General features: G+C 72.7%; 35 protein-coding genes, 2 pseudogenes and 1 riboswitch (1 of these 38 running past the window's edge). Of the genes and pseudogenes, 25 read left to right on the top strand and 12 right to left on the bottom strand.

The features are described from left to right. On the top strand, positions 1-1087 hold the 3' portion of the coding sequence (locus tag ACFY2Z_RS05995) for a PspC domain-containing protein (RefSeq protein ID WP_390742959.1). 206 nt of this gene lie to the left of the window's left edge; only the last 1087 of its 1293 coding nucleotides appear in the window; the start codon falls outside the window, past its left edge; it ends in the stop codon at positions 1085-1087. After that, positions 1084-1809: a response regulator transcription factor gene (locus tag ACFY2Z_RS06000; RefSeq protein ID WP_311691141.1), complete on the top strand. Its 726-nt coding sequence runs from the start codon at positions 1084-1086 to the stop codon at positions 1807-1809. The genes ACFY2Z_RS05995 and ACFY2Z_RS06000 overlap by 4 nt, the downstream gene beginning before the upstream one ends. A gap of 24 nt (positions 1810-1833) precedes the next feature. On the opposite strand, the gene ACFY2Z_RS06005 is transcribed toward ACFY2Z_RS06000, so the two are convergent. After that, positions 1834-2886 (bottom strand): NlpC/P60 family protein, encoded by a 1053-nt coding sequence (locus tag ACFY2Z_RS06005; protein WP_390742960.1) that lies wholly within the window; start codon positions 2884-2886, stop codon positions 1834-1836. Between the two features lie 448 nt (positions 2887-3334). Here ACFY2Z_RS06005 and ACFY2Z_RS06010 point away from each other — a divergent pair, with 448 nt between their 5' ends. Further along, positions 3335-3688 carry a hypothetical protein gene (locus tag ACFY2Z_RS06010; RefSeq protein ID WP_365166683.1) on the top strand — a complete coding sequence of 118 codons (354 nt, stop codon included), beginning with the start codon at positions 3335-3337 and terminating at the stop codon, positions 3686-3688. Here ACFY2Z_RS06010 and ACFY2Z_RS06015 read toward each other — a convergent pair. Together ACFY2Z_RS06015 and ACFY2Z_RS06020 are read right to left on the bottom strand one after the other, a co-directional pair. Further along, positions 3666-4634, bottom strand: coding sequence for a tellurite resistance/C4-dicarboxylate transporter family protein (locus tag ACFY2Z_RS06015; protein ID WP_390742961.1), 969 nt, complete (start codon positions 4632-4634; stop codon positions 3666-3668). The genes ACFY2Z_RS06010 and ACFY2Z_RS06015 overlap by 23 nt on opposite strands. A 121-nt stretch (positions 4635-4755) precedes the next feature. Continuing rightward, on the bottom strand, positions 4756-5946 hold the full coding sequence (locus ACFY2Z_RS06020) for an NlpC/P60 family protein (RefSeq protein WP_390742962.1): 1191 nt from the start codon (positions 5944-5946) through the stop codon (positions 4756-4758). Positions 5947-5954: 8 nt separating this feature from the next. After that, positions 5955-6124, bottom strand: a riboswitch (cyclic di-AMP (ydaO/yuaA leader). A gap of 252 nt (positions 6125-6376) precedes the next feature. On the opposite strand from ACFY2Z_RS06020, the gene pcrA reads away from it, so the two are divergent. Beyond that, complete coding sequence (pcrA, locus tag ACFY2Z_RS06025) at positions 6377-8896, top strand: DNA helicase PcrA (RefSeq protein ID WP_390742963.1); 2520 nt, start codon at positions 6377-6379, stop codon at positions 8894-8896. Between the two features lie 51 nt (positions 8897-8947). Here pcrA and ACFY2Z_RS06030 read toward each other — a convergent pair whose 3' ends face one another. Further along, complete coding sequence (locus ACFY2Z_RS06030) at positions 8948-10555, bottom strand: peptidoglycan DD-metalloendopeptidase family protein (protein ID WP_390742964.1); 1608 nt, start codon at positions 10553-10555, stop codon at positions 8948-8950. Between the two features lie 210 nt (positions 10556-10765). Then, positions 10766-11626 carry an esterase/lipase family protein gene (locus ACFY2Z_RS06035; protein ID WP_390742965.1) on the bottom strand — a complete coding sequence of 287 codons (861 nt, stop codon included), beginning with the start codon at positions 11624-11626 and terminating at the stop codon, positions 10766-10768. 615 nt (positions 11627-12241) lie between these two features. Here ACFY2Z_RS06035 and ACFY2Z_RS06040 point away from each other — a divergent pair. Continuing rightward, a complete protein-coding gene (locus ACFY2Z_RS06040) occupies positions 12242-12658 on the top strand; it encodes a cobalamin B12-binding domain-containing protein (RefSeq protein WP_390742966.1) in 417 nt (138 codons plus the stop codon). Positions 12659-12854: 196 nt separating this feature from the next. Here ACFY2Z_RS06040 and ACFY2Z_RS06045 read toward each other — a convergent pair whose 3' ends face one another. Further along, positions 12855-14468, bottom strand: coding sequence for a DUF5691 domain-containing protein (locus ACFY2Z_RS06045; RefSeq protein ID WP_390742967.1), 1614 nt, complete (start codon positions 14466-14468; stop codon positions 12855-12857). A 41-nt stretch (positions 14469-14509) separates the two neighbouring features. Continuing rightward, on the bottom strand, positions 14510-15862 hold the full coding sequence (locus ACFY2Z_RS06050; RefSeq protein ID WP_390742968.1) for an SWIM zinc finger family protein: 1353 nt from the start codon (positions 15860-15862) through the stop codon (positions 14510-14512). Between the two features lie 131 nt (positions 15863-15993). Between ACFY2Z_RS06050 and ACFY2Z_RS06055 the strand changes: the two genes are divergently transcribed. The 7 genes from ACFY2Z_RS06055 (at position 15994) to sucD (ending at position 26963) form a co-directional block, all read left to right on the top strand. Beyond that, positions 15994-17130 carry an AAA family ATPase gene (locus ACFY2Z_RS06055; RefSeq protein ID WP_390742969.1) on the top strand — a complete coding sequence of 379 codons (1137 nt, stop codon included), beginning with the start codon at positions 15994-15996 and terminating at the stop codon, positions 17128-17130. Positions 17131-17260: 130 nt separating this feature from the next. Next, on the top strand, positions 17261-19726 hold the full coding sequence (locus tag ACFY2Z_RS06060; protein WP_390742970.1) for a DUF5682 family protein: 2466 nt from the start codon (positions 17261-17263) through the stop codon (positions 19724-19726). 146 nt (positions 19727-19872) lie between these two features. Continuing rightward, positions 19873-20985, top strand: coding sequence for a VWA domain-containing protein (locus ACFY2Z_RS06065; RefSeq protein ID WP_390743223.1), 1113 nt, complete (start codon positions 19873-19875; stop codon positions 20983-20985). A 192-nt stretch (positions 20986-21177) separates the two neighbouring features. After that, positions 21178-22443, top strand: coding sequence for a hypothetical protein (locus ACFY2Z_RS06070; RefSeq protein WP_390742971.1), 1266 nt, complete (start codon positions 21178-21180; stop codon positions 22441-22443). Between the two features lie 258 nt (positions 22444-22701). Then, positions 22702-24468 carry a hypothetical protein gene (locus ACFY2Z_RS06075; protein WP_390742972.1) on the top strand — a complete coding sequence of 589 codons (1767 nt, stop codon included), beginning with the start codon at positions 22702-22704 and terminating at the stop codon, positions 24466-24468. 407 nt (positions 24469-24875) lie between these two features. Next, entirely contained in the window at positions 24876-26057 is a 1182-nt protein-coding gene (gene sucC / locus ACFY2Z_RS06080; RefSeq protein WP_355909235.1) for an ADP-forming succinate--CoA ligase subunit beta, read from the top strand. Between the two features lie 21 nt (positions 26058-26078). Then, positions 26079-26963, top strand: a complete 885-nt coding sequence (gene sucD / locus ACFY2Z_RS06085; RefSeq protein WP_355909232.1) for a succinate--CoA ligase subunit alpha — start codon at positions 26079-26081, stop codon at positions 26961-26963. Positions 26964-27458: 495 nt separating this feature from the next. On the opposite strand, the pseudogene ACFY2Z_RS06090 reads toward sucD, so the two are convergent. After that, positions 27459-27680: pseudogene (locus ACFY2Z_RS06090) on the bottom strand (aldo/keto reductase); the annotation flags it as partial. Between the two features lie 138 nt (positions 27681-27818). Beyond that, complete coding sequence (locus ACFY2Z_RS06095) at positions 27819-28613, bottom strand: RNA polymerase sigma factor (RefSeq protein WP_390742973.1); 795 nt, start codon at positions 28611-28613, stop codon at positions 27819-27821. 151 nt (positions 28614-28764) lie between these two features. Between ACFY2Z_RS06095 and ACFY2Z_RS06100 the strand changes: the two genes are divergently transcribed. Continuing rightward, positions 28765-30360: a DUF6350 family protein gene (locus ACFY2Z_RS06100; RefSeq protein WP_390742974.1), complete on the top strand. Its 1596-nt coding sequence runs from the start codon at positions 28765-28767 to the stop codon at positions 30358-30360. A gap of 43 nt (positions 30361-30403) precedes the next feature. Here the strand turns inward: ACFY2Z_RS06100 and ACFY2Z_RS06105 are convergent, their stop codons facing one another. Further along, a complete protein-coding gene (locus tag ACFY2Z_RS06105) occupies positions 30404-31180 on the bottom strand; it encodes a hypothetical protein (protein WP_390742975.1) in 777 nt (258 codons plus the stop codon). A 353-nt stretch (positions 31181-31533) separates the two neighbouring features. Here ACFY2Z_RS06105 and purN point away from each other — a divergent pair, with 353 nt between their 5' ends. Both purN and purH read left to right on the top strand, forming a co-directional pair. Beyond that, the gene (gene purN, locus ACFY2Z_RS06110; RefSeq protein ID WP_390742976.1) at positions 31534-32181 is read left to right on the top strand and encodes a phosphoribosylglycinamide formyltransferase; all 648 of its coding nucleotides are present in this window, start codon (positions 31534-31536) and stop codon (positions 32179-32181) included. Next, on the top strand, positions 32178-33752 hold the full coding sequence (purH, locus tag ACFY2Z_RS06115; RefSeq protein WP_390742977.1) for a bifunctional phosphoribosylaminoimidazolecarboxamide formyltransferase/IMP cyclohydrolase: 1575 nt from the start codon (positions 32178-32180) through the stop codon (positions 33750-33752). The genes purN and purH overlap by 4 nt, the downstream gene beginning before the upstream one ends. A gap of 143 nt (positions 33753-33895) precedes the next feature. Here purH and ACFY2Z_RS06120 read toward each other — a convergent pair whose 3' ends face one another. Further along, positions 33896-34555 (bottom strand): RDD family protein, encoded by a 660-nt coding sequence (locus ACFY2Z_RS06120; protein ID WP_390742978.1) that lies wholly within the window; start codon positions 34553-34555, stop codon positions 33896-33898. Between the two features lie 269 nt (positions 34556-34824). Here ACFY2Z_RS06120 and ACFY2Z_RS06125 point away from each other — a divergent pair, with 269 nt between their 5' ends. The 5 genes and pseudogenes from ACFY2Z_RS06125 to ACFY2Z_RS06145 all read left to right on the top strand — a co-directional run bounded on the left by ACFY2Z_RS06125 (position 34825) and on the right by ACFY2Z_RS06145 (position 39922). Continuing rightward, positions 34825-35679: a bifunctional methylenetetrahydrofolate dehydrogenase/methenyltetrahydrofolate cyclohydrolase gene (locus ACFY2Z_RS06125; protein ID WP_390742979.1), complete on the top strand. Its 855-nt coding sequence runs from the start codon at positions 34825-34827 to the stop codon at positions 35677-35679. Beyond that, the gene (locus ACFY2Z_RS06130; protein WP_390742980.1) at positions 35669-36157 is read left to right on the top strand and encodes a DUF3017 domain-containing protein; all 489 of its coding nucleotides are present in this window, start codon (positions 35669-35671) and stop codon (positions 36155-36157) included. Before ACFY2Z_RS06125 ends, ACFY2Z_RS06130 begins: the two co-directional genes overlap by 11 nt. A gap of 291 nt (positions 36158-36448) precedes the next feature. Next, positions 36449-36736: pseudogene (locus ACFY2Z_RS06135) on the top strand (helix-turn-helix domain-containing protein); the annotation flags it as partial. Positions 36737-37413: 677 nt separating this feature from the next. Next, entirely contained in the window at positions 37414-38397 is a 984-nt protein-coding gene (locus tag ACFY2Z_RS06140; RefSeq protein ID WP_390742981.1) for an XRE family transcriptional regulator, read from the top strand. A 535-nt stretch (positions 38398-38932) separates the two neighbouring features. Further along, positions 38933-39922: a malate dehydrogenase gene (locus ACFY2Z_RS06145; RefSeq protein WP_355909200.1), complete on the top strand. Its 990-nt coding sequence runs from the start codon at positions 38933-38935 to the stop codon at positions 39920-39922. 407 nt (positions 39923-40329) lie between these two features. On the opposite strand, the gene ACFY2Z_RS06150 is transcribed toward ACFY2Z_RS06145, so the two are convergent. Continuing rightward, positions 40330-41121 (bottom strand): hypothetical protein, encoded by a 792-nt coding sequence (locus ACFY2Z_RS06150; protein ID WP_390742982.1) that lies wholly within the window; start codon positions 41119-41121, stop codon positions 40330-40332. 193 nt (positions 41122-41314) lie between these two features. On the opposite strand from ACFY2Z_RS06150, the gene ACFY2Z_RS06155 reads away from it, so the two are divergent. The 5 genes from ACFY2Z_RS06155 to ACFY2Z_RS06175 are packed head-to-tail and all read left to right on the top strand — an operon-like array spanning position 41315 to position 48655. After that, positions 41315-42835, top strand: a complete 1521-nt coding sequence (locus ACFY2Z_RS06155) for an aldehyde dehydrogenase family protein (protein ID WP_390742983.1) — start codon at positions 41315-41317, stop codon at positions 42833-42835. 52 nt (positions 42836-42887) lie between these two features. Then, positions 42888-44417, top strand: a complete 1530-nt coding sequence (locus ACFY2Z_RS06160; protein ID WP_390742984.1) for a GMC family oxidoreductase — start codon at positions 42888-42890, stop codon at positions 44415-44417. Next, the gene (locus ACFY2Z_RS06165) at positions 44417-45754 is read left to right on the top strand and encodes a betaine/proline/choline family ABC transporter ATP-binding protein (RefSeq protein WP_390742985.1); all 1338 of its coding nucleotides are present in this window, start codon (positions 44417-44419) and stop codon (positions 45752-45754) included. The genes ACFY2Z_RS06160 and ACFY2Z_RS06165 overlap by 1 nt, the downstream gene beginning before the upstream one ends. After that, positions 45754-47694, top strand: a complete 1941-nt coding sequence (locus ACFY2Z_RS06170) for an ABC transporter permease (protein WP_390742986.1) — start codon at positions 45754-45756, stop codon at positions 47692-47694. The genes ACFY2Z_RS06165 and ACFY2Z_RS06170 overlap by 1 nt, the downstream gene beginning before the upstream one ends. Before the next feature lies 1 nt (position 47695). Further along, positions 47696-48655: an ABC transporter substrate-binding protein gene (locus ACFY2Z_RS06175; RefSeq protein ID WP_390742987.1), complete on the top strand. Its 960-nt coding sequence runs from the start codon at positions 47696-47698 to the stop codon at positions 48653-48655. The last annotated feature ends 246 nt before the right edge of the window (positions 48656-48901 follow it).

Below are 48901 nucleotides of genomic sequence, written 5' to 3' on the forward strand. Positions count from 1 at the left end.
CGTCCCGCTCGGTGTCGGCGGCGTCGACGAGCGCCGCTCCCCGTCGCTGGTCGGCACCGAGACCTCGCCCGACGGCCGTCGCAGACTGGTCGCCCGCAGACCCGACCGGGGCCAGATCGTCGCCCTGCTCCTCATGGTCGTCCTGGCGCTGACCTTCGTCGGCAGTGTGAATCTCGGCGGCGGCACCAAGGCGTATCTCATCCCGGCCGTCCTCGTCGCGGCGGGCGTCGCCCTGGTCTGGCGCCAGGCGGACAACGCACGGCGGGCCCGCTGGATGGAGGTCGGCGGCCGCCGGCGCACCCTCACCCTGCTGCGCGCCGCGGCGGGTGTGCTGCTCGTCACCGCCGGCGTCTCCGGCATCTTCGTGCTGCAGGGCTCCGCGGCCCATCTCGGCTCCGTCCTGCAGGCGGCGCTCGCGGTCCTCGTCGGCATAGCGCTGCTCGCCGGACCGTATCTGGTGCGGATGTCCCAGGACCTGTCCGAGGAGCGGCTGATGCGCATCCGCGCCCAGGAGCGCGCGGAGGTCGCCGCCCACGTCCACGACTCGGTGCTGCACACCCTGACCCTGATCCAGCGCAACGCGGAGAACGCGGGCGAGGTGCGCCGCCTCGCCCGCGCCCAGGAGCGCGATCTGCGCGCCTGGCTCTACAAACCGGAGGGCACCGGCAAGGACGAGGACGAGGAGCCCCGCACGCTGGCGGAGGCCGTCCGGCGCAACGCGGCGGAGGTGGAGGACAAGCACGGCGTCCCCATCGAGGTCGTCGTCGTCGGCGACTGCCCCCTCGACGAGCGGACGGGCGCACAGATGCAGGCCGCGCGCGAAGCGATGGTGAACGCCGCCAAGTACGGTGGCGAGGGCGGCGCCGTCCAGGTCTATGCCGAGGTCGAGGGAAGGACCGTGTTCGTGTCCGTCCGCGACCGGGGCCCCGGCTTCGACCTCGACGCGATACCCACGGACCGCATGGGTGTCAGAGAATCGATCATCGGCCGCATGGAGCGCCACGGCGGCACCGCACGGCTGCGCCCGGTGCCCGGGGGCGGCACGGAGGTCGAGCTGGAGATGGAGAGGGCGGAGACTACGACATGAGCGACGCGAACGAGCCGGCCGGCCCGGTGGAGCCGGAGCGGGCGGGCGAGGGCACGGGGGAGCGGCGCGTGCGGGTCGTGCTCGTCGACGACCACCGTATGTTCCGTACGGGCGTCCGGGCGGAGATCGGGCAGACCGAGCGGACCGGCGTCGAGGTCGTGGGGGAGGCCGCGGACGTCGACCAGGCGGTGTCGGTGATCACCGAGACCCGACCCGAGGTGGTCCTCCTCGACGTCCATCTCCCGGGCGGCGGCGGTGTCGAAGTGCTGCGCCGCTGTGCCGCGTTGACGGCGGACGCCGAGCGGCCGGTCCGGTTTCTCGCGCTGTCAGTGTCGGACGCGGCGGAGGACGTGATCGGAGTGATCCGCGGCGGTGCCCGCGGATACGTGACGAAGACCATCACCGGCACGGACCTCGTCGCCTCAATCTTCCGTGTCCAGGAGGGCGACGCCGTCTTCTCCCCGCGGCTGGCCGGCTTCGTCCTCGACGCCTTCGCCTCGACCGACGCCCCGCCCGTCGACGAGGACCTCGACCGCCTCACCCAGCGCGAGCGCGAGGTCCTGCGCCTCATCGCCCGCGGCTATGCGTACAAGGAGATCGCCAAGCAGCTGTTCATCTCGGTGAAGACGGTCGAGTCCCATGTCTCGGCGGTGCTGCGCAAGCTCCAGCTGTCCAACCGTCATGAACTGACCCGCTGGGCGACGGCACGCCGACTGGTCTGACGGGCCGTCGCCCGCAGTCGGGGGCTACACCACCCGGGTGGCCCCCGCGAACGGCATCTCGTCGATCGGCGCCAGTCGTACGGGCGCCGAGGGGTTCGGCGCGTGGATCATCTGGCCGTGTCCCACGTAGATCCCCACATGGCTGACCCCGGAGTAGAAGAACACGAGGTCGCCGGGCAGCAGCGCGGAGCGCGGGATGCGGCGGCCCGCGCCGATCTGGGCGTAGGTCGTCCGGGGCAGTGAGACGCCCGCCGACCGGTACGCGGCCTGCACCAGCCCCGAGCAGTCGAAGGCGTCGGGCCCGGTGGCGCCCCAGACATAGGGGCTGCCGAGCTTGCCGTACGCGTACGACAGCGCGGCCGCAGCCCGGGCGTCGGGTGCCTCCGCGGCGGCCTGCGACGCCGGCACGGCCCCGAGGAGGCCGCGCCCCGCGGACCGGGACGCGGGCCCCGCGAGCTGTGCGCGCCGGCTCTCCGTCAGCCGGGAGAGCAGCAGCCGCGCCTCGCCGAGCTTCTCGGTGACCGTCCGCTTCTGCCGCTGAAGCTCCGCCTGGCGGGAGGTCAGCGAGGCGAGTTCCACGCGCTCGGCTCCGCGCAGCCGCTCGATCTCCCGCAACTGCGCGCGCACTCGTGCCACGGCCGCCGCCTGCCGGCCGTCGACCCGCTCGGCGAACGCGGCGTCGTCGAGGTACTGTCCGGGATCCGAGGAGAGCAGCAGCCGCACCGTCGGATCGACACCGCCCCCGCGGTACTGCGCCGCCGCGGCGAAACCCAGCGCCTCGCGGGCCGAGTTCAGCCGGTCCATGCGGCGCGCGGCCTCGTCCCGCAGCGCGCCCAGTCGTCGCTGGGCGTCGGCCGCCTGCTCCTTCGCCCCGTCGTACTTCTCGGTCGCGACCTCCGCCTCCCGGTACAGCCGGTCGACCTCGGCCTTGGCCTGGGCGGGGGAGAGCGGGGGCTCGGCGTACCCGGTGCCGTCGAAGCCGGTCGCGGTCGCCGCTCCCGCGAGGGCGATCGTGACGGCGGTCCGGACCGTGGTCCCGCCGAGCGAACGCTGCCTGGGCTTACGGTGCGCTGCCACCTGAACCGTCACGTCCTTTCCTACGACCGCCGGGGCGACCACGCGTCCGGCGGCGGCCCGCACAGGGGGAGCAGGCCGCCGCCGGACCTTCTCGGCGGTGGTCTCCGGCGGCCGCCCTGGCGCGGGCGGCGGTGGGGAGCCGGTCACCTGGTGGAGGACGCTAAACCGAACTGTGACCGCACCGTGACGCAATGTACGGAAGTGGCTCTAGCGGACTGACGGTGACCGTATGTGAGCGCGATCCCGTTCCGAGGCCGCCGACTTCACACTGTGCGATGACCGATGCGGTGGTTCCGCGGCGCAGGGACGTCACAGAGTGCTATAGGCCGCATATATGCGCGCTCGCGTGTCCCCGTGCCACCCCCCGGAGCTCCCACCGCTGTAGCCGCCGTCACACCCCGTGGCCCGGTGTCAGAGCCTTCCGTGCCCCTCACTAGGCTCCGGCTTCATGGACGTACTCATCCATCTCTTCGTCGGCCTGCACATCGTCGGCATCGCCGCGCTCCTCGGCGGCTTCCTCACCCAGATGAAGGCGATGGGCCGGGGCACGGCCCGCTTCGTGCCCGGAATGCTGCACGGTGCGCTGACCATGCTGGTCACGGGCGTGGCGCTGGTCGGCCTCAACCAGGCCGAACACCACCACATCAACACCATCAAGATCGGCATCAAGCTGGCCCTGCTGATCGTGATCCTCGGCCTGGTCTATGTGAAGCGCGACGAGGAGCAGGTCGAGAAGCCCCTCTTCGCCCTGGTCGGCGCGCTGACCACGGTGAACGTCTTCATCGCCGTCCTGTGGACCTGACGCTGCCCGCGAGGGACCCGGCGGCTCCCACGAGGACCGCGCACCAGACGGCCACAGCGATCCACAGCAGCACCTGACCGGGGCCGCGCAGCCAGGACGCGTTGAGGTCGCCGGCCACGGACAGCGCCGCCACCGCCGTCATGCCCATCGGGAAGACGGTCGACCACCGCCGTACGTCGTAACCGGGGCGCGGCCGGCGCAGCTCGGCCGTCGCCAGTACGCAGTACCAGACGAAGGCGAGGGCGAAGAGAGCGATGGTGACGCTCCGCAGGACGTCGGTGTCGTCGACGTTCCAGAGGTAGAGGCCGGAGTGGGCGGCGCGGATCAGCCGCGTCCCGGCCACCGCGGAGAGGGCGAGCGCACCGCCCGCCACCCACTGGTCGCCCGCGCCGACCGCCACCTGCCGCCGGTCGAAGCACCACAGCCCGATCAGGTAGAACACCAGCCCGAACCAGAAGAACACCAGCGCCAGATGGGCGAGCCAGGACACCCGTAGGGCCGCGGCCAGCACCGCCCCGAGCACCGCGATCGCCTCCGCCGCCACAGAGCCGAGGAACACCACCCCGGGCATACCGCGCTCCCAGCCCTGTACGACCGGGAGGACCAGAACCGCCCACAGCACGAGGGCCAGCACGAAGAGCGCCTCGGCGAGCTGCTGTCGGCCCAGGAGCGAGAACCGGGTGCCCAGCACGGTGGTGGCCGGGACCACCGCGAGCGCGGCCGGGGAGCCGACCGGCCACTCCAGGCGCGCCCCCAGCAGCCGCAGTGCGATGACGGCGGCCACTCCCAGCCAGGCGACGCCCGCCAGCACGAGGGCGATGCGGGAGAGCAGCTCGTACCCGGTCTGGTGCAGCCCGATCGACAGGATGCCGGTCGCCATCACGGCGGCCCCGGTGGCGGGCGGACGCTGCGGCCACCGGGTGCGGAGCGCGGAGGTGCCAGACATGCGCCCGATGCTAGGGACGCGCGCCCGGCTTGCGTACGGGGCACGCGCGCGTGGAGCCTGAAAACAACCCCACGCGCGCGTGAACCTCGCAGGCAACCTCATACGCCGGGTGCCGCAGGACTCAGGCCGGCCGCACCACGCTGTGGATGATCGACGCGCCGCCGTAGTAGACCGACTCCTCGCGGACATAGGCGCCCGGCTTGGGGGCGTGGATCATCATGCCGTTGCCGATGTACACGCCGACATGGCTGATGTCGTCGTAGAAGAAGATCAGGTCGCCCGGCCGGGCGTCGGCGAGCGGCACCGTCGTGCCGACGTTCACCTGGTCGTACGTGGTGCGCGGAAGTGCGACCCCGGCGGCCTTCCACGCGGCCTGGGTCAGGCCCGAGCAGTCGTACGACCCGGGGCCGGTCGCGCCCCACACATACGGCTTGCCGATCTGCGCGCGGGCGAAGGCGAGGGCCTTGTCCGCCTTCGTGGCGTACGCGGAGTCCGTCGCGGTGGACCCCGAGGAGGGGGCCGCGGTGGAGGACCCCGTGGAGCCGCTCGAGGTGCTCGACGACGACTGCTGCTGGGCCGCCTTCAGCTCGGCCGCCCTCTGCTGGGCCGCCTGCTGCCGGGCCAGCGCCTCCGCCCGGCGCTGGGCCTCCTCCTGCTTCTTCTTCTCGAGCGCGGCGAGCCGCGCCTTCTCCTGGGCGTTCAGGTCGGACAGCAGCCGGCGTGCGGCGGAGAGCTTGTTCTGGACGTCCGTCTTGGCCGTCCGCAGGGCCGTCTGCGACTCGTCGAGCGTCCGGAGGCTGTCGGTGGCCTCCTGCCGCTTCTTCATCGTGGCGGCCTGGGCGGTGGCGTACTGGTCGATCGCTTCCTTCTGACGGCCGGTGAGCCGGCTCATCAGCTGCGTCTGGTCGAAGTAGTCCTGGGGGTTGTCGGCAAGCAGGAAGGTGGCCGTGTCGGGGGCCGCCTCCCCGGTCCGGTACTGCGCGGCCGCGAACGAACCCAGTTCCTCACGCGCGTCGTTGAGCTTCTGCGTGCGCTGGGCGACGTCGTCGAGGAGCCTGTCGACGTGCCTGCGCTGCTCGGTCGATCGCTCCTTGGCGGCGTCGTACTTCTCGGTGGCCGACTCCGCCTGGCGGTAGAGGTCGTCGACCTTCTTCTCGACCTCCTCGATGCTGGGTCTGCCGTCGGCGGAGGGCGCGGCCTGGGCCGTCTGCGAGAGCAGCGCCACGGAGGTCAGGGCCGCCGTCGCGAGGGCGGGGGTGCGGATGCCCGCGATGCGTGGGCCCGAGGGGCGGGACTTGCGGTGCGGCGCCATGAAAGGCGTCTCCTTCCGTACACCGCCTACCGGGTTAGCTGTCGGGTTCGGGCGGGTGGTTCGGAAGGTGTGTGCCCTACGGCCAAGTCCCCCAGGACGCGTGGCCGATTCACCCCAGGTCGGGTGGGTCCCCGGCTCCGGCTGCCGCAGGGCGCACCGGACTCGGCGGAGGCCGCGCGACCCGGCGACGTTCGCCGGTGGGGGTCGTGCGGCCCGCCCGGCACGCTAGCCAACTGGTGTGGCTCCTGTGAAGGTTGATGCGTAATATGCCCGATACATTTCCGTGATCTTGGCTACAGCTACTTGCTTCGGGCGCGTACCGTGAGCAGGCAGGCCCGGACGGTGACGTGTGAGGCGCGGGGCCGGTCCGGGCGTGGAGTTTCCGGGACGGCGGCCGGTTGTCGGTGGGGCGCCCTAGACTCGGAGAGCGATGAGCAGCCTCTTTGACGACAGCTTCCTGGCGGATCTCCAGGCCGGTTCGGCCCCGGAGGAGGAGCCCCCGCCGCCCGACGAACACGCTCCGGAGTCGGTCCCGGACGATCTGTTCGGCGGGCACTTCGACGTGCCGCCGGCCCGGGACACCCACTACCGCGACGGCGCGCCCCGCCCGGTCCTCGACCCCCGCGCCCTGGTCGAGGGGCTGAACGAGAACCAGCGCGCGGCGGTCGCGCACGCCGGCTCCCCCCTGCTCATCGTCGCCGGCGCCGGTTCCGGCAAGACCCGGGTGCTCACCCACCGCATCGCCTATCTGCTGGCCGAGCGGGGCGTGCATCCCGGCCAGATCCTCGCGATCACCTTCACCAACAAGGCCGCGGGCGAGATGAAGGAGCGCGTCGAGCAGCTCGTCGGCCCGCGCGCGAACGCGATGTGGGTGATGACCTTCCACAGCGCGTGCGTCCGCATCCTGCGCCGCGAGAGCAAGAAGCTCGGCTTCACGTCCTCCTTCTCGATCTACGACGCCGCCGACAGCAAGCGGCTGATGGCGCTCGTCTGCCGCGACCTGGACCTCGACCCCAAGCGATTCCCGCCCAAGTCGTTCAGCGCCAAGATCTCCAACCTGAAGAACGAGCTGATCGACGAGGAGGACTTCGCCGCCCAGGCCGCCGACGGCTTCGAGAAGACCCTCGCCCAGGCCTACACGCTGTACCAGTCGAGGCTCCGCGAGGCGAACGCCCTCGACTTCGACGACCTGATCATGACGACGGTCAACCTGCTGCGCGCCTTCCCGGACGTCGCAGAGCACTACCGCCGCCGCTTCCGCCACGTCCTCGTCGACGAGTACCAGGACACGAACCACGCGCAGTACGCCCTGGTCCGCGAGCTGGTCGGCACCTCCGGGCACCCGGTGGACGGGCCGCCCGGCGAGGACGACCTGCGGCCCGCCGAGCTGTGCGTCGTGGGTGACGCCGACCAGTCGATCTACGCCTTCCGCGGCGCCACCATCCGCAACATCCTCCAGTTCGAGGAGGACTACCCGGACGCCACCACGATCCTCCTGGAGCAGAACTACCGCTCCACGCAGACGATCCTGAGCGCCGCCAACGCGGTCATCGAGCGCAACGAGTCGCGCCGTCCCAAGAACCTGTGGACCAACGCGGGCGCGGGCGCGCGGATCACCGGCTATGTCGCCGACACGGAGCACGACGAGGCGCAGTTCGTCGCCGACGAGATAGACCGCCTCACCGACCGGGGCGAGGCCAAGGCGGGCGACGTCGCCGTCTTCTACCGCACGAACGCCCAGTCCCGTGTCTTCGAAGAGGTCTTCATCCGCGTCGGCCTGCCCTACAAGGTCGTCGGCGGCGTCCGCTTCTACGAGCGCAAGGAGGTCCGGGACGTCCTCGCCTACCTGAGGGTGCTGGCGAACCCGGAGGACTCCGTTCCGCTGCGGCGCATCCTGAACGTGCCGAAGCGGGGCATCGGCGAGCGCGCCGAGGCGATGATCGACGCCCTGTCCCAGCGGGAGAAGGTCAGCTTCGCGCAGGCACTGCGCCGTGTGGACCAGGCGTACGGCATGGCGGCCCGCTCGACGAACGCGGTCAAGCGGTTCAACGCGTTGATGGAGGACCTGCGGACCATCGTGGAGTCGGGCGCGGGCCCGGCCACGGTCCTGGAAGCCGTCCTGGAACGCACCGGCTATCTGGCCGAACTCCAGGCCTCGACCGACCCCCAGGACGAGACCCGCATCGAGAACCTCCAGGAACTCGCCGCCGTGGCCCTGGAGTTCGAGCAGGAGCGCGGCGAGGCCGCGGCGGCACCGGGGGCCGGCACCCCGACGGCCACCCTGTCCGACTTCCTGGAGCAGGTCGCCCTGGTCGCCGACTCCGACCAGATCCCCGACGAGGAGGAGGGCGGCGGCGTCATCACGCTGATGACCCTCCACACCGCGAAGGGGCTGGAGTTCCCGGTGGTCTTCCTGACCGGCATGGAGGACGGCGTCTTCCCGCACATGCGCGCGCTCGGGCAGACCAAGGAACTGGAGGAGGAGCGCCGTCTGGCGTACGTGGGCATCACCCGCGCGCGGGAGCGGCTCTACCTCACCCGGTCCGCCATGCGCAGCGCCTGGGGCCAGCCCTCGTACAACCCGCCCTCGCGCTTCCTGGAGGAGATCCCGGACCAGCACGTGGAGTGGAAGCGGACGGGGGGCTCGTCCGCGCCCGTCTCCTCGGGTCCCGTCTCGGGTGTGGCGGCCTCCCTGTCCTCGTCGCTGTCGTCGGCCCGGTCGCGGTCCTCGGCCGCGGGCGCGTCCGGTTTCGCCACGCGCCGGGGTGGTGCGACGGAGCGGCCGGTGGTCTCCCTGGCGGTCGGCGACCGCGTCACGCACGACCAGTTCGGCCTGGGCACGGTGGTCGGCGTGAAGGGCACGGGCCTGAACGCGGAGGCGACGATCGACTTCGGGGACACGAAGCCGAAGCGGCTGCTGCTGCGGTACGCGCCGGTGGAGAAGCTGTAGAGCACAGAGGTGAGCCCCCGCCGAACGGCGGGGGCTCACAGTGGGTCTCGATCAGGTGGGGTCCAGCCCGTGGCTGCGCAGCCAGGGCAGCGGGTCTATCGCGGCGCCGCCGTTCGGCCGTACCTCGAAGTGCAGATGGGGGCCGGTGGAGTTGCCCGAGTTGCCGGAGTACGCGATCGGCTGGCCGGCCTTCACGACCGCCCCGGACACGACACGGTAGCTGGAGAGGTGGCAGTACCAGGTCTCCGTGCCGTCCTTCGCCGTCACGATCATCATGTTGCCGTAGGCGCTGTTCCACTTCGTGGTGACGGTGCCGTCGGTGGCGGCCATGACCGTCGTGCCGTACGAGACGGGGAAGTCGATGCCGGTGTGCACCGACATCCAGTTGACCCCGGCCTGGCCGAAGTAGGCGCTGAGCCCCTTCTGGGTGACCGGCAGCACGAACTTCGGGCGCAGCCGCTCCTTGAGGGCCGCCTCCGCCGCCGCCTTCTTCAGCTCGGCGGCCTGCTGGGCCTTGAGGTCGATACGTTGCTGCGTACGGCTCGCCCGGTCCGCGAAGTCGTTCGCGCCCGCGGACAGGTTCTGCAGCTGGGAGTCCAGCTTGACGTTCGCGGCGGAGGGTTTCACCGGCGCCGCGTCGGGCGCGCTCGCCGTCGTGTCCTTGGTGTCGCTGCCGCCGCCCACACCGACGGTCGCGGCGGCGATCCCGGCGACCCCCATCACACACGCCGACGGCACGGCGACGGTCAGCAGCGCGGAGCGCTTCGCCGGGGTGCGGCGCCGGGACCGGCCGGCCGTGCGGGACGCGGCACGTGGGGCCGGCGCGGGAGTGGTCTCTTCCTGGTCGTCGAGCAGGGCCGGGTCGCCGGACGGCTCGTACGGGGGTTCCGACTCGTCGTCGTCCGTGGCGTCGTGCTGCTCGTACGGAAGCTGTTCGACGGCGGCCGTGGCCGGGTGGTCGAAGGCGTCCGCGATCTCGAAGACCTGTGTCTCGGGGTGTTCGAAGGCCTGCGTCGCCGACGGGTCGAAGGACTCGGCCTGCTCGAAGTGCGCCGCCGTCTGCGGGTCGTGCGCCTCGTGCTCGGCGGTGCCGCCCGAGTTCCACTGGGTGGCGTCGTACGCCCCGGTGTCGAACCCTTGCGTGCCCCAGTCCCACTGCTGGGTCCCGTGGGGGGACTGGCCGGCCTCGCGCCAGGCCCCCGCGTCCCACTGGCCGGTGGCCTCGGGGGCTCCGCCCTGCGCGGGGATACCGGCGGCGAGGTGCTGGTAGCCCGCGCCCCAGGCGGTCGTGTCATGGCTGCCGGTGCCGAACGCGGCGTGATGCTGGGCGGCGTACGGGTCGTAGTGGAGCGCCTCGTGGGTGCCGGTGCCGTGCGGATGGGCGTCCGCGTGCCCCGGGTGACCGGCGGTCGACCAGGCGGAGGTGTCGTACGAGCCGGTCGCGTCATGGCCCGGGAGGTCACCGAAGAGGGGGTCGGCCGAGAAGGCCGTCGCCGTGTGGCCGTGGGCGCCGAACGCGGTCGCGGCGGGATCGGTGTACGACGTGGTGAACTCACCGTAGTGGCCGCCCTGCACGCCGTACGACGCGTAGTGCGCCTCGGCGGCATCGGGGGCCGGAGCCGGGGGCGTCGCGGTCCCCGACGGGTGACGGTCGTTCACCAACTTCTCTTTCGCCTCGACAGCAGGGGCTGGCAGAGCAGTGCGGCGACTGTACCCGGCGGTACGAGGGCGCGACAATCTTCCGCAGGTTTCCCTGCGTCAGGAAACGGGCAATCGCCCGTGTTTCGGCGGTCCCCGGGCAAGGCCTTGGTTTTGCGTTCGATGAACGTTCGAGGTTGGGAGGGTGACCGGGAGGTGTCGGGGCGGCTGTCACGCCACCGTCAGACCCCCGGCGGGCGCGTCCGCCGGTGCCGCCGGCTGCACGAGATCCAGCGCCTGCCGGATCCCGGTCGCGACCGCGGGGTGGACCGGCAGGGCCAGATGGCCGATGCCGCTCACCCGGATGTTGTGCGCGAGCAGGTCCGGGTGGTCGACGCAGGCCGTCTCCAGCGGATCCATCAGCGGGTCCAGATCGCTCCAGAAACTCACGAAATGCGTACGGCAACCGGGTGCCGGTTCGCGTAGCTCCTCGATCAGCTCGGAGCCCGGGCGCATCTGGCGGACGATGGGGTGCGCGTTCGCGAGGGGGGCCACGCGGGTGCCGGAGTGGGGCGTACCCAGCGTGACGAGCGTACGGACGTGGAGGTCGCCGCCGAGGCGCTGCACGTAGTACCGCGCGATCAGTCCGCCCAGGCTGTGGCCGACGACGTCCACCCGCGGCTGCCCGGTGCGTTCGCACAACTCTTCTATATGCCGGCCGAGCAGTTTCGCCGCGGTGCGGATGTCGCAGGTCAGCGGCGAGTAATTGAGCGACTCGATGTGCTGACGGCCGTGCTGGGCGAGGTTGCGGCGCAGCAGGACGAAGACCGAGCGGTTGTCGATGAACCCGTGGACCAGGATGACGGGCGGCTTGGCCTCGGTCGGCAGCGTCGCGGCACCCGGCGGGATGGGGAGTGCGTGGGAATGGCGCTCCTGGATGATCCCCGAGGGATAGAGGAGCAGATGCCCGGCGAGTATGGCGAGCTCCAGGGCGGTCGCCTTCAGCAGGGCCATGGAGAGACCGGCCAGCCTGCTGGGAAACATGCGCTGGCACAGCGGTAGCAAGGGCTGCACTGCCCGCGTGACCATCATGGCCGACCTCCCGTCGGCGCACGCGAGGACGCCTGCGTCCCCCGTGTGCCCTTGTGGAAAGCCGTCTGGCGGTGGCCTGCGGGGCAGCTGTCGTGGCTACGGCCGTACCGCGAATGCGGCACATGAGCCGGTGGCGCGGCGGGTGACCCTTCTCGTCGTGATGACGAAAGGTGCCCCGCCGTCCGCGTGATGCGGTTCCCGTTCTCCTCGTACGGGTGCGGCTCCCGCTGTCGTCGTGCCCTTGCAATCCCTTTTCGCCGGCGGGCCAGCCACCCGGCGCCCGGCCGACGGTGGGTGGCCGCCTTGAATGCGGCTCTCCGTGCGCACGATCCCCTCGGACCACGGCGCGCGAGCCGCTGATGCTGCGGCGCGTGTGCCGCGGGGAGGGGGGACCCTGCGCGGCGAACGTGTCCCATTGTGTGATTTCCCCCTCGGTGACCACCGCGAAACTGCCGGTTGCGGGATGCTGGCGATAACGTTCGTTCACTTCCCGGGTCGGTCGGCGCGGGACGCCCGTGCCGCGAGGCTCGCGGCCCGTGTGTCAACCGGTGCGTGGTGTGGCGGCGGGGTGGTACATCGGGTACAGGGTGGAGTAGTCGCTTCATGGAGGCAGTGATGGGTGTGGCAGCCGGTCCGATCCGCGTGGTGGTGGCCAAGCCGGGGCTCGACGGCCACGATCGCGGGGCCAAGGTGATCGCACGGGCGCTGCGTGACGCGGGTATGGAGGTCATCTACACCGGCCTCCACCAGACGCCCGAGCAGATCGTGGACACGGCGATCCAGGAGGACGCCGACGCGATCGGACTGTCGATCCTGTCCGGTGCGCACAACACGCTGTTCGCCGCGGTGATCGAACTGCTGAAGCAGCGCGAGGCCGAGGACATCCTCGTCTTCGGCGGCGGGATCATCCCGGAGGCGGACATCCCGCTGCTCAAGGAGAAGGGTGTCGCGGAGATCTTCACACCCGGCGCGACGACCGGGTCGATCGTGGACTGGGTTCGCGCGAACGTACGTCAGCCCGCGGGCGCCTGAGGTCTACGGGCCTGAGGTCGACGGGCCTGAGGTCGACTGGCCTGAGTCTCACGGGGTCGGGGCCCGGCCCTGAGTCCTACGGGGCGCGGGTGCCCGCGTCGGTGGCCGGCCCTGAGTCCTATGGGACCGGGGGGCCGGCTTTTCGAGCGACCCTCGGGCGGGCTGCCTTGCCCCGGACCCCGTGGGGCGGGTGGGTTCACGGCTCTCCCAGCTCCTCCCTCATCGTCGCGCGCAGGCGCAGCGTCGTCGTCAGGCGCTGGAAGGCCTCGGTCCAGTAGCCGACCGCTCCGGGCGAGGCGTCCTCCGGCTCGTCGGGTATCGCCGTCAGCGCCGCGAGGCGGCCTGCCTCCGCGGGATCCAGGCAGCGTTCCGCGAGCCCCATCACCCCGCTGAAGCTCCACGGATAACTCCCGGCGTCCCGCGCGATGTTGAGGGCGTCCACCACCGCCCGGCCCAGCGGGGCGGCCCACGGGACCGCGCACACCCCGAGCAGCTGGAACGCCTCCGACAGCCCGTGCGTGGCGATGAACCCCGCCACCCACTCGGCCCGTTCGTCCGCGCCCAGCGTCGACAGCAGCTTCGCCCGCTCGGCCAGGGAGACCGCGCCCGGGCCTCCGGCCTCCGGTGCCGAGGGCGGCCCGAGCAGTGCCCGAGACCAGCCGGGGTCCCGCTGTCGGACCGCCGCCCGGCACCAGGCCGCGTGCAGTTCGTCCCGCCAGTCGTCCGCCACCGGCAGCGCGACGATCTCCGCCGGCGTGCGCCCCCATCGTGCCGGCCAGGTGCCGAGCGGGGTCGCCTCCACCAACTGGCCGAGCCACCACGACCGTTCACCCCGCCCGGCCGGCGGCTTCGGCACCACTCCGTCGCGCTCCATGCCGGGATCGCACTCGTGCGGCGCCTCGACCACGAGCGTCGGTTCCCCCGCCGTACGGTCCACCGCCACACAGACCGCGGCCCGGCCTGCCATCCGCCCCGCCAGGGCCGAACCCGGCAGCGCCGACAGCAACTCCGCCGCCGTCGCCCGCACATTGCGGCTCCGGTCGGAGAGCGCTTGTTCCAGGAACGTCTCGTCCGCGGGCTCCAGGCCCGCGCGGAGGGAGTCGAGGAACATCAAGCGGTCCTCGGCCCGCTCGGTCGCCCAGGTCCCGGCCAGCAGTTCACGCGCGGCGGCCGGCCGCCGCGCGCGGAGGGCGCCCAGCAGGGCCACTCGCTCGGCGAACAGCCCCTGCCGCCAGAGTAGTCGGACCTGCTCGGGATCCTCCGGCGGCAGCGGGGACCCGCCGCCGGGTGCGGAGCGCAGCGCGAACCGCCAGTCCGGGTTGAGCCGGGCCAGCCAGAGCGCGCGCGGGCCGGCGAAGGCCAGCACCGCGGGGCGCAGGTCCGTACGCCCGCGGGCCGCGTCCAGGAGCGCGGGCAGCGCCTCAGGGGGTGGGGCGAAACCACGCGCGTCGGCCAGCGCCAGCCACTGGGGCAGCAGTTCCATGAGGTCGGGCGCCGTCCCCCGACGGCCTCCGCCGCCCGCGCCGGGGCGGTCTGACAGCAGCAGGGCCAGTCTGCGGGCCGCCGCGGGCGGCAGTGGCGGACGGGTGTCCGGTGCCGCCGGCACCGGTCTGGCCCCGGCCGGAGCCGGACGCAGCCCGGCCCTGCGGCGCACGGTCTCCACGGCGGCCAGGTCCAGCAGCGCCGTCGGCGCCCCACGGCCGGACGCCCAGGGCGGTGTACGCCGGTCGGTGCCCAGCAGGGCCACGGTCACCAGCTCCTCCCAGGGCACGGCGGAGGGTGTGTCAGGCGGGGTGGGGATCGCGGCCATATCGGTCCCTTCTTTATCGCTCGCGCGTCGCTTCGGTGTCGTCAGCACAGCGCGACCGCCTCTCCGGCGCCCTCCGGCCAGGCGGTGAGCGGGGTGAAGCCGCGGTGACCGCACTCGCCGAAGACCGTGACGGGCGCTCCGCCCGACAGGGCGACCAGACGCCACAGCCCCGGGCGCGCGCCGGCCGTACGGGTGAGGGGGAGCGCCGTGTCGCCCTCCGCGTCCGCCAGCTGCCAGGAGTCCTCGACCGGCGTCGGTATGACCCGCCCCAGAGTCACCGGGAACGACTCCAGCCATGGATCCTCCCGCAGCGCCTCCCCGTACCGCGCCACCGCATCGGACGCGGTCACGCCCGGCGGGCGCGTCCCCGCCGGTGCCGGGGGCGCGAACTGCTCGCCCAACGCGACTCGGAGCTGCCCCGCCCCCGGATAAGCGGACACCTCTGCCTCCAGCGCGAGGCCCACCGGCAGCGTCGGCTCCGGGGTACGTCCGGCCGCCCCATAAGAGAGGAGCAACACCGTGCGGTCCGAGTGCGCGCCGTACAGCCAGATGCGCCGCGTCGTCAGCCGCGCGTCCGCGGTGTCGTACTGCGCCAGGACCAGCCAGCGGTCACGGACGGGCGGACCCTCCGGCGAGCCCGAAAGGCCCACCCGGGTACGGACCGTCGCCGCCAGCCCTTCCGGCAACCGCTCGCGGCGCAGCCAGCCCTGGTCGAGAAGGTGCAGCAGCGCGCACTCCTCCACCAGGCGCACCGGCCAGCCCGGCCCCGACGACGGGATCGCCCCCAACTCCCTCACCCGCGCGGCCAGTCCCGGGGCCTGTGCGTCGACCATACGGGCCGCCGTCTCCTCCCAGGTGCCGTATCCGTCCCGGTCGGCCGTGGCGAGGCCGCCGCGCAGCAGGTCCGCCAGCCGCTGCTCCAGCTCCGTCGCCCCCGCCGTGATCCGCTCGGCCCGTCGCTCCGCCCTACGGCGGGCCGCCTCCGGATCAGCGGTCGTCGCGGAGTCCGAGCCCTCGGCCGGACGCCTCTCCTCCGTCCGCTGTCCGCGCCCCTTGATCCACTGCTCCGCCCAGGCGGGCGCCCGCCCCCGCGGCACCGTCCCGTCCCCGGCCGCCCAGAGCAGCAGCAGTCCCAACGCGTGCTTGCACGGAAACTTGCGGCTCGGGCAACTGCACTTGTACGCCGGACCGGCCGCGTCCGCGAGGTCGACGACCGTCCGGTACGGACTGCTGCCGCTGCCCTTGCACAGCCCCCATACCGCCCCCTCGTCGGAACTGCCCGCCTCCGACCACGGCCCGGCCGCGCCGAGTCTGCTCCCCGCCTTGCGTGACGCGGCGTCAGGCGCCAGTGCCAGCACCTGTTCCGCGGTCCAGCGCACCCCCTGCTCAGTCATGTCTCGAAGGTAGGTCCCGGCACTGACAATGGCCGGGCGAGGGGCGTCTGCGCAGGTCACCGCGCATTGTCAGTGGGGTGGTGCACGGTTGGTGGCAGATCCGAAAGGGCCGAGCTGAGGGGGATGTGGCCATGCGTGTGTCCGTCGATCCGATGTCCGTCGAACCGAACCCGAGCGAGTCCGCTCCCCACGAGGCCCTGCGGCCGCACGCCGAGGACGCCTTCGCGGCCGAACTCGCCGCGCTGGCCGCCCAGGACGCCCGGCCGCGCCCGGCCCGCTGGCGGCTGTCGCCCTGGGCCGTGGCCACCTATCTGCTGGGCGGCACCCTGCCGGACGGCACGGTGATCACCCCGAAGTACGTCGGTCCGCGCCGCATCGTCGAGGTCGCCGTCACCACGCTCGCCACCGATCGCGCGCTGCTTCTGCTCGGTGTGCCCGGCACGGCCAAGACCTGGGTGTCCGAGCATCTGGCGGCGGCCGTCAGCGGCGACTCGACCCTGCTCGTCCAGGGCACGGCCGGCACACCGGAGGAGGCGATCCGCTACGGCTGGAACTACGCGCGGCTGCTCGCGCACGGCCCGAGCCGTGACGCGCTCGTGCCGAGCCCCGTCCTGCGGGCCATGGCCGAGGGCAGGGTCGCCCGCGTCGAGGAGCTGACCCGCATCCCGGCCGATGTACAGGACACGCTGATCACGATCCTGTCCGAGAAGACCCTGCCGATACCGGAGCTGGGTCAGGAGGTGCAGGCCGTCCGCGGCTTCAACCTGATCGCGACGGCCAACGACCGCGACCGCGGGGTCAACGAGCTGTCGAGCGCCCTGCGCCGCCGGTTCAACACGGTGGTGCTGCCGCTTCCGGAGACCGCCGACGCGGAGGTGGACATCGTCTCCCGCCGGGTCGAGCAGATCGGCCGCTCCCTCGACCTGCCGGCGATGCCCGACGGAATGGACGAGACCCGCCGCGTCGTCACGGTCTTCCGCGAGCTGCGCGACGGAGTCACCGCGGACGGCCGGACGAAGCTGAAGTCGCCCAGCGGGACGCTGTCCACCGCCGAGGCCATCTCCGTGGTCACGGGCGGGCTCGCGCTGGCCGCCCATTTCGGCGACGGCGTGCTCCGCGCCGGTGACGTCGCCGCGGGCATCCTCGGCGCCGTCGTCCGCGATCCGGCGGCCGACCGTGTCGTCTGGCAGGAGTACCTGGAGGCGGTGGTCCGGGAGCGGGACGGCTGGACGGACTTCTACCGTGCCTGCCGGGAGGTGACCGTATGAACGGCGAGTTCCGTCCCGCAGGGGGTCTGGTGAGCGGGGCGCGGGGACCGGCGGGTGCGGGGGAGCTCGGCGTCCCGGCGGTGACGGGGGCCGGTGGACCGGGGATGTCCGGGTGCGTGAGGGGGAGCACATGACAGGCGCGGACCGGCCGCCGGGCGACTCGGCCGGTGAGAGGCCGCTGTTGCTCGGGGTGCGGCACCACGGGCCGGGCTCCGCCCGTGCGGTGCGGGCGGTGCTGGAGTCGGCGCGACCGCGGGCCGTGCTGATCGAGGGGCCACCGGAGGCGGACGCCCTGATCCCGCTGGCGGCGGACGAGGAGATGCGTCCCCCGGTGGCCCTGCTCGCCCACGCCGTGGACGAACCCGGTCGCTCGGCGTTCTGGCCGCTGGCCGAGTTCTCCCCGGAGTGGGTGGCGCTCCGCTGGGCCCTGGAGCACGGAGTCCCGGCCCGCTTCATCGACCTGCCGGCGACGCACACGCTGGCCTGGGACAAGGAGGAACGGCCATCGACGGCGGGGGAACCCGGGGACGCCGAGCCCGGGGACGCAGCGTCGTTGCCCGAGGGCGAGGCGTCCCGTTCGGTGGACGGTTCCGGTGACGCCCTCCGCGTCGACCCCTTGGCCGTGCTCGCCGAGGCCGCCGGGTACGACGATCCCGAGCGGTGGTGGGAGGACGTCGTCGAGCACCGGGGGGCGGGCAGCGGGGACCCGCTCGCGCCGTTCACGGTTCTGGAGGAGGCCATGGGGGCCCTGCGGGAGGAGTACGGCACCGGGGGACACCGGCGCGACACCGTGCGCGAGGCGTATATGCGACTCCAGGTGCGTTCGTGCCTGCGGGACTTCGGCCCCCGGGTGGCCGTGGTGTGCGGGGCGTGGCATGTGCCCGCGCTGCGACGGAGAACCGCTGTCTCGGCCGACCGCGCCCTGCTGAAGGGGCTGCCCAAGGTACGGACGGACATGACCTGGGTCCCCTGGACCCACCGGAGGCTGTCCCGGGCCGGTGGCTACGGGGCGGGGATCGAATCGCCCGGCTGGTACGCGCATCTGTTCGCCGCGCCCGACCGTCCCGTCGAGCGATGGCTGACCAAGGTCGCCGGACTGCTGCGGGAGGAGGACCGGATCGTGTCGTCCGCGCACGTCATCGAGGCGGTGCGGCTCGCCGACACGCTCGCGGCGCTGCGCGGGCGCCCGCTGCCGGGACTGTCCGAGACGACCGACGCCGTCCGGGCGGTGATGTGCGAGGGCTCCGACGTGCCACTGGCGCTGGTGCACGACCGCCTCGTGGTCGGCGACGTCCTGGGGGAGGTGCCGGCCTCGGCTCCCGCCGTGCCCTTGCAGCGGGACCTCGCGCGGCTCCAGAAACGGCTGCGGCTGAAACCGGAGCCGACGGAGCGGGAGTTGGAGCTGGACCTGCGTAAGGACACCGACGCCGGACGCAGTCGGCTGCTGCACCGGCTGTGTCTCCTCGGCGTCGGCTGGGGCGAGCCCACGGTCTCCCGCGGCAGTACGGGCACGTTCCGGGAGACCTGGCGGCTGTGCTGGGAGCCGGAGTTGGCGGTGCGGATCGCGGAGGCGGGAGTGTGGGGGACGACCGTGCTCGGCGCCGCGACCGCCAAGGCCGAGGCGGACGCCATCGCCGCGCGGGCCCTCGCCGATGTCACGGCGCTCGCCGAGCGGTGCCTCCTGGCGGTACTGCCGGACGCGCTGCCCGTGGTGATGCGGGTGCTCGCCGACCGGGCGGCACTGGACGCCGACGTCGGCCACCTCGCCCAGGCTCTGCCCGCCCTGGTCCGCTCCCTGCGTTACGGAGACGTGCGCGGCACGGACACCCGGGCCCTGGCCGAGGTCGCGGCAGGCCTCGCGGAGCGGGTGTTCGTCGGGCTGCCACCGGCGTGCGCCGCGCTCGACGCGGATGCGGCCGAGGAAATGCGCCGTCATGTGGATGCGGTGCACGGGGCGGTGGGACTGCTGGCGGAGGGAGGACGGGAGGCCGACGGGGAGATACGGGCCCGGTGGCGTTCCGTGCTGCGGACGCTGTCGGGTCGGGACACCGTCGCGGGAGTCGTCCGTGGACGTGCCGTGCGACTTCTCCTGGACGAGGGGGAATTGGCGCAGGGCGAGGCCGCGCGGCTCATGGGGCTCGCGCTGTCGCCTGGTACGGCTCCGGCTGACGCGGCCGCGTGGATCGAGGGATTCGTCGGGGGCGGCGCCGGAGGGATGCTGCTGGTGCACGACGAGCGGCTGCTCGGGCTGGTGGACGCCTGGTTGACGGAGGTGCCGGCGGACGCGTTCATCGGCGTACTGCCGCTGCTGCGGCGCACGTTCTCGGCGTACGAGCCGGGAGTCAGACGCACCCTCGGCGACCTGATCCGACGGGGGCCGAAGGCACAGGGAAGCGCGGTGGCCGTCGGCGCGGGCGCGCCCGGGTTCGCGCCCGATCTGGACACCGTGCGGGCGGACGCGGTGGTGCCGGTGGTACGGCTGCTGCTCGGCCTGGACGGCTCCGGGGACGATGAGCCGGGCGAGCCCGGCCGCTGTGATCTCGACGGCCCCGGGGGCAGAAGAGAGGGCGACGAGCTGGTGGGGGTGGCTCGATGAGTGCGGATGCGATCGACAGGGGGGCGGCGACACCGGCCGGGGGACGGCACGACGGCGCGGGCGGAGTGACCGGGGTGACCGGCACGGCTGACGCGGCCGGCGTGACCGGTGCGGCCGAGGCCGACGAGCGGTTGCGGCGCTGGCGGATGGTGCTCGGCGGGGACTCGGCGGACGGCACCGGATACGGGCTGACCGGGCGGGACGCGGCGATGGACGGGGCGCTGACCGCGCTGTACGGAAAGGGGGACGCCTCGCGTCAGGGCCGGGACCGTTCGGCGGGGCTGGGGGCGTCGGCGCCGTCCGTCGCTCGCTGGCTCGGGGACATCCGGACGTACTTCCCGTCGTCCGTCGTCCAGGTCATGCAGCGCGATGCCATCGACCGCCTCGGTCTGTCCGCGCTGTTGCTCGAACCGGAGATGCTGGAGGCCGTCGAGGCGGACGTGCACCTGGTCGGCACGCTGCTCTCGTTGAACCAGGCGATGCCGGAGACCACCAGGGAGACGGCACGGGCGGTGGTGCGCAAGGTCGTCGAGGACCTCGAGAAGCGGCTCGCCACCCGAACCCGGGCCACGCTCACGGGAGCCCTCGACCGCAGCGCCCGGATCCACCGGCCCCGCCACCACGACATCGACTGGAACCGCACGATCGCCGCCAACCTCAGGCACTACCTGCCGGAGTACCGCACGGTCGTACCGGAGCGGCTGATCGGGTACGGCCGGGCGTCGCAGTCCATGAAGAAGGAGGTCATCCTCTGCATCGACCAGTCGGGGTCGATGGCGGCGTCGGTGGTGTACGCGTCGGTGTTCGGAGCGGTCCTCGCGTCCATGCGGTCCCTCGCGACCCGGCTCGTCGTCTTCGACACCTCCGTCGTGGATCTCACCGACCAGCTCGACGACCCGGTCGACGTCCTCTTCGGCACCCGGCTCGGCGGCGGCACGGACATCAACAGAGCGCTGGCGTACTGCCAGTCGCGGATCAGCCGGCCCACGGAGACGGTCGTGGTCCTCATCAGCGACCTGTACGAAGGGGGGATCCGGGACGAGATGCTCAAGCGGGTGGCGGCGATGAAGGCGTCGGGGGTGCAGTTCGTGGCGCTGCTCGCGCTCTCCGACGAGGGGGCGCCCGCGTACGACCGTGAGCATGCGGCGGCGTTGGCGGCACTGGGGGCACCGGCCTTCGCGTGCACGCCCGATCTGTTCCCGGAGGTGATGGCGGCGGCGATCGAGAAGCGGCCCCTGCCGATGCCGGAGACGGCCTGAGCAGGGCGAGGGACACCTCGCAAACAGGACACCGTTTGAATACAAGGAGGAAACCGGACATGACTACCCATCGGTAACAGGGGGCTTGCGCAACGGAGGGAGGGCCGTGCGAGGATCGACGGCGCTTCGACCTCGGCGGTGCGCCGTGTCGCCCGTACCGTCCTGTTCCGCCGCACGGAGGCTCTCCCCGTCGTGACCCTGCCCGCCGCACTGCCCTTCGCCGGTGCCGCACTGCGCGTGATGCGTGCGGCAGCGGGGCGACGTGGGCTGCATCTGGCGGTGCTGGTGGGCGGGTTGTTCGCACTGGGGCTCCTCTCCGAGGGACAGGCACACGCGGCGGACGGAGCCCTGGCCGCCGCGACGTCTCCGACGGCTGCCGCCGCGACCCGCACTCCGGCCCACACCGAGGCGCGACTGGTCCAGCAGACAGTCCTGCACATCGAGGGGGCCGTCAGCGGCACAGTCGGACGGGCGGTGCGGCAGGGATCCCCCCTCGCCCACCCCTCGACGTCCGCCACACACGTCACGCCGAACACCGACCGCACGTCCGCCACTCGGCCCACGCCGAAGACCGGCCGTACGTCCGCCACTCGGCCCACGTCGAAGTCCGGCCGTACGTCTGTCGCTCGGCCCACGTCGAAGTCCGGCCGTACGTCTGTCGCTCGGCCCACGTCGAAGTCCGGCCGTACGTCTGTCGCTCGGCCCACGTCGAACTCCGGCCGTACGTCTGTCGCTCGGCCTGCGCCGAACTCCGGCCCCACATCCACCGTCCGCCCCGCGCTCACGACGCTCGGCGCGCTCACCGAGCCGCTCACCCGCGCCACCCGCGCCACCCGCCTCACCTCCGTGACCCGGGCGGTCTCCACGGTGGTGCGACCGGTGGGGGACACCCTGGTGCGGACGGTGTCCGCGGGACTGGTCGACGCGCCGTCACCATGGCTGCCCCTCCCGGCGGTTCCCTCCCTTCCGTCCCTCCCCGTCCTCCCCCCGGCCCCGTCGTTGCCGCCGGTGCCCGGGCTCCCCGTACTTCCCGAACTCCCCGGACTTCCGGGCGAGACGGGGCTGGCGGGTGTGCCCAGGAAGTCGACGCCCTCCGGGCACAGCCGGCCCGGGCCCTCGGTCGCGGACCGGGCGTCCGGCGAGGCTGAGCACCACCGGGCGGGGGAGGCCGGGCCGCGGGTCGCCGTGGCCGATGGGGCGGCGGGGCAGTGCGCGCACCGTGCCCTCCGCCTTCCCCGGCCCTCGCACGCGCCCCTGCACCAGTCGCCGGGCGACGCACCGTCGGGGGTGTCCGGCACGCAGCCGGTCGGCGACGACGGGGCGCCGCGACACAGTGGCGGTCATGCCGTCGCGTTGAACCACCGGGCGCCGTTGCGGCTTCTGCCCGGCGCCACCGCGGTCGTCACCGCGGACGGGACCCGGGACCGCCACCGGGACATTCCCGAGTTCCCCGGCTAGGGCAGCAGCACCTCCTCCCCGCGAGACCTTCCGCGCGGGGGAGGAACAGGTCTGCCCGCCGTCCGGGCCCCGCTCAGCCGCCATCCCCGGACGGAAGCCATCGGACCCGAGCCGCACAGCCGGATCACCTCCGTGGCCGCCCGATCCCTCCGGATCGCCCATGGATCCGTCGGCCCCACACCGGCGCCGGCCACAGGACTCGGCAGCGGTGGTCCCGAACTCCCGGAATTCCGGAATCCCTAAGGATCTGACGCACACATGAACAAGAACATCCGCCGCTCCATCGTCATAGCCGCCGGAGTCACCGGCGCCTGGGCGCTCGGCTCGGCCGTCGCCAGCGCGGACGAACTGCCGGCGTCCGCCGTCTCCACGCCCGACGTGAGCATCGACACCGCGGGCACGGTCGGCGCGGTCACCGGCACCGTGGGCGGTGTCGTCGCCGATGTGCAGGACACCGTCTCCGGGGTCACGCACGGTACGGCCGTGACCGGCACCGCGACCCGGGCCACGACCACCGTCACGGACGGCACGCACACCGCCGCCCGGGCCGCCACCCACCTCACCCACCAGGCCGGGAACCAGGTCGGACAGGTCGAGCAGCAGTCGGGGACGCAGGTCGGGAAGGCCGCGCCCGCCGTGGACCAGGCCCGCAGGTACGTCGAAGCCGAGGTGTCCGCCGCGCGGTCGTCCCACCTGAGCGGTGCCGCGCACGCCGGCGTGGGCCGGGCCGGCGGGCCGGCGGACCACACCCGGGGCACGGCCGCCGCCACCGTGGCCGATGCGGCCGCCGCGCCGCAGCAGCACGAGATCGACTACCTCTTCGGCCCGCTGTCGGCCTTCGCCCCCGAGCTGGAACAGGCGCTCGCCGCCGCGCAGACCAGGCTCCAGGGCGTGCAGAACGCGGCGCGCGCCCAGGCGCAGGGCGTCGACGGAGTGGTTCGTACGAAGGCACACCACACGGTCGCGGGCGCGGGCCGCACCGCAGGAGCCGGGACCGGCGCCGCGCGGCAGGCGTTTGCCGGGACCGAGGGCCGTGCGGCGGACGCGACCGCCCTCGCGCAGGGCCGGGCCGAAGAGGCGCAGGCCGGTGTCGCCGCGGTCCCGGGTCATCTCACGGGTGACGTCATGGGCGTGCGGCAGCAGGTCGTCGGCACGGTCGGCAGTGCGCCCGGCACGGTCACCCCGGTGGTCGACGAGACGGCCGCCGCGGTGCTGCCGCCCGTCGCCCGTACCGCTGTGGACGGCGTCGTGCCGGTCGCCGCTCACGCCGTCGGCGGCGCGGCGGGTCTGGCTGCCGGGGCCGTCGCGGACGCCCAGCCGCTCGCCCGGCACGCGCAGGTCCGTGCGGCGACGCTCGCGTACGGGACGGTCGCGGACACGCAGGCGGTGGCCTACGGGACGGTCACCCCGGTGGCCGGCCGGACGGCTGAGGCGACGCTGCCGCCGGTCGCCCGTACCGCTGTGGACGGCGCCGTGCCGGTCGCCGGGCAGGCCGCCTGGGACGCGACGGGGCTGGCGTACGGCGTGACGGGTGAGGTGGGGCCGTTTGCGGACGGAACCGTCGGGACCGCCGCACAGGTTCCGTCGTTCGCCGGGGGCGTGGCCGCGGGCGCGTCGGAGCTGGCGTACGGCGTCGGGGGCGAGGTGCAGCCGTTCGCGCAGGGCGTGGCCGGCTCGGTGCGCCCGGTCGTGGAGACGGCGCACGAGGCCCTGGGGGCGGCACACGAGGTGGTGCGGACGGCGAACGCCACCGCGATGCCCGTCGTGCACCCGGTGGCCGACAGCGTCACCCGTTCGGCCTACGGCGTGACGGGTGATGTGCGGCCCTTCGCGGACGGGGTCGTGGGCGAGGCCGACGGCTTCGCCCACGGGGTCGCCGGGCCGGCGGCGCCCTTCGCCGGTGATCTGGCCGGGACGGCGGGGTCCGCGGGCGGCGCGCTGGCCGGCCACGCGGTGTCCGGCACCCAGGACGTCGCCGCGTCCGTGACCCCGGAGTACCTGCACCACGGCACGTACTCCCTCTGAGACCGACGCCCCACGGCGTCCGAACGCCTCCGCGGGGAATGAGGCTCCGGGGCAGGCCGAAAACCGTCGGCCTGCTCCACCGAAACCCCGCGGACCGGGCGAGTGGCCCCATTGGGGTGGGGACCACTCGCTCCGCGCCCCTCCCGGGGCGGCACGGGGGTCCCACCGGGCCAACCCCAACCCGGTGGGACCCTTCCCGTCCTGTGCACGTGTGACAGGTATCACCGCTCAGGTGTGATCTGCGATTTAGAGCCCCACCGCAAGCGGCGATAACCTGCGAGACGGACATGCCGCGCGCTCGGACACCGTGTGCGCCTCCCTTGTGACACATGCGGACGTCACGTTGCCCTTCGCGGCACGCCCACGCATCCAACGAACCGCGAGATCACTGATAGGGACGGAAGCGCGTGGACCTGTTCGAGTACCAGGCGAGGGACCTCTTCGCCAAGCACGGTGTACCGGTGCTGGCCGGTGAAGTCATCGACACGCCTGAGGCGGCGCGCGAGATCACCGAGCGGCTGGGCGGCAAGTCGGTCGTCAAGGCGCAGGTGAAGGTCGGTGGCCGCGGCAAGGCCGGCGGTGTGAAGCTGGCCGCCACCCCGGACGAGGCGGTCGCCCGTGCGACGGACATCCTCGGCATGGACATCAAGGGCCACACGGTCCACAAGGTCATGATCGCCGAGACCGCTCCGGAGATCGTCGAGGAGTACTACGTCTCCTTCCTCCTCGACCGCGCCAACCGCACCTTCCTCTCCATCGCCTCCGTCGAGGGCGGCATGGAGATCGAGGAGGTCGCGGCCACCCGCCCCGAGGCCGTCGCGAAGATCGCCATCGACGCCATCGACGGTGTGGACGAGGCCAAGGCCCAGGAGATCGTCGCCGCGGCCAAGTTCCCGGCCGAGGTCGCCGACAAGGTGGCCCACGTCCTGATCAAGCTCTGGGACACCTTCATCAAGTCGGACGCCCTCCTGGTCGAGGTCAACCCGCTGGCCAAGGTCGCCTCCGGTGACGTCATCGCCCTCGACGGCAAGGTGTCGCTCGACGAGAACGCCGAGTTCCGTCACCCCGAGTACGAGGAGCTCCACGACAAGGCCGCCGCCAACCCCCTCGAGGCGGCCGCCAAGGAGAAGAACCTCAACTACGTCAAGCTCGACGGCGAGGTCGGCATCATCGGCAACGGCGCGGGTCTGGTCATGTCGACCCTGGACGTCGTCGCCTACGCCGGCGAGAACCACAAGGGCGTCAAGCCCGCCAACTTCCTCGACATCGGCGGTGGCGCCTCCGCCGAGGTCATGGCCAACGGCCTGGAGATCATCCTCGGCGACCCGGACGTCAAGTCCGTGTTCGTCAACGTCTTCGGCGGCATCACCGCCTGCGACGCGGTCGCCAACGGCATCGTGCAGGCCCTGGAGCTCCTCGAGTCCAAGGGCGAAGAGGTCAACAAGCCGCTGGTCGTGCGTCTCGACGGCAACAACGCCGAGCTTGGTCGCCAGATTCTGGACGACCGCAACCACCCGCTCGTGCAGCGTGTGGACACCATGGACGGCGCGGCCGACAAGGCCGCCGAGCTGGCTGCTGCCGCGAAGTAAGGGACGAGGTCACAGACAACCATGGCTATCTTCCTCACCAAGGAATCCAAGGTCATCGTCCAGGGCATGACCGGCTCCGAGGGCCAGAAGCACACCAAGCGCATGCTGGCTTCCGGCACGAACATCGTCGGTGGCGTGAACCCGCGCAAGGCGGGTCAGGTCGTGGACTTCGACGGCACCGAGGTACCCGTCTTCGGCTCCGTCAAGGAGGCCATCGAGAAGACCGGCGCCGACGTCACGGTCATCTTCGTCCCGGAGAAGTTCACCAAGGACGCGGTCGTCGAGGCCATCGACGCCGAGATCCCGCTCGCGGTCGTCATCACCGAGGGCATCGCGGTGCACGACACGGCCTCCTTCTGGGCGTACGCCGGCAAGAAGGGCAACAAGACCCGCATCATCGGTCCGAACTGCCCCGGCCTGATCACCCCCGGCCAGTCGAACGCCGGCATCATCCCGGCCGACATCACCAAGCCGGGCCGCATCGGTCTGGTGTCGAAGTCCGGCACGCTGACGTACCAGATGATGTACGAGCTGCGTGACCTCGGCTTCTCGACCTGCGTCGGCATCGGCGGTGACCCGATCATCGGCACCACCCACATCGACGCCCTCAAGGCGTTCCAGGACGACCCCGACACCGACCTCATCGTCATGATCGGTGAGATCGGCGGCGACGCCGAGGAGCGGGCCGCGGCCTTCATCAAGGAGAACGTGACCAAGCCGGTCGTCGGCTACGTCGCGGGCTTCACCGCCCCCGAGGGCAAGACCATGGGTCACGCGGGCGCCATTGTCTCCGGTTCGTCGGGCACCGCCCAGGCGAAGAAGGAGGCCCTGGAGGCCGCCGGCGTCAAGGTCGGCAAGACGCCGACCGAGACGGCGAAGCTGGCCCGCGAGATCCTCGCCGGCTGAGTTCTCCTCTCCGGCGTTCGCAGCTCCGGCCGAACGGCCCGAGCGGCTGAACGCCACCGTGGCTGAACCACGGGTGGGCCCGCGTTCCCTTCGGGGAGCGCGGGCCCACCGGCGTCTCCGGACGGGTGCGAGGTCGGGCGCAGTCGGTGCCGGCGACCGGGTCTCGGCGCGGTCAGGCCCCGGGATCACGCAACGGGCGGCACGGGGGTGCGGAACCGGGCGGCAGTGTCGCCACCGTCGAGGACGGCGGGCCGCTGGGCGGCGACCTGCTCGTGGGGCTGACCGAGGGGAACGCGGCTGACCTCGTCCAGACGCCGGAACTGCCCGGCGTTCAGCCGTACCGCGAGGGCCCCGAGGTAGTCCTCCAGCTGAGGCAGGGTGCGCGGACCGATGACGGGGACGAGCGGGGTGACGGCGCGCGCGGCCGTACTCGCGGACCCAGGCCACGGCGACCTGGGCGGGGCAGGCGCCGGTCTCCTCGGCGACGGCCAGGACGGTGTCCACCACGGCGGTCTTCTGCTGGTCGTTCTCGGTGTGGACCAGACGCTTCCAGTCGGTCAGCCGTCCCTCGCTGCCGGTGCGGTACTTGCCGGTGAGCAGTCCGCCGCCCAGCGGTGACCACAGGGCCCCGCCGAGCCCGAGGGCCTCGGCCATGGGCAGGATCTCGCGGTCCGCGGTGCGTTCCACCAGGCTGTACTCGAACTGCACCCCGTTCACCGGGATCAGCCCGCGCAGCTCGGCCAGGGTGACGGCGCGGGCGGTGCGCCAGCGCGGGCGGCGGCCGTCACGCTGATCGACGCGTTGCTCTCGCCGGCGGACTGAAGGTGCGCGGCACGCCGGCCGACGGACAACCCGTCACCGCGCCTGCGGCACCAGGCGCTCCGGCCCGCGAAGGAGCAGTGACTCCAGCAGGTGACGGATCTCCTGTTGCTCCTGGGACAGCGGCCCCTCGGCCCCCCGCGGTGGCAGGTCCCGGATCTCCGTCCCCCGGGCCACGGGGCGTTCGTAGTGGTCCTCGGCGACCCGCAGGGTCAGTGTGGTCGCGCCGACGATCGCGGTCGTGAGGGCGACGGTCGCGACGGTCCACCGCCGGGTGCGCCGCTCGCCCCGGGTGCGGACCGTGGGCGGTCTGGCCGCGCGCAGGGGCTGCGCGGTGGCCAGCTCGCTCAGCCTGCGGCGCAGTACGGGCGGCGCGGCCTGGTCCGGTACCAGCGCGGTGAGCGCCTCCCGCGCGGACAGCAGCCGGCCCGCCGTGGCCGGTGTGCTCGCCTGCGTCTCGGCCGCGGCCTCCGGCAGGCCGAGGCCTACGCCGTCGTGGAGCAGCAGCGTGCGCCGGTGTGCGGGCGGCAGTGTCAGCAGCGCGTGCAGCAGCGCGCGGTCGTCCGGGTCGGCGGGCGGCGGACCGGGCTGCCGGTGGCATGGACGGAAGCGGTGCCAGGGCGAGAGCGCCCAGTCGTGGGCCGCGGCCCGTACCCACCCGGCGGGATCGGGGTCCACGGCCACCTCGGGCCAGCTCCGCCAGGCCTGCTGGAAGGCCTGCTCGACGGATTCGCGGGCCAGCAGGGGGCGGCCGGTGAGCAGATACGTCTGTCGTACGAGGGCGGCGACGCAGGACTCGTACAACGCGTCGAAGGCCTGTGGGGGCGTCACGGGGGGCCGCTCGCCCCGCGGTTGCGGGGAGGCGGAACCCTGCGTCGCAGGGCGGCCTGCGGCCTTCCGTGTAACAAAGTACATAAACGTATATTGAGCGACACATCGGTGCTTCCCCTGTTACGACGGGAAAGCGCGTGTCGTTGGGAGCATGGCGGGCGTGACCCCATGGACCGACCGCCGCACCCCGCCGTCGCCCCCGCTCACCCGGTCGCGCGACCGATGGCCCGGGCTGGGCGGCAGTCTCCTGGGCGGCGCCGTCGCCGCCGCGCTGGGACTCGGCTCGCTCGCCCTGCTCGTGATCCTGCTGTGGATCACTTCTCCGTTCCCCGACAACGGCCCCGGCGGCGCGCTGCGCCTCGCGGCCTCCCTCTGGCTGCTGGCGCACGGTGTCGTCCTCGTCCGCACCGAGACGCTCTCCGGGGTGCCCGCGCCCGTCGGCGTGACACCCCTGCTGCTGGCCGTACTGCCGGTGTGGCTGCTGTACCGGGCGGGACGCGACGCGGTGGACGGCGCGCAGGACGCGGAGGACCTCGAAGGCGCGGCGGACGACGCCCCGCTCATCCCGGCGCGCACGGCCTGGCCCGGTGTGACGGCGGGGTACCTCGGGGTCGGCTCGGTGGCGGCGCTGTACGCCTCGGGCGGGAACCTGCGGCCGTCGTGGGCCTGGATCACGCTCTGCCTGCCGCTGGTCACCGTGGTCGTGGTGGGGGCCGGTGTGTGGACGGCGCACGGGCGGCCGGACGGTCCGGTGTGGGTCCGCCGGGTGCTCGCGCGGCTCTCCCCGGCCGGGCCCGGGCCGGCGGACGCGGGCGGGCGGAGGTGCTTGGCGGTCTCCGTGCGGGCCGCGCTGGCCGGCGGGGCCACGCTCGTCGGCGGGGGCACGCTGCTCGTGGGCGCGTCACTGGTGTGGCACGGCGCGGCCGCGCGGGCGTCGTTCCCCCAGCTCACGGCGGGGTGGTCGGGCTGGTGCGCGGTCCTGCTGCTGGCCCTGGCGCTGGTGCCGAACGCGGCGGTGTGGGGCGCGGCCTACGCGCTCGGGCCCGGGTTCGTGCTGGGGGCGGGGCATGCCGTGGGGCCGCTGTCGACGGGCCGGCCCCCGGCTACCCTGCCCTCCTTTCCGCTGCTGGCGGCGGTGCCGGTCGCGGGCGGCGGGCCACTGGCGTGGGCGGTGGGGGCGGTGCCGGCCGTGGCGGGGGTGACGGTCGGATGGTTCGTGGCGGGGGCGGCGTGCCGGGGCGGGGAGCCGCGGCGGGACCGGGACACGGCGTGGTCGGCGGGCCGGGCGGCGGCGGCCACGGCGATGGCGGCGCTCGTGTGCGGGGTGCTGCTCGGCGGCCTCGCGGAGGCGGCGGGAGGGCCGCTCGGGGTGGCCGCGCTGGCGCACTTCGGGCCGGTGGGGTGGCAGGTGGGCGGTGCGGCTGCCGGCTGGACGGTGGCGACGGGACTGCCGGTGGCGCTGGGCGTACGGGCCTGGCGGCTGCGCGGGAGCGCCAAGCCGGAGCGGAGCGGACGGCGGCGGGTGTGGTGGCCATGGCCCCGGCAGGCAGGGGAGAACCCCGCACCGACCGCCCCCTCGGTGCCGTCGCCGACGGCACCCGAACCGGCGGGGGCCCGCAAGCCGGGCCGCGTGCTGTGGGAGGACCCCGATCTCCAGCCGTACGGGGTGCTGTCGGGGGAGGTGGACCCGTTCCTGTCGGACTTCGGGATGCACGAGCCCCCGCCGCCTCCGGGAACGAACCCGTGAGAGGCACTGGGGCGCCCTGCCGCCGGGGGAGCCGGCCGACGGCTCAGTTCTGGGTGCCCAGAACTCCCCGCAGATCCTTCGGCAGCAGGTCGTTGCACGAGTGCTTCGCCGCGGCCGTCAGGGAGTCGTTCAGACAGGTGTAGTAGTCGCGGTAGACCAACTGGGCCGTGAACGTGGCCGCCACCATCGCGATCGCCAGGGTCGCCGTGACCAGACCGCTGATCGCCGCCGTCGTCTGCGGACGGGCCGGAGGCGCCGAGCTGTTCGGGTCGGGGGTGCGGGGCTTGGCGCGCAGCGCGCTCGCGCCCCAGTACACGGCCAGCGCGCCCAGCAGCAGGGCCACGTACGGCCAGCTGAAGAGCGCGAAGAAGAAGGCCCACATGCCGGACAGCAGGGCATAGCGCGCACGCCGCTGGGCGGGGTCCGTGGGGTCCCAGCGCAGGGCGGGGCCCTGACCGCCGGGTCCCTCGGGACCGCCCTGTCCGCCGGAGCCGCCCGGACGGTCGCCGAAGCGGCCGCCCGAGGGGCCGGGCTGCCGGTCGCTCCACTGGCTGCCCCACCCGGAACGTCCGTCGTCGTCGGAGCCGTCCTGTCCCTCGCCCTTGCCGGGCGCCGGGTGGCGCGGCCGCCAGGGCTGGTCCGGGGTGCCCTCCGGCGGCGGTGCGAAGGGGTTGTCGTCCGCGGGCGTCCCCTGGCCCCGCCCGCCGCTCGCGGAGTCGCCCCCGTTCCCAGGGGTCTCGTCGCTCTCCCGTGGCGGCACAGGAGAAGGGCGCCGCTCGCGCAGCAGCAGCGGAGGGAGTCGGAGACTGCGGTCCGGCATCAGGTGTGCGTCTTCCCCTTGGTGAATCTGGCGGGCGGCTCGTCGGCGGAGGGTGCCGCGAGGCGGGCACGCCCGGGCAGGCGTTCTTGCCCGGATCAACGTCCCGCGCAGGCGCGTCGTTCCCCCGCGTCGATCCGCTTCCCCGGGCGGTTCCCCCGCAGACGCTACCTTCCGGCCACGCCCCCGTCCCGTGGGGGCCGTCCGGAGTGCCGGTATCGTTGCTGACGGTCGACCGCTTCGTAGACTTCCCCGTATTCGGGGACGCGAAGCATTCGTACGACCATACAAACGCTCTCCCGGGCATCCGCTCGCCGAGCGACCGCACGAACGCTCTCCCGAGAAAGGGCCCCGCCGTGGCCGAGTCCGTGGCCGAGACCGCCTCCGAGTCCGCGGCCAAACGCCTGGTCGTCCTGGTCTCCGGGTCCGGCACCAATCTGCAGGCGCTCCTCGACGCCATCGCCGAGGCCGGGCCCGCCTACGGGGCCGAGATCGTCGCCGTCGGTGCCGACCGCGACGGCATCGAGGGCCTCGCCCGTGCCGAGCGCGCCGGGCTGCCCACCTTCGTGTGCCGGGTCAAGGACCACGAGAGCCGTGAGGCCTGGGACGCGGCCCTCACCGAGGCCGTCGCGGCCCACGAGCCCGACCTCGTCGTCTCCGCGGGCTTCATGAAGATCGTGGGGAAGGAGTTCCTCGCGCGGTTCGGCGGGCGGTTCGTCAACACCCACCCCGCTCTCCTGCCCAGTTTTCCCGGAGCCCACGGTGTGCGGGACGCGCTCGCGTACGGCGCCAGGGTCACCGGGTGCACCGTCCACTTCGTCGACGACGGCGTCGACACCGGACCGATCATCGCTCAGGGCGTGGTGGAGGTCCGGGACGAGGACGACGAGAGCGCTCTGCACGAGCGCATCAAGGAAGTCGAGCGAAGGCTGCTCGTCGAGGTCGTGGGGCGACTCGCCCGCAACGGCTACCGCATTGAGGGACGAAAGGTAGTTATCCAGTGACCGCCGAGAGCACCAAGCGGCCCATCCGGCGCGCGCTCGTCAGCGTCTACGACAAGACCGGACTCGAAGAGCTGGCCCGAGGCCTCCACGAGGCGGGTGTCGAGCTCGTCTCCACCGGCTCCACCGCGTCGAGGATCGCCGCCGCGGGCGTTCCCGTCACCAAGGTCGAGGAGCTGACCGGCTTCCCCGAGTGCCTGGACGGCCGGGTCAAGACCCTGCACCCCAAGGTCCACGCGGGCATCCTCGCCGACCTGCGCCTCGACAGCCACCGGCAGCAGCTCGCCGAGCTGGGTGTCGAGCCGTTCGACCTCGTCGCCGTCAACCTCTACCCCTTCCGGGAGACCGTCGCCTCCGGGGCGTCCCCCGACGAGTGCGTCGAGCAGATCGACATCGGCGGCCCCTCCATGGTCCGCGCCGCTGCCAAGAACCATCCGTCCGTGGCCGTGGTCACCAGCCCGGAGCGGTACGCCGACGTCCTCGCCGCGGTCCGCGACGGCGGCTTCGACCTGCCCGCCCGCAAGCGGCTCGCCGCGGAGGCCTTCCAGCACACCGCCTCGTACGACGTCGCGGTCGCCTCCTGGTTCGCGTCCTCGTACGCGCCGGTCGACGAGAACGCCGAGGACGCCTTCCCGGACTTCGTGGGCGCCACCTACGAGCGCAAGAACACCCTGCGCTACGGCGAGAACCCCCACCAGCCCGCCGCCCTCTACGTCGACGGCAACGGCGGCGGCCTCGCGGAGGCGGAGCAACTGCACGGCAAGGAGATGTCGTACAACAACTACACGGACACGGACGCCGCGCGCCGTGCCGCGTACGACCACGACGAGCCGTGCGTCGCAATCATCAAGCACGCCAACCCCTGCGGCATCGCGACCGGCGCGGACGTCGCCGAGGCGCACCGCAAGGCGCACGCCTGCGACCCGGTCTCCGCGTACGGCGGTGTCATCGCCGTCAACCGGCCGGTCAGCAAGGAGATGGCCGAGCAGGTCGCCGACATCTTCACCGAGGTCATCGTGGCGCCCGACTACGAGGAGGGCGCGCTGGAGGCCCTCACCAAGAAGAAGAACATCCGGGTGCTCAGGGCCCCGAACGGCCCCTGCAACCGGGTGGAGGCCAAGCAGATCGACGGCGGCGTCCTCCTCCAGGCCACCGACCGCCTCCAGGCCGACGGCGACGACCCGGCCAACTGGACGCTGGCGTCCGGTGAGGCGCTCACCGCCGACGAGCTGAAGGAGCTGGCCTTCGCCTGGCGGGCCTGCCGTGCCGTCAAGTCCAACGCCATTCTGCTCGCCAAGGACGGCGCCTCGGTCGGCGTCGGCATGGGCCAGGTCAACCGGGTGGACTCCTGCAAGCTGGCCGTCGAGCGGGCCGGCGAGGAGCGGGCGCGCGGTTCCTACGCCGCCTCGGACGCCTTCTTCCCGTTCCCCGACGGCCCGGAGATCCTGATCGCCGCGGGCGTCAAGGCGATTGTCCAGCCGGGCGGTTCGATCCGTGACGAGCAGGTCGTGGAGGCCGCGCAGAAGGCGGGCGTGACCATGTACTTCACGGGCACGCGCCACTTCTTCCACTGACACCGGCGGGCGCGGGGCCGGCGGCCGCCGGCGGGCGGAGGCCGGCCTCCCCGGGGACGTCCCCTGCGGGCGTGCGCCGCGGGACGACACACCGAGGGCCGTGCCTCCCCTTGCCGGGGGGCACGGCCCTTCGTGCGGTGCGGTCAGTTCTGGACGACCATCGTGCCCGCGGCCTTGTCGTGCCAGCCCTGCTGGCGGCCGGACTTGTCCCAGAACGGGGACAGGTAGACCAGGAGCTGGCCGATGCCGCAGAGCACGGCGCCGACCGTCGGGATGATCCAGCGGATGAACGACTTGCCGAGGCCCGGCTTCCCGCCCGTCTCGGCGTTCACCACGTGCAGGCCGACGGCCATCTTGCCCAGGGTGCGGCCCACCAGGCCGACCATCAGCCACTCGTAGAGCAGGCCGATGATCGCAAGGACGCCGATGACGGCGCCGAACTTGGCCGCGATGTCCGAGCCGGCGTTGTTGATGCAGGTGTTGTAGTCCGCGGCGTTCGGGTCGCAGTTCTTGGCCGCACCGACGGCACCGGCGACACCCACGACGGCGAGGACGGCGTATATGACGCCGAAGACGACGCCATCGATCAGACGGGCGCCGAACCGGCGGCCCATGGATGCGACCCGGGGAGCGGGAGGGCCCGCGTAACCCGGCGTCTGCGGGTAGCCGTAGGCGCCCTGCGGCGGCACGCCCGGTGCCTGCGGGTAGCCGTAGCCGGGCTGCTGACCCTGCTGGGGGTAGCCGTACCCCTGCTGGGGGTTCTGCGGCTGACCGTAGGGGTTGTTGGGCGAGCCGAAACTCATGGCCGGTTTCCTCCGTTGACGCATGGGGACGGTGCGGATTGCGCGGAGGAACGTCACGAACTGAGCGGTTTGCCCCCCGAACATGAACCGCAGAACTGCGCCGTTCATCGTTCTAGCAGCGGTGACGATTTGTCCAGTCAGCGGAGACATGTGTTGTGCAGTCGCAATGTGGATGATCATTCGGCGCCGGAAGCGGCCGCCGACGACCGTCCGCATCCGTTCCCACCCGGATTGGAACCGGGGGCGGGTCATCCGCGAGGATGGGAGACATGACCGCCCAGATTCTCGATGGCAAGGCCACCGCAGCCGCGATCAAGTCCGATCTGACCGCCCGCGTGGCGGCGCTGAAGGAGAAGGGCGTCACGCCCGGCCTCGGCACGATCCTGGTCGGGGACGACCCCGGCAGCCGGAAGTACGTCGCGGGCAAGCACCGCGACTGCGCGGAGGTCGGCATCGCGTCGATCCAGCGCGAACTGCCCGCGACCGCCACTCAGGAGGAGATCGAGGCGGTCGTCCGTGAGCTGAACGAGGACCCGGACTGCACCGGCTACATCGTGCAGCTGCCGCTGCCCAGGGGCATCGACGAGAACCGGATCCTGGAGCTGATGGACCCGGAGAAGGACGCGGACGGCCTGCATCCGATGAACCTCGGCCGCCTGGTGCTGAACGAGCCGGCGCCGCTGCCCTGCACCCCCAACGGCGTGCTCACCCTGCTGCGCCGCTACGGCGTCGAGATCAAGGGTGCCGAGGTCGTGGTCGTCGGCCGGGGCGTGACCATCGGCCGCCCGATGCCGCTGCTGCTGACCCGGCGCAGCGAGAACGCCACGGTCACCCAGTGTCACACCGGCACCCGCGATCTCTCGGCGCATCTGCGGCGGGCCGACATCATCGTCGCCGCGGCGGGCTCCGCGCATCTGATCCGGCCCGAGGACGTCAAGCCGGGCGCCGCCGTCCTCGACGTCGGTGTCTCCCGCAACGCCGAGGGCAAGATCGTCGGCGATGTGCACCCGGGCGTCGCCGAGGTGGCCGGCTGGATCTCCCCCAACCCGGGCGGTGTGGGCCCCATGACCCGTGCCCAGCTGCTCGTCAACGTGGTCGAGGCGGCGGAGCGCAGTGTCGGCTGACGGCAAGCCCGAGGGCACCCGGGACAAGGAGGCCGAGCCGGTCGTGCGGGACGCGGTCGGTGCCTCCGACGACGCCGGCCGGCCGCTGCGGACGACCCGTCGGTTCCCGCGGGTCACCCGGGACACCGCGCGGCCCGAGGGCGGCGGCCGGGCGGCGCCCCGTGACGCGCCCGCGCCCGCCCGGCAGTGGCCGATCCTCGTGGTGCTGGGCGTCGTCGGGCTGGGGCTGCTGGTGACCGCGCTGGACGCGTTCCGCCTCGGCACCATCCTGATCGGCGTCGCGCTGCTGGGTGGTGCGGCGATGCGCTGGACACTGCCCGACGTGGGCATGCTCGCCGTGCGGTCCCGTTTCACCGACATGGTGACCTACGGCGTCCTGGGCCTGGCCATCGTGCTGCTCGCGATGATGGCCCAGCCCAATCCATGGCTGGAGATACCTTTCCTGGACGACACGCTGCACTTCACGGTCCGCGCCTGAGGCGACGGCCGTCGCACCCGCACCACGGCGGGCCGCCCCTTCTCCTGAAGGGGCGGCCCGCCGTCGTCGTACCGGGAAGGGGGCGCTCGGCCTCTCCCCCGTGGAAGGCCGGGCGCCCGGGAATCACCCTTGTGTACGAGCGTGAGCCGTTCAACACCTGAGGGGCTGCTGTGGCACGGAAGTGACCGTTCCGCCATAGTCCGTGTGCCTCCCGGCGGAACCGATCCGACCCCTGACACCGTCAATCGAACGGATGGACGCTTGGGCCGGGGTGACGCGGAGGGGTGAGCGATGGGCGCCTGGCAGCCGCTGCCGGACGGTCTGCCGCCGGAGGTACGGCACTTCGTGGAGCAGCTGCGGCTCCTGAAGGACCGCACCGGACTCAGCCTCGTCGCTCTCGGCGCGCGCACCGCGTACAGCAAGTCGTCCTGGCAGCGCTATCTCAACGCCTCCCAGCCGCCGCCCCGCCAGGCGGTCGTCGCGCTGTGCCGGGTCGCGGGACTGAAGCGCGAGGAGGCCGAACGCTTCGGTGTGCGCTGGGAACTGGCCGTGGACGCCTGGCCCCGCCAGCCCGCCCCGCTCCCCGCACCGGCGGACGCCGACCCCGTGCCTGCCCCGGCGGGTGGTGCTCCCGTGCCTGCCCCGGCGGGTGGTGCTCCCGTGCCTGCCCCGGCGGGCAAAGGGCCCGTACCCGCCCCGACGGGCGGCGCTCCCATGCCCGCCCCTACGGGTGGCGCTCCCGTGCCTGCCCCGGCGGCCGGCGCTCCCATGCCCGCCCCGACGGGCAAAGGGCCCGTACCCGCCCCGACGGCCGGCGCTCCCATGCCCGCCCCGACGGGCAAAGGGCCCGTACCCGCCCCGGCCGGCACCGGTCCCGTGCCCACAGCTGTGGACGGTCCCGTGCCGGGGGAGTACGAGGACGATCCGACCGTTCCGTGGTGGGACCTGCCCGAGGTGGAGCCCCGGTCGCGGCCCGCCGGACGCCGGCTTCTGCTCGCCGCGCTCCTCGCCCTGCTGGTGCTGCTCGTCGTCGCCGTCGCCGGTGCCTTCACGTTCGGGTGACCTGAGCCCGGTGTGACTGCTGAGGTCGCCGCCGTGTCCCTGTTGTGCCGATGCGTCGACAAGTTCGCGGATGGCCCCGAATGCTCGCTGAGCCGGGGCTAACGTGTCCCCTCGGGACGGTCCGGGGGCGTCCCGAGCGCCCGCACCCGTCAGGGGGCCGCCTCAGCGCACACCGGGGGAATGAGGGGGAAGCGATGCCTCGTTGGAAGGCCCTGCCCGAGGAACTGGATCCGCAGGTGAGCAAGTTCGCAGGACAGCTGCGGCGGCTCGTGGACCACAGCGGGCTCAGCGTTTTCGCCGTGGCCGACCGCACCGGCTACAGCAAGACGTCCTGGGAACGCTATCTGGCCGGCCGACTGCTCCCGCCGAAGGGCGCCGTCGTCGCCCTGGCCGAGGTGACAGGCACCGATCCCGTCCCTCTCATCGCCCTGTGGGAGCCGGCCGAGCGTGCCTGGAGCCGCGCGGAGACGCACCACGACATGACCACGCAGGCCGCCCGGATCTCCGAGGTGCGCACGGCACCCGGGGAGCCGCAGCCGAGGGCCGCTCGGACCCCGGGCACCGCGGGTGACGCACGGACGGGCCCGCCGGGAACGGCCGGCCCGGCAGGGGAGTTCGGACCCGCGTCGGAGTTCGGACCCCCGACGGCGGGCGGGCCTCCCGGCGCCGGACGGCCGGACGCACAGCGCAGGCGGCGGCTGGTGATGTTCCTCGCGGGACTGGCCGGGGCGCTCGTGGTGATCGGGGTGGCCTTCTTCCTCACCGGCGGTGAGGGGAAGAAGTCCGCCGGGGCGCCCGCACCGGCCCCGACGTCGGCGAGCGCGAGCCCGCACCTGCCGGTGGGCGTCCGGTGCGGTGGCGCGGGCTGCACCGGCAAGGACCCGGAGAAAATGGGCTGCGGCGGCACCCAGGCCAGGAGCACCGCCACCGCCACCGTGGGCACGACCCTCGTCGAGGTCCGGTACAGCAGGACGTGCGCAGCGGCGTGGGCCCGGGTCACGCGGGCGGCACCGGGCGACACGGTCGAGGTGTCCGCGAGCGGATCGGCCGAGCAGACCGGTTCGGTGACCGGGGCGGCGGACACGGACGCGTACACCCCCATGGTGTCCGTGAAGGACCCGGCCGCCGCGAAGGCGTGCGTGACGCTCGCGTCGGGGCGCAAGGGGTGCACGAAGTAGCGCGTACGACCTGAGGGGCGCGCGCGAAGCTGTCTTCCAGTGCCCGGGAGGCGCCCGGAACAAGGCCGCGTCCCCGCCGAAGACGCCGGCAGGACCGGCCGAAAGGCCCTGACGAAAGACCTGCCGAAAAGAATCGCCCTCGCCATGCATGAGCCCGCCGTCACGGGGCAGGCGCACGTTACCCCCACGGGAGTCCGGCAGCGCCGGAAGGCCGGCAACCCTTCCGGCTGGACGTCCCCCTGCGGCGGCCGCCGCTCAGTCCCCCCTCTTCGGAGCGGACGGCCGCCGCCCCTTCGCGCCCCCCGAAGCGGGCGGACGCCGCCCTCGGCCGGTTGTGGGACGGGCCACACGGGCCCGGGAGTGCGGGATCACGGATGCGCGATAGCCTGACCGCTGGATCTCTCTTGACGCCAAGAGATCGATCATCCCTACCCTTGATCGATCATCGCGGCAGGCGTCGGCCACGAGCCGGCGGCGGGGATCCCGCACCCCGGGGCGACGACGCCCTACCGCCAGCTGTCCTACGGAGAACGCCATGACCCGCACTCCCGTGAACGTCACCGTCACCGGCGCGGCCGGCCAGATCGGCTACGCACTGCTCTTCCGCATCGCCTCCGGCCAGCTGCTCGGCGCGGACGTGCCGGTCAAGCTGCGCCTCCTGGAGATCACCCCGGCGCTGAAGGCCGCCGAGGGCACGGCCATGGAGCTGGACGACTGCGCGTTCCCGCTGCTGCAGGGCATCGAGATCAGCGACAACCCGAACGTCGCCTTCGACGGCGCCAACGTCGCCCTCCTCGTGGGCGCCCGCCCGCGCACCAAGGGCATGGAGCGCGGTGACCTGCTGGAGGCCAACGGCGGCATCTTCAAGCCGCAGGGCAAGGCCATCAACGACCACGCGGCGGACGACGTCAAGGTCCTCGTCGTCGGCAACCCGGCCAACACCAACTCGCTGATCGCCCAGGCCGCCGCCCCGGACGTGCCGGCCGAGCGCTTCACCGCGATGACCCGCCTCGACCACAACCGCGCGCTGACCCAGCTCGCGAAGAAGACCGGTGTCTCGGTCGCCGACATCAAGCGCCTGACGATCTGGGGCAACCACTCCGCCACCCAGTACCCGGACATCTTCCACGCCACGGTCGCCGGCAAGAACGCCGCCGAGGTCGTGAACGACGAGAAGTGGCTCGCCGACGACTTCATCCCGACCGTCGCCAAGCGTGGCGCCGCCATCATCGAGGCCCGCGGTGCCTCGTCGGCCGCCTCCGCCGCCAACGCCGCCATCGACCACGTGTACACCTGGGTCAACGGCACGGCCGAGGGCGACTGGACCTCCATGGCCATCCCGTCGGACGGCTCCTACGGCGTCCCGGAGGGCCTGATCTCCTCCTTCCCGGTCACCACCAAGGACGGCAAGTACGAGATCGTCCAGGGCCTGGACATCAACGAGTTCTCCCGTGCCCGTATCGACGCGTCGGTGAAGGAGCTGGAGGAGGAGCGCGACGCGGTCCGCTCCCTCGGCCTCATCTGACCCGTCCGGTCTCCCGGCGATCGCACGCAGGCCCCGCCCCGGTTCTTCCGGGGACGGGGCCTGCGGTCGTTCCGCTCACCGTCCGGGACCACCCCGGGCCGCGGACCGGGCTCTCGTCACGGCCGCCCCGCGCGCGACGGCACGCGTTGCGTGCCGGAGGCGACCCGGCGGGTGCGTGCGGTCGCCGTAGCCGGCCACCACCACGGCGGTGGCGGCCAGGACCACCAGGGCGACCGTCCACAGGGCCGGTCCCATGCCGTGCGGAAGGCCGGGTGGGCGGCCAGCGCCGGTGACCGAGACTCCGAGGGCCGCGCCGAGGTGAGCGCGGTGGTGGAACGGGCCCGCGCGCCGTTCGCGCCCGGCCGCGACACCGACCTCGGAACCGTCAGCCGCACCTGGGCTCCGCCTCAGGCCGGCCCGGGCGAGGCAGAGCCCAGCAGGCTCTGCAGCTTCGAGACGTCCAGTGACGCGCTCGCGGGCGGGACCTTGGCCGGAACCGGCTTGTTGTAGTCCGTGAAGGTGAGGCTCAGGTCCGTGCCCGGCCCCTTCTGGGACGCGCGGTACAGCAGGTGCGGCTTGCCCGTCGTGACGTACAGCGTCGAGGTCATGCCGTTCACCTCGAAGGACAGCGGGACCACCCGGGTGCCGTTCACGGTCGTCGCGAGGCCCTCCTTCAGGGTGCTCGGCGGCGCCGCCGTCGCGGCCGACTGGAGGTCCTGGAGGTTGCAGGCGTTGACGACACCGCTGAAGACCATGTCGTTCGTGGAGCCGTGGATGTAGTGGTTCTTGAAGGTCTTGGCCGCGGTGGCGCCCCGGTCACCCGGCAGCTCCGACGTCCAGAACGCCGTGTTCGGCTTCAGCCACACCTCGGTGCCCCTTTTGACGATCTGGACCATGCCCCCGTGCGAGCCGAGGGTCAGAGTGCCCGCGCAGTTGCCCCGACGGTCGAGCGCGAGGTCCATCGCCGTGGGCAGCGTGATGCTGTTCGCGGCGGCGGCGCTGCGGTCCTGATAGTGAAGCCGGACCGATGCCGCCTTCCGTAGTGCGCCCTGAGCCTGTGCGGCCAGCTGCTGTGGGCTCTGGTCGCCGCCGGTCTTGGCCGACGACGCGCCGCCCAGTACGGGGGAGAACAGCAGGCCCATCGTCGCGGCAGTCACCGTCGCGCGCGTCGCGATCGTGAAGCCATGCGTCCGGAACATCGCGTCACCTCCACCAGTAGTTCAGGCTCAGCGTACTTTTCACCCTTTTCGACCGCATTTTCAGTGACGCGGAGCACTTTCGGTCACACGGACGCATGCATCCCCGGCGCGGGGGCAGGTGCACGCAGCCCACCGGGGGGTGACACGCAGGTGACACGGGGCGACCGAACAGTAACGGAAGGCATTACCGATCATGTCGGGACAGCAGGCACGGCAGGCAACGCAGACCATTCATGTGGCAGGAGAGTGGCGCGCAGCGCTCTCCGGTGCCACGCGCGAGATCCTCGACCCCGCGGATGCCGAGCCGCTCGCCCTGGTTGCGGAGGGTGACGAACGGGACGCCGACGCGGCCGTCGCGGCCGCCCGCCGCGCCTTCGACGAGGGTCCCTGGCCGCGTACGTCGGCGGCGGAGCGCGCCGCGCTGCTGCACCGAGTCGCCGATCTCCTCGTACGCGATCGCGAAGAGCTGGGCCTCCTGGAGAGCCGCGACGCGGGCAAGACCCTGGAGGAGGGCCGCGTCGACATCGACTGCGTCGCCGACGCCTTCCGCTACTTCGCGGGCCTCGTCGCCGGTGAGAGCGCCGGCCGTGTCGTCGACGCCGGCTCGCCCGACATCCACAGTGTCGTGGTGTACGAGCCCGTCGGTGTGTGCGCCCTGATCACCCCCTGGAACTACCCCCTGCTCCAGGCGAGTTGGAAGATCGCCCCCGCGCTCGCCGCCGGCAACACCTTCGTGATCAAGCCGAGCGAGATCACCCCGATGACCACTGTCGCCCTGATCGAGCTGCTCGCGGAGGCCGGACTGCCTGCCGGGGTGGCGGGCATCGTCACCGGCCCCGGCCACTCGGTGGGCGCCCGGCTCGCCGCGCATCCCGGCGTGGACCTTGTCTCCTTCACCGGCGGGCTCGTGAGCGGCACGAAGGTCGCGCAGGCCGCGGCCCTCGGGGTGAAGAAGGTCGCCCTCGAACTCGGCGGCAAGAACCCCAATGTCGTCTTCGCCGACGCCTGCGCCACCGACGAGGGCTTCGACACCGCCGTCGACCAGGCCCTCAACGCCGCCTTCATCCACAGCGGCCAGGTGTGCTCGGCCGGCTCCCGCCTCATCGTCGAGGAGTCCGTCAAGGAGCGCTTCGTCGCCGAACTCGCCCGCCGCGCGGGCCGGATACGTCTCGGCCGCGGCACCGAGAAGGGCGTCGAGTGCGGTCCGATGATCTCCGCCGAACAGCGCGCCAGGACCGAGGCGTACGTCGCCTCCGCGCTCGCCGAGGGCGCCGTGCTGCGCTCTGGCGGCAAGCGCCCCGAGCCGGACGAGACCAGACCGGCCGACGGCTACTTCTACGAGCCCACCGTGCTCGACGGATGCCACCGGGACATGAAGGTCGTCCGCGAGGAGGTCTTCGGGCCCGTCCTGACCGTGGAGACCTTCCGCACCGAGGACGAGGCGGTCGTGCTCGCCAACGACACCGAGTACGGCCTCGCGGGCGGCGTGTGGAGCGCCGACGCGGGCCGCGCCCGTCGCGTCGCCGGCCGGCTGCGCCACGGAACCGTCTGGATCAACGACTTCCACCCCTACCTCCCGCAGGCGGAGTGGGGCGGCTTCGGCAAGAGCGGCATCGGCCGAGAACTCGGCCCCGCGGGCCTCGCCGAGTACCGCGAGGCCAAGCACGTCTACCAGAACCTCGCTCCCCAGCCGGTCCGCTGGTTCGCGGGCTGACCCCCCGCGCACCCCGTCCCCTCCCCCCACAGCACTTTTGGAGCAGTTCCCCATGCACCCGAACACGCACGTGTACGACTACGTCGTCATCGGCGGCGGCACCGCGGGTTCCGTCATCGCCTCCCGGCTCACCGAGAACCCCGACGTCACCGTCGCCGTCATCGAGGGCGGCCCGAGCGACGTCGGCCGCGACGACGTTCTCACCCTGCGGCGCTGGATGGGCCTGCTCGGCGGTGAACTGGACTACGACTACCCGACCACCGAGCAGCCGCGCGGCAACTCCCACATCCGGCACAGCCGCGCCCGTGTGCTCGGCGGCTGCTCCTCGCACAACACCCTGATCGCGTTCAAGCCGTTGCCCTCCGACTGGGACGAGTGGGAGGCGGCCGGCGCCGAGGGCTGGGGCGCCGTCCCGATGGAGGCGTACTACGCCCGCCTGCTCAACAACATCGTCCCGGTCGACGAGAAGGACCGGAACGCCATCGCCCGCGACTTCGTGGACGCGGCTCAGGAGGCGATCGGCGTGCCGCGCGTGGAGGGCTTCAACCAGAAGCCGTTCACCGAGGGCGTCGGCTTCTTCGACCTCGCCTACCACCCCGAGAACAACAAGCGCTCCAGCGCGTCGGTGGCGTATCTGCACCCGGTGATGGACCAGCGCCCCAACCTGACGATCCTCCTGGAGACCTGGGCCCACAGGCTGGAACTGGAAGGCACCCGCGCGCAGGGCGTGCACGTGCGCACCGAGGACGGCGAGGAGATCCTCGTACGGGCCCGGCAGGAGGTCGTGCTGTGCGCCGGCGCCGTCGACACCCCGCGGCTGCTGCTGCATTCGGGCATCGGCCCCAAGGCGGACCTGGAGAAGCTCGGCATACCGGTCGCGCTCGATCTGCCGGGCGTCGGCGAGAACCTGCTCGACCACCCCGAGTCGGTGATCGTGTGGGAGACGCACGGACCGATCCCGGAGAACTCCGCGATGGACAGCGACGCCGGTCTGTTCGTACGCCGCGACCCTGAGCAGCCGGGTCCGGACCTGATGTTCCACTTCTACCAGATCCCCTTCACGGACAATCCGGAACGACTCGGCTACGAGCGGCCGGAGTTCGGCGTCTCGATGACCCCGAACATCCCCAAGCCGAAGAGCCGCGGCCGTCTCTACCTCACGAGCGCCGACCCCGGCGAGAAGCCCGCGCTCGACTTCCGCTACTTCACCGACGAGGACGACTACGACGGCCGCACCCTCGTCGACGGGATCCGCATCGCCCGCGAGATCGCGAAGACCGAGCCGCTGGCCGGCTGGCTGAAGCGCGAGGTGTGCCCCGGCCCGGACCTCACCGGCGACGAGGAGCTGAGCGCCTACGCGCGCAAGGTCGCCCACACCGTGTACCACCCGGCCGGCACCTGCCGTATGGGCGCCGAGACCGACGAACTCGCCGTGGTCGACCCGCAGTTGAGGATCCGCGGTCTAAACGGGATCCGCATCGCCGACGCGTCCGTCTTCCCCACCATGCCCGCCGTGAACCCGATGATCGGGGTGCTCATGGTCGGGGAGAAGGCCGCGGATCTGCTCGGAGGTAACGCCTGATGGCTCTCACAGTTCCCACCCGTAAGCCGCCCACCGGCGACTCCGCCGACGCCCCCGTCTTCTCGGTCGACGGCCTGTGGAAGGTCTTCGGCCCGAAGGCCGGCCGTATCCCGGCCGACCCTGAGCTGGCCGCGCTGCCGGCCGCCGAGCTGCGCGAACGCACCGGCTGCACGGCCGCCGTCCGTGATGTGGGCTTCGACGTCCGCAAGGGCGAGGTCTTCGTCGTGATGGGCCTGTCCGGTTCCGGCAAGTCCACACTCGTGCGCTGTCTGACCCGGCTGATCGAACCGACCGCGGGCACCATCGCCATCGACGGCGAGGACGTCCGCGCCATGGACAGGACACGGTTGCGCGAGTTGCGGCGCCACCGGGCCGCGATGGTCTTCCAGCACTTCGGCCTGCTGCCGCACCGCACGGTCCTCGACAACGTGGCCTACGGCCTGGAGGTCCAGGGGATCGGCCGGGCCGAACGCCGCGAGCGTGCCGCGGAGTTCGTGGTCAAGGTCGGTCTGGAGGGCATGGAGAAGCGGCGCCCCAGCCAGTTGTCCGGCGGTCAGCGGCAGCGCGTCGGACTCGCCCGCGCGCTCGCCGTCGACCCCGAGGTGCTGCTGTTCGACGAGCCGTTCAGCGCGCTCGACCCGCTGATCCGGCGCGACATGCAGGAGGAGGTGGTCCGGCTGCACCGCGAGGAGGGCCGCACGATGGTCTTCATCACGCACGATCTGAGCGAGGCTCTCAAGCTGGGCGACCGCATCGCCCTGATGCGCGACGGCCGCATCGTGCAGCTGGGCACCCCCGAGGAGATCGTGGGCTCCCCGGCCGACGACTACGTCCGGGAGTTCGTCCGGGACGTACCGCGTGAGCAGGTCATGACCGTCCGCTCGGCCATGCGGACCGCGTCCGCGGAGGAGACGGGGGGCGGTCCGGCGCTGTCGCCGGAGGCCACGGTCTCGGAGGCGATCGAGGCGGTCGCCCGCACGGGTTCCCCGGCCCGCGTCATGGACCGGGGCCGCTGCCTCGGCGTCGTCGACCACGCACGCCTCCTCGGCGTCGTGGCCGGGACGACCCAGGCCGCCACGGACGAGGCGGAGCAGATCGCCGTGACCGGTCCGGACCAGCCCGAGCAGGGCGCCGCGGGCCGGACGAAGCAGAGCGCCACGACCGGCACGGAGCAGAAGACCGCCGCCCCCTCGGACCAGGCCGCCACGGCCGACGCGGAGCAGAACGGGGACACCGCGGCAGACACGGACCAGAACACCGCCGCCCCCTCGGACCGGACCGCCCCGTCGGACCAGGCCGCCGCGCACGGACCGGAGCAGGCCGAGGAGGCGGTGTGATGGCCACGCTCACCACGACCGCTCCCAAGGTCACGCTTCCCGGCCTGCTCAGGCATCGTGCCGCGAGCAAGCTGCTGCTGCTCGCCGCCGTCGCGGCCGTCCTCGTACCGCTTGCCGACGCCCGCTGGGCGAGCGGCAGCTGGCCGCACGCGCTCACCGTCGACTTCTCCAAGCCGCTGGCCTCGGCCAGCAACTGGATCATCGACAACCGCGACAGCCACCCCCTCTTCCTGTACTTCTTCGGCTACATCAGCAACGCCGTCGTCCTGTCCGTCCGCGCCGTCTACCTGGTGCTGCTCGCGGCGGGCTGGGCGGGCGTGACCGTCGCCGCCGCGCTGCTGGCCTGGCGCGCCGCGGGCGTCCGGCTGGCCCTCGGCACGGGGGCCGCGTTCCTCGCCTGCGGTCTGCTCGGCATGTGGGTGCCCACCATGCAGACGCTGGCGCTCATGGTGGTCGCCGTACTCGTCTCGGTGCTGCTCGGGGCGCTGCTGGGCCTTGCCGCGGGCCTGTCCGACCGTACGTTCCGCGCGCTGCGCCCGGTCCTCGACACCATGCAGGTGCTGCCCGCCTTCGCCTACCTCCTGCCCGTCGTCCTGGTCTTCGGCATCGGTGTCCCCGCGGCCGTGCTCGCCACCGTCGTGTACGCGGCCCCGCCGATGGCCCGGCTCACCGCCCTGGGCCTGCGCGGCGCCGACAAGGAGGTCCTGGAGGCGGTCGAGTCGCTCGGCACCACCGCCCGCCAGCGACTGTTCACCGCCCGGCTGCCGCTGGCCCGCAAGGAGCTGCTGCTCGGCCTCAACCAGACGATCATGATGGCGCTGTCCATGGCGGTCATCGCCTCCGTGATCGGCGCGGGCGGTCTCGGTGACCGCGTCTACCAGGCGCTGGCCTCCGTCGACGTGGGCGCCGCGCTCGCCGCGGGCATCCCGATCGTGCTGCTCGCGGTCGTCCTGGACCGGGTCACCGGCGCGGCGGGAGCCGGGGCCGAGCGGCCCGGCGGACGCGCCGGATGGGCCTACGTGGCCGTCGCGGCCGTCGCCGTCGCCCTGGCCGTGCGGCTCGCCGGCCGTCTGGACTGGCCCGACGCATGGACCGTGAAGATCGCCGAGCCGGTGAACCGTGTCGTCGACTGGATGACCGCCCATCTGTACTCGGGCGTCCCCTTCGTCGGCGGCACCGCCGACTGGGCGGCCCACTTCACCACCTGGATCCTGGACCCGGTGCGCACCGGACTGCAGTGGCTGCCCTGGTGGTCGGTCCTGCTCGTCGTCGCCGCGCTGGCCTGGCTGCTCGGTACCTGGCGCACCGCCCTCACCGCCGTCCTTGCGATGGCCGCCACCGGTGTGCTCGGAGTGTGGAAGCCGTCCCTGGACACGCTGTCCCAGGTGCTGGCGGCCGTCGCCGTCACCGTCGTCCTCGGTGTCGCGATCGGGATCGCGGCCGCCCGCAGTGACCGTTTCGAACGGCTGCTGCGCCCGGTCCTGGACGTCTTCCAGACGATGCCGCAGTTCGTGTATCTGATCCCGGTCGTCGCGCTGTTCGGCGTCGGCCGCGCACCCGCCGTCGCGGCGGCGATCGTCTACGCGCTGCCGGCCGTCGTCCGAATCACCGCCCAGGGCCTGCGCCAGGTCGACCCGGCCGCCCTGGAGTCGGCGCGTTCGCTCGGCGCGACCAGCGCCCAGCAACTGCGCCAGATCCAGCTCCCGCTCGCCCGCCCGGCGCTGCTGCTCGCGGTCAACCAGGGCGTGGTCCTGGTCCTCGCCGTCGTCATCATCGGCGGTCTGGTCGGCGGCGGCGCGCTCGGCTACAACGTCGTCTTCGGCCTCGCCCAGGGCGACCTGGCGACCGGTCTGGTGGCCGGCGCGGCCATCGTCTGCCTCGGCCTGATGCTCGACCGGGTGACCCAGCCGACCGAGCGCCGCGCGAAGAAGGGAGTGTGACATGGCTCGTACGCGCACGAAGACGCTGACCGCCGCCCTCGCCGTGCTGGGGCTGACCACCGGCTGCGGTGCCGCCGACATGACCAAGCAGGCCTCGCCGTTCGCGGGGGCCCAGGGCGCGAAAACGGTGACCCTGTCGGTGCAGTCCTGGGTGGGGGCGCAGTCGAACGTGGCCGTGGCCCAGTACATCCTCGAGCACGAGCTCGGCTACCGGGTCGACACCGTCCAGGTCGACGAGATCCCCGCCTGGGACGCCCTCAGCCAGGGCCGGGTCGACGCGATCCTGGAGGACTGGGGCCACCCCGACCAGGAGAAGCGGTACGTCGAGGACAAGAAGACCATCACCCCGGGCGGCGGCCTCGGGGTCACCGGCCACATCGGCTGGTTCGTCCCGACGTACCTCGTCAAGCAGCACCCGGACATCACGGACTGGCACAACCTCAACAAGTACGCGCATCTGTTCCGCACCGCGGAGAGCGGCGGCAAGGGCCAGCTGATGGACGGCTCGCCGTCCTACGTCACCAACGACAAGGCGCTGGTGGACAACCTGAAGCTGGACTACCAGGTGGTGTTCGCCGGTTCGGAGGCCGCGCAGATCACTCAGATGAGGCAGTTCGCGAAGGAGCACAAGCCCTTCCTGACGTACTGGTACGTACCGCAGTGGCTGTTCAAGAAGGTCCCGATGACGGAGGTGAAGCTGCCGCCGTACAAGGAGGGCTGCGACCAGGACGCGGCGAAGGTCGCCTGCGCGTACCCGCACACCCCGCTGCAGAAGTATCTGAACGCGGGCTTCGCGAAGAACGGCGGGAAGGCGGCGGCCTTCCTGAAGAAGTTCAACTGGACCACCGAGGACCAGAACGAGGTCGCGCTGATGATCGCCGACCAGAAGCTGACTCCGGACCAGGCCGCGAAGAAGTGGGTGGAGGGTCACCGGTCCACCTGGCAGAAATGGCTGTCCTGAACCGCCGTAAGGCGCTTCGGAATCGCTTTTCTCGGGACGGCGTCTGCCCATGAGCGACAGCGATGCCGTTTCCCGGGTGAACCTCAAGCAGATCACCCCTCCGATGCCGACCCCACGGCGTGGCAGGACCGCCCGGTCCAAGGGCGACGGCTGACCGCATGCCCGCCCGGGCGCGCGAACCCGAGGGCCGGGGCCTCGCGGCGGCCGTCCGTCGGGTGGGAGGCGTCACGGCTTTGCCGGTGCTTA

The organism is Streptomyces sp. NPDC001222 (genome assembly GCF_042896945.1).
Taxonomy (GTDB): Bacteria; Actinomycetota; Actinomycetes; order Streptomycetales; family Streptomycetaceae; genus Streptomyces; species Streptomyces gibsoniae.

Coding starts and splice junctions, on each gene's coding strand:
- ACFY2Z_RS06000 (WP_311691141.1), top strand. CDS start 1,084: ATGAGCGACGCGAACGAGCCGGCCGGCCCGGTGGAGCCGGAGCGGGCG.
- ACFY2Z_RS06010 (WP_365166683.1), top strand. CDS start 3,335: ATGGACGTACTCATCCATCTCTTCGTCGGCCTGCACATCGTCGGCATC.
- ACFY2Z_RS06015 (WP_390742961.1), bottom strand. CDS start 4,634: ATGTCTGGCACCTCCGCGCTCCGCACCCGGTGGCCGCAGCGTCCGCCC.
- ACFY2Z_RS06020 (WP_390742962.1), bottom strand. CDS start 5,946: ATGGCGCCGCACCGCAAGTCCCGCCCCTCGGGCCCACGCATCGCGGGC.
- pcrA (WP_390742963.1), top strand. CDS start 6,377: ATGAGCAGCCTCTTTGACGACAGCTTCCTGGCGGATCTCCAGGCCGGT.
- ACFY2Z_RS06035 (WP_390742965.1), bottom strand. CDS start 11,626: ATGATGGTCACGCGGGCAGTGCAGCCCTTGCTACCGCTGTGCCAGCGC.
- ACFY2Z_RS06040 (WP_390742966.1), top strand. CDS start 12,242: ATGGGTGTGGCAGCCGGTCCGATCCGCGTGGTGGTGGCCAAGCCGGGG.
- ACFY2Z_RS06045 (WP_390742967.1), bottom strand. CDS start 14,468: ATGGCCGCGATCCCCACCCCGCCTGACACACCCTCCGCCGTGCCCTGG.
- ACFY2Z_RS06050 (WP_390742968.1), bottom strand. CDS start 15,862: ATGACTGAGCAGGGGGTGCGCTGGACCGCGGAACAGGTGCTGGCACTG.
- ACFY2Z_RS06055 (WP_390742969.1), top strand. CDS start 15,994: ATGCGTGTGTCCGTCGATCCGATGTCCGTCGAACCGAACCCGAGCGAG.
- ACFY2Z_RS06060 (WP_390742970.1), top strand. CDS start 17,261: ATGACAGGCGCGGACCGGCCGCCGGGCGACTCGGCCGGTGAGAGGCCG.
- ACFY2Z_RS06065 (WP_390743223.1), top strand. CDS start 19,873: ATGGTGCTCGGCGGGGACTCGGCGGACGGCACCGGATACGGGCTGACC.
- ACFY2Z_RS06075 (WP_390742972.1), top strand. CDS start 22,702: ATGAACAAGAACATCCGCCGCTCCATCGTCATAGCCGCCGGAGTCACC.
- sucD (WP_355909232.1), top strand. CDS start 26,079: ATGGCTATCTTCCTCACCAAGGAATCCAAGGTCATCGTCCAGGGCATG.
- ACFY2Z_RS06100 (WP_390742974.1), top strand. CDS start 28,765: ATGGCGGGCGTGACCCCATGGACCGACCGCCGCACCCCGCCGTCGCCC.
- ACFY2Z_RS06105 (WP_390742975.1), bottom strand. CDS start 31,180: ATGCCGGACCGCAGTCTCCGACTCCCTCCGCTGCTGCTGCGCGAGCGG.
- ACFY2Z_RS06120 (WP_390742978.1), bottom strand. CDS start 34,555: ATGAGTTTCGGCTCGCCCAACAACCCCTACGGTCAGCCGCAGAACCCC.
- ACFY2Z_RS06125 (WP_390742979.1), top strand. CDS start 34,825: ATGACCGCCCAGATTCTCGATGGCAAGGCCACCGCAGCCGCGATCAAG.
- ACFY2Z_RS06140 (WP_390742981.1), top strand. CDS start 37,414: ATGCCTCGTTGGAAGGCCCTGCCCGAGGAACTGGATCCGCAGGTGAGC.
- ACFY2Z_RS06145 (WP_355909200.1), top strand. CDS start 38,933: ATGACCCGCACTCCCGTGAACGTCACCGTCACCGGCGCGGCCGGCCAG.
- ACFY2Z_RS06150 (WP_390742982.1), bottom strand. CDS start 41,121: ATGTTCCGGACGCATGGCTTCACGATCGCGACGCGCGCGACGGTGACT.
- ACFY2Z_RS06155 (WP_390742983.1), top strand. CDS start 41,315: ATGTCGGGACAGCAGGCACGGCAGGCAACGCAGACCATTCATGTGGCA.
- ACFY2Z_RS06160 (WP_390742984.1), top strand. CDS start 42,888: ATGCACCCGAACACGCACGTGTACGACTACGTCGTCATCGGCGGCGGC.
- ACFY2Z_RS06165 (WP_390742985.1), top strand. CDS start 44,417: ATGGCTCTCACAGTTCCCACCCGTAAGCCGCCCACCGGCGACTCCGCC.
- ACFY2Z_RS06170 (WP_390742986.1), top strand. CDS start 45,754: ATGGCCACGCTCACCACGACCGCTCCCAAGGTCACGCTTCCCGGCCTG.
- ACFY2Z_RS06175 (WP_390742987.1), top strand. CDS start 47,696: ATGGCTCGTACGCGCACGAAGACGCTGACCGCCGCCCTCGCCGTGCTG.